This is a genomic window from Lentzea sp. HUAS TT2 (genome assembly GCF_051853195.1).
Lineage (GTDB): Bacteria > Actinomycetota > Actinomycetes > Mycobacteriales > Pseudonocardiaceae > Lentzea.
This window is the reverse complement of the sequence record NZ_CP196667.1, coordinates 1,347,418-1,404,520: the sequence shown is the minus strand read 5'-3', so window position 1 is coordinate 1,404,520 and position 57,103 is coordinate 1,347,418. Positions and strand designations below refer to the sequence as shown.

Here is a 57,103-nt window from a genome sequence, read left to right as displayed (position 1 = left end):
GCGCAGCCCGAGGTCTTCCACACCAACGAGGGCCACGCCGGCTTCCTCGGCCTCGAGCGGATCCGCGAGTACATCACCAACGACGGTCTCGACTTCGACCAGGCGCTGACGGCCGCGCGGGCCGGTGCTGTGTTCACCACGCACACGCCCGTGCCGGCCGGCATCGACAGGTTCCCGGTCGACCTGGTCCAGCACTACTTCGGCGCCGAGAACCTGGTGCCGGGCGTGAACACCCAGCGCATCCTCGCGCTGGGCGCCGAGGACAACCCCGGCATGTTCAACATGGCCCACATGGGGCTGCGGCTCGCCCAGCGCGCGAACGGTGTGTCCAAACTGCACGGTGAGGTCAGCCGGGACATGTTCCGGGCGCTCTGGCCGAACTTCGACGGCACCGAGGTGCCGATCGGCTCGGTCACCAACGGCGTGCACGGCCCGACCTGGGCCGCGGCCGAGATGAGCAAGCTGCTCGGGGCGTCCGAGGCCGACACCAAGACCAGCGCCGGGTTCGGCATCGGCTCGTTCGAGCCGGTCACCGACGCGGGGCTGTGGGAGCTGCGGTCGACGTTGCGCGGGCGCCTGGTCGACGAGGTGCGCCGACGGCTGCGCGAGTCGTGGCTGCAGCGCGGCGCGTCGGCGCTGGAGCTGGGCTGGACCGACGGCGTGTTCGACCCCGGCGTGCTGACCGTGGGCTTCGCACGGCGCGTGCCGACGTACAAGCGCCTCACGCTGATGCTGCGCGACCCGGAGCGGTTGCGTGCGCTGCTGCTGCACCCCGAACGGCCCGTGCAGCTCGTTGTGGCGGGCAAGTCGCATCCGGCCGATGACGGCGGCAAGGCGCTGATCCAGCAGATCGTGCGCTACGCCGACGAGGCGGGCGTGCGGCACCGGATCGTGTTCCTGCCGGACTACGACATGTCCATGGCCCGGTACCTGTACTGGGGCTGCGACGTGTGGCTGAACAACCCGATGCGCCCCCTGGAGGCGTGCGGCACGTCCGGCATGAAGTCGGCTTTGAACGGCGGCCTGAACCTGTCCATCCGGGACGGCTGGTGGGACGAGCTGTACGACGGCTCGAACGGCTGGGCCATCCCGACGGCGGACGGTGTCAACGACCCGGTCCGGCGCGACGACCTGGAGGCGAACGCGCTGTACGAGCTGCTCGGCCAGCAGGTCGCGCCGCTGTTCTACGACCGCGGCGAGGACGGCGTGCCGACCCGCTGGATGTCGATGGTCCGGCACACGCTGGCCTCGCTCGGCCCGGTCGTGCAGGCCTCGCGCATGGTCCGCGAGTACGTGGAGACGTACTACGCGCCGGCTGCCGCGTCCGCGCAGAACGTCGTCGGTGAGGGCTACCGGGGAGCGAAGGAGCTCTCCGCGTACCGGCACCGGCTGCGCGCGTCGTGGACGCGGGTGCGGGTGCTCGACAGCGACCTGGTGCTCGGCGGCTCCTCCGTGCCGGTGCTCGGGGCCCCGGTCATCGTGCGGGCACGTGTCGAGCTGGCAGGTCTGGAACCGTCCGAAGTGGACGTCCAGGTCGTGCTCGGCAAGGTGTCGCACGACTCCGACGAGCTGAAGGACATCGTGACCGCGCCCATGAACTACGCGGGCAACGGCAACTACGAGGCCGAGGTGCCGCTGCCGCACGCGGGAGCGCTCGGCTACACCGTGCGCGTGCTGCCACGCCACGGCCTGCTGGCGACCTCCGCGGAACTCGGCAGGGTCGTCCTGGCTAGTTGATCGCTTTACGAGATCACCTCAGGGCATCCGGTTCGCCTTCGAACGGCGGGCTGGATGCCCTGATGTGTTCGTCTTCCTTGTTGCCTGTTCACTGCTCGTGACGAGCTCCAGGCGTGCACCCGATTTTTGCCTTCCCTCCAACGACTGACCCCGTTTTCGAGTGGGTGAATTCACGATCTCCGCTGGTAGGGGCACGTGTGCAGGCTTACGCTCCATGGCATGGAATGACCCGCACCTGAATTCGTAGAGGAATTTCCGGCGCGGATCCAAGTGAATTGCGCATTGAGGAAGAAGGTAGCCGTGAAGAAAACGATTACCGCACTCTCGCTCGTCGCAGCACTGTTCACCGCTTCGTCCATTCCGGCTGCCAGTGCGTCGCCCGCCGCGCCAGAACTCCCAGCCGCCTGCGCCGGTCTCGTCACGGACCTCGCCGGAAAACTCACCAAGACCGTCAGCAGTCTCCTGCCCCTGCCCAACGTGGGCGCCGTGACGCCGTTGATCGGTGACCTGCTCGGTCTCGTCACCGCGTTGCAGAGTTCCGGGTGTCTGCCGACACCCCCGGTGAGCGTGCCGGGTGTGCCGATACCGGTGAAGGCCGTCGAGTACACCGGACCGGTCGACCAGTGCCTGCCGGTCGTGCTGAACCTGATCTCGACCATCGCGGGCCTCGGCGGCACGGTGCTGGGCGCCGCCGGTGGTGCGCTACCCGATGTCGGCAAGCTCACCGGCCTGCTGACGACGTTGCTCAAGACCGTCACCGACCTGCTGAGCAAGTGCGGCCTCCCGGCACCTCCCGGTGGCCTGCCCGCACTGCCCGGCCTGCCGTTGCCGATCCAGAACAGCTGATCTCTCCGCGGGGTGCAAAGGGCCCGTCACCGGTCTCGGTGACGGGCCCTTTGCTGTGTGCGGACTGTAGTATTCCATTTGGATCAGAATAACCTCATCGAGCTGCGCGGTCACCCGTTCGTCGTAGTTCAAGTGCTTTTCGGTAAAGCACACAATGGTGCTAACGATTCGTAATTGCTCCGAAGTTGTGGTTAACCTGCAATTGCTCGATCCGCTGCTGCTCGAAGAACGGAAAACCGCAGATGATCAAGAAAGCAATCGTCCTCGGAGTCGCAATCGCAGGCATGGGCCTGTTCGCGTCGACTGCACAGGCCGCTCCCACCCAGAGCAGGGATGTGCTGGACACGCAGCTGGTGGGCCCGATCTCCATCACCGCGCTGTCGCACAACCCGTGGACTCCCGGCAACGGCAACGTCACCGGATCGGGCAACATCGGAGGCAACGGCAACAACGTCGGAAACAACAACAACGGCGGTAACGGCAACAGCAACGGTGGCGGCGGCAACAACGTCGGCGCGGGCAACTCGGGCGGGAACGGCAACAATTCGCCCGGTTTCCCCGGCTGATTCGCTGATTCCCGGCGTCGGCTGATCCGTCCGGTCAGCTGATCTCGAGACGGGCGCGGGTCGCCGCCACCCGCGGACTCCAGCCCGCGAGCTCGTGCGCTTCGGCCACGAGCTCGCGGGCCTTCGCGTTGTCACCGTCGGCCATCCACGCCCGCGCGATGGTGATCAGGTCGTCGGCGCGGCCCACGGCGGTCTCGCTCGTCTCGGCCGAGTAGCCCGCGAGCTGCCGGGCCTTCGCGGTGTCGCCCTCGACCAGCGCCATGATCGCGAGCGTCCCGTTCGCCCGCGGCTTCGGGTATCCGGCCTCGTAGGCGTTGCCGAACATGCTGCGCGCGGTTTCCAGCCCGACCTCGGCGGGGAACTGCCCCGACTCGACCGCCAGCACCGCGACCCCGGCGGTGGTCGCCATGACGAACGCCAGGTCGCGCGTGCTCAGGTCGTCGCGGCTGGTCAGCCCGATCACCGTCTGCAGCGCTTCGAGGTACCGCTCGCGGGCGCACGACGTCACGACCTTGAGACCGACGACGGTGAGCAGCTCGGGGTGGTCGGTCACCAGTTCGGCGTAGAGCCGCTCGGCCTCGTCCAGGTCGCCGCGGTGGTAGGCGTCCATGCCGGCGAGCACACGCGGCCGTGCCTCCAGCTCGCCAAGCGGCCGTCCGGTCATCTTCGGCAGCGAGAACACGTACCAGCCCAGGCTGGTGTGACCGGCCTTCTCGACCGGCACGAGCTGCAGCAGGAAGCATCCGGTGGCGGCGAGCGCCATGCCCTTGCCGAACGACGAACCGGTCGCGAGCCACGTCACCGCCGCGACCGCCCCGCAGAAGACGATGGCGAACACTCCGTTCAGGACGGTCCGCCTGCGCACCCCCGGCTTCAGCCCGGAGATCGCGATCGTGCCGAGCACGGGGATGGCGCGGAGCACGACCCGCCGGTGCGGCCACGTCCACGACTTGACCTCGCTGCCGACACCGATGATCACCTGGGTGATCCGGAGTCCGAAGAGGACGGCGCCGAGCGCCAGACCGGCCTGGACCGCGGCGAGTTCCACGAAGAGGCCGATCAGCGCTCCGGCCAGGCCGAGGTAGAACTCCGAGAGGGTCCAGGCGATCGTGCCGGCCACCACCAGGGCCGTCACGGACCAGCGCACAACTGTCACGGTCACCAGACGTTACCGGCGGGACGGCGGTTCCCCGGCGTCAGACCACCGGCGGCGACCCGCCCTCGCGGATCGGCAGCCCTGCGGCGCGCCAGCCCCGGTACCCGCCGACGAGGTCCGTCGCGTTGGGCAGCCCGACCCGTTGCAGGTCCCGCGCGGCCAGCGACGACGACCAGCCCTCGTTGCACACGACGACAACGGTCGTGTCCGCGGTGAAACCGGGCAGCCGCCAGTCGCCGTCCGGGTCGAGCCGCCACTCCAGCACGATCCGCTCGACCACGACGGAGTTCTCGATCTCGCCCTCGGCCAGCCGGTTGTGCGCGGGCCGGATGTCCACGACCAGCGCGTCCTCCAGGGCGAGCACCTCGTGCGGTTCCAGTCGCTTGAGGTGCGACCGCGCCTCTTCGAGGATGGCGTCGAGGTTGCTCACGGGCCCTCCAGGTCGGCCAGCTGACGCAGTTGCGACAGCGGCAGGCGCTGCGCGGGCAGTGGCGGGATCGAGTCGGGGATGTCGAGCAGCGACGCGTACTCGCGGGTCGGCACTAGCGGAGGCGAGTAGGCGTGCACGGTCGCGGCCGGCGCGTCGAACGGGTTCAGCACCTGGTGCGCCCGCCCTGACCCGAAGCCGAGCGCCTCCCCGGTGCCCCGCACCGCGGACCGGATCGGCCCTGCCGGGTAGCGGTAGTCCTCCTGCAACTGGCCCGTCAGCACGGTGAACGAGCCCGCGGAGCCACCGTGGTCGTGCGGCTCCGTGCCCTGGCCGGGCAGCCACGACAGCAGCCACAGCTCGACGCCCTCGGTCAGGCCCAACCGCGCCCACCAGCGGCGTTCGGTCGAGTAGTCGAGGATCTGGAGCAGCCCGGTGGTCAGCTCGCTCGCCACGAACGAGGTCAGGTCGCGCAGCTCGCGCGGCGTCCACAGATCGCGGGACGGGTGGATCACGTCACGCAGCAGCTGGCCGTCCAGCGCCGGGTGGAGGTCGAATTGATCTTGGTCGGCATACGTCGAGGTCACGCACTCGCTCCTGATGGCCGCGTCGGGTACGGGGTAGCGATCAAGACGCGACGCAGGGCGCCTCAGCGCATGCGTCGCGTCGAGCTACACCCGCACGACGCGACGAGCACGAGGTCGATCGTGCGGTCTGTCCAGCAATAGACGACCACGGGCGTGATGGTGCCAGACGTTCTCCGAATGTGGCTAGAGCGTCCATTTGCCGGAAGAACCTCGGACACAGAGTCAAGTCACCGCAAGGTGTTCAGCGCGGAAGACGGAGGAGCAGCAACGAGCGCGCCGCCACCACGACCTTGTCCCGAGGGCCGAAGGAACCGGGATTGGCGGGGGAGCCGTCCAGCGTCGTCGTGTCCAGGTACGGCACGTACAACGGCCCGTAGCGCTCGTGCGGCAACGTCACGCTGATCTCGTCCGCACCGGCGTGCATCAGCATCAGCCACGAGTCGTCGGACACGAGCTCGCCGTCCCGTGTGCGCGACAGGCAGTTCGAGCCGTCGATGAACATGCCGAGCGTGCGGCGGCCCTCGTCGAACCAGTCCGTCTCGGCCATCTCCTGCCCGTCCGGCCGGAACCACACCAGGTCCGGGTTGCCGCTGGGCGTCGTGCGGCCCTCGAAGAACTCCGGCTGCCGCAACGCGGGCGACGACGCGCGCAGGTCGATCAGCCGCTGCGTGAACCCCAGCAGCGCCTCGCTCGCGTCGCTCGTCTTCCAGTCGACCCACGACACCTCGTTGTCGAGGCAGTACGGGTTGTTGTTGCCGCCCTGGGTGCGCCACATCTCGTCGCCCGCCGTCATCATCGGCGTGCCGGTCGACAGCAGCAGCGTCGCGAGCAGGTTCCGCGCCTGCCTGGCCCGCAGCACGAGGATCTCGGGATCGGACGTCTCACCCTCGGCGCCGCAGTTCCACGAACGGTTGTCGTTCGTGCCGTCGCGGTTCTCCTCGCCGTTGTCCTCGTTGTGCTTGTCGTTGTACGACACCAGATCGCGCAGCGTGAACCCGTCGTGCGCGGTGATGAAGTTGATCGACTGCCACGGCCGGCGCAGGTCGTCCGCGTACAGGTCCGACGACCCGGAGAGCCGGTACGCCAGGTCGCGCACGGACGTGTGCCCGCGCCAGAAGTCCCTGACCGTGTCGCGATAACGGCCGTTCCACTCTGCCCACTGCACACCGAAGTCGCCGACCCGGTAGCCGTCGCCCGTCGCGTCCCACGGCTCGGCGATCAGCTTCGACCGGCACAGCACCGGGTCCGTCGTGATGGCCGTCAGCAGGGCGCTGTCGCGGTCGAAGAACCCGCCGTTCGGCCTGCCCATGGTGGAGGCGAGGTCGAACCGGAACCCGTCGACGCCCATCTCGTCCGCCCAGTACCGCAGCGAGTCCGTGACCAGGCGCACGACCTGCGGCGACCCGGCGTCCAGCGTGTTGCCGCAGCCCGTGATGTCGACCGTGCTGCCGCCACCGGCGTGCAGGTAGTAGCCCGGCGCGTCGTAGCCGCGGAAGCAGACCGTCGGCCCGCCCGGCCCGCCCTCGCAGGTGTGGTTGTAGACGACGTCGATCAGCACCTCGATGTTCGCCGCGTGCAGCGCCGCGACCATCGTGCGGAACTCCTGGATCTCCCTGCCCGGTTCGCTCGCGTAGCCGGCGTGCGGCGCGCAGTAGCCCAGCGGCGAGTAGCCCCAGTAGTTGCTCGCACCCCTGCTCAGCAACGACGGCTCGTCGAGGAACGCCTGCACCGGCAGCAGTTCGACCGTGGTGACGCCGAGCCGGGTGAGGTGCTCGATCGCGGCGGGGTGCGCCAGGCCGAGGTACGTGCCGCGCAGCTTCTCCGGGATCTCCGGGTGGTTCTTGGTGAAGCCCTTGACGTGCATCTCGTAGATGACTGCCTCTTCGAACGGCACCTCGGGCTTCACGCCCGTGTCCGCGCCGCCCGGAGAGGTCACGACGCTCAGGGGCACGCTCCGGAGCGAGTCGACCGCCGACGGCGGCCCGTGCATCGGATCGCCCACGTACCCGAGGACGGCGTTCAGGTCGGTGATCCCGCCCTCGATCTGCCGCGCGTACGGGTCGACCAGCAGCTTCGCCGGGTTGCAGCGCAGCCCGCGGCCCGCGTCGTACGGCCCGTGCACCCGGAACCCGTACCGCTGCCCGGGCGTGACCCCGGGCACGAGCCCGTGCCAGACGCCGAACGTCCGTTCGGTCAGCTCGACCCGTTTCTCCGCCCCGTCGTCGTCGACCAGGCAGACCTCGACCGCATCGGCGACGTGGGACGTCACCGCGAAACGGACACCGCCTGCTTCGGCGTGTGCCCCCAGTGGGAACGGCCGGCCTGCCAGCACCTCGGACTCGGGTCGCGTAGCCATGCACCGATCTTGGCATCCAATACCGACAAAAAACTTGAGAGTTCACACAGGCGGCGCAGCCAGACCGCACGCGGGGACCTTCCGTACTGCATGTCGGTACGGAAGGTCCCCGCGTGCGGTCCAACACACCCCGATGGTGAGGTGGGGGGAGGTCGTTCGGAAGAATGGAGCCGTGGCGGACGTCGACGTGACAGATCTGGTCGTGCACATGGCGGGCGTGTCGGTCCGCCGCGGGAAGAACACGCTGGTCGGAAACATCGACTGGAGCGTGGAGCTGGACGAGCGCTGGGTGGTGCTGGGCCCGAACGGCGCCGGCAAGACGACCCTGCTGAGGCTCTCCAGCGCCGACCTGCACCCGACCAAGGGCAAGGTCCACCTCCTGGGTGAACGTCTGGGCAAAACGGACGTCCAGGAGCTCAAGCCCCGGATCGGTCTGTGCTCCGCGGCGCTCGGCGGCCGCATCCCGCCCGACGAGACCGTGGTCGACCTGGTCGTCTCCGCCGGTTACGCGGTGCTCGGCCGGTGGCGCGAGGAGTACGGCAAGCAGGACACGGACCGCGCCCGCGAACTGCTCGGCACGCTGGGCATGGCCCACCTCGCCGATCGCCTCTACGGCACGCTGAGCGAGGGCGAGCGCAAGCGCACGCTGATCGCCCGCGCGTTGATGACCGACCCCGAGATGCTGCTGCTCGACGAGCCCGCCGCGGGCCTCGACCTGGGCGGCCGCGAGGACCTGGTCGCGAAGCTCTCCGAGCTGGCGCTCGACCCGGACGCGCCCGCGATGGTGCTGGTCACGCACCACGTCGAGGAGATCCCACCCGGCTTCACGCACGCGTTGCTGCTGCGCGAGGGTTCGATCGTGGCGCAGGGGCTTCTGGACGACGTGCTGACCGAGGAGAACCTCTCGAAGACGTTCGGACAGGACCTGGAGCTGCAGAAAGCGGGAGACCGCTTCTTCGCCCGCCGGAAGGTCTGACAAGCTACTGCCGGGTAACGTGACACTGCTGTCGCGACAACTGATGGAGGGCTGCGTGGCTGAGTTCGTGAGGCTGGAAGTCGAGGACGGGATCGGCACGATCCGCCTGGAGCGGCCGCCGATGAACGCCCTGAACCGGCAGGTGCAGACCGAGCTCCAGGCCGCCGCGAAGGAGGCCTCGGAGCGTTCTGACGTCTACGCGGTCATCGTCTACGGCGGCGAGAAGGTCTTCGCGGCCGGCGCGGACGTCAAGGAGTTCGCGCAGATCTCCCACGCCGAGATGACGCTGCGGGCCAAGGGCCTGTCGGACGCTCTCGGCGCGCTGGCCTCGGTGCCGAAGCCGACGGTCGCCGCGATCACCGGGTACGCGCTGGGTGGCGGCTTCGAGGTCGCGCTCGGCTGCGACCGCCGCATCGCCGGTGACAACGCGAAGGTCGGCCAGCCCGAGATCCTGCTCGGCCTGATCCCCGGCGGTGGCGGCACGCAGCGCCTCGCCCGGTTGATCGGTCCGTCGAAGACCAAGGACCTGCTCTACACGGGCCGGTTCGTCGGCGCCCAGGAGGCGCTGGAGATCGGCATGGTCGACGAGGTCGTCGCACCCGACGACGTGTACGCGGCGGCCGTGCGGTGGGCCAAGCAGTTCGTGAACGGGCCTGTGCTGGCACTGGCCGCGACGAAGGCCGCCGTCGACGGTGGTCTCGACACCGACCTGGAGTCGGGCCTGAAGCTCGAAAGTCACCTCTTCGCGGCGCTGTTCGCGACGGAGGACAAGAAGAACGGCGTGGAGTCGTTCATCGCGAACGGTCCCGGAAAGGCGAAGTTCAGTGGCAACTGATCCGGCACCGAACCCGCACGCCACGGCCGAAGAGGTCGAGGCTGCCTACAAGGACACCAAGCTCGCCCAGGTGCTCTACCACGACTGGGAAGCCGGCACGTACGACGAGAAGTGGTCGATCTCGTACGACGACCGCTGCATCACCTACGCGACGGACAGGTTCCGCGCCACAGCGGGTGACGTCGGCCCGTACGAGCACGCACTGGAACTGGGTTGTGGCACGGGCTTCTTCCTGCTGAACCTCATGCAGGGCGACGTGATCAAGAAGGGCTCGGTCACCGACCTGTCGCCCGGCATGGTCGAGGTCGCGCTGCGCAACGCCGAGCACCTCGGGCTGGACGTCGACGGCCGCGTCGCCGACGCCGAGCGCATCCCGTACGACGACAACACGTTCGACCTCGTCGTCGGCCACGCGGTGCTGCACCACATCCCGGATGTGGAGGCGGCGATGCGCGAGGTGCTGCGGGTGCTCAAGCCCGGCGGCAAGTTCGTGTTCGCGGGCGACCCGACGAACATCGGCAACTTCTACGCCCGCAAGCTCGGCCAGGCGACGTGGTGGCTGACCACCAGCATCACCAAGGCCGTGCCGGTGCTGGGTGACTGGCGCCGTCCGCAGGAGGAGCTCGACGAGTCCTCCCGCGCGGCCGCCCTGGAGGCCGTGGTCGACCTGCACACGTTCGACCCTGACCAGCTGGAGGCGACGGCTCGTCGCGCCGGTGCCGTGGGTGTCCGCGCGGTGACCGACGAGCTGTCCGCGGCTCTGTTCGGCTGGCCGGTGCGCACGTTCGAGGCCGCCGTGCCGCGCGAGAAGCTGGGCTTCGGGTGGGCGATGTTCGCCTACCGCACCTGGCAGAACCTCTCGTGGGTCGACCAGAACGTCCTCTCGAAGGTGCTGCCGCGCGAGGTGTTCTACAACGTGTCGATCACCGGCGAGAAGAACTCCTGAGTTGGGCTACGCGTTCACCTCGTCCGACGTGGCGTTCCTGCGCTCCGCCGCCGGAACCGCCGCGCTGGCCGAGGTGGACGCGTTGCCGTTCTCCGACGCCTCGCGGCTGCGTGATGTCGAGGTGGCGCGCAAGCTTCTCGGGTCTTCTTTCGCCCCAGTAGTGGAAACCGTGCTGCTGCGGCGTCGTGCGGTGTCCAAACTGGACTCCGCTGAGTCTTGGCTCTTCACCGACGACGCTCTGCAGCAGGCGACTGCCTCCACGGTCGCCCGGCATCGCGCCCTGCGGTTCGTTGATCGCTCGGTGCACGACGTGACCTGTTCGGTCGGCGCTGATCTCTTCGCGTTGAGCGCGGTGGCATCCCGGTGCATCGGCTCCGACCTCGATCCGGTGCGGCTTGCCATGGCGCGCAACAACGTTCCGGGACAGCTGGTAGTCCAGGCCGACGCTTTGCGGCCGGTTTCGAGGGCTGATGCCGTCACCGCGGACCCTGCTCGCCGTGACTCGTCAGGCCGTCGCAAGTGGAATCCCTCGGACTTCGTGCCGCCCCTGGACGAGCTGTCCGAGGTGTACTCGGGCGTTGATCTCGCCGTGAAGTGCGCTCCCGGCATCGACTTCTCCGTCGCGCCGTGGGCCGCCGAGATCGAGGTCGTGTCGCTGGACGGTGCCGTCCGCGAGGCCTGCCTGTGGACTCGGGGCCTTGCCACGCCTGGGGTTTCGCGCCGCGCGTCCGTTCTGCAGGGGTCTTCCTCGTGGACGCTGACGGACGCCGAACCCGACGACTGCCCGGTCGCTCCGCCCGGCGCATGGCTCATCGATCCGGACGGCGCGATCGTCCGTGCCGGGCTGGTGCGGCACTACGCGGCGCGGCACGGGTTGTGGCAGCTCGACGAACGCATCGCGTACCTGAGCGGGGACGAGCCTCCACCCGGAATCCGGGCTTTCCGCGTGCTCGAACACGGGCACTACACGGAGAAGGCGCTCAAGTCGTTGCTGAAGACGCGTTCGGTCGGCCGTCTGGAGATCCTGGTGCGCGGCCTGGACGTCGACCCGAACACGATGCGCAAGCGCCTGAAGCTCTCCGGTCCCGCCTCGGCCACCGTCGTGCTGACCCGGATCGGGTCAAAACCGGTCTTCGTCCTTTGCGAGGCTGAGCGCACTTAGCGCCAGTTCGAGCCGGGCCTGGTGGTGCTCCGGTCGCAGCCGCTTGCCGTGGATGAGCGTGGCGAAGCCGTGCAGCATGCTCCAGTAGATCTCGGTGAGCGTCTCCACGTCTCGTTCGCCCGCAATGGGTTCGACCGCCGCCACGAGTTCCGCGAACGCGTCGAGCAACTCCTGCGGCACCTCGCCGGTGCCCCACGGGAGATCGACCTGCTGCACGAACATCGCGTCGTAGAGCGCGGGCCTCTCTCTCGCGAACGCCAGGTAGGCCTCCGCCGTCGCCCGCAGCCGTGACTGCCCTCGCACCGGCCGGGCCTGCCGCAGCTGCCTGGCCAGCACCCCGCAGCCCACGATCGCGACCGCGCGCACGATCGCGTCCTTGCCCTTGAAGTGGCTGTAGAGCACGGGCTGGCTGTACTCGACCTTCTCCGCGAGCCGGCGCGTGGTGACCGCGTCCCAGCCCTCTTCCTCCGCCAGCTCACGGGCCGCGTCGATGATCAGCTGGTGCCGCTCCGCGCGTTCACGCTCGCGCCGGTTCTGGATGCTCACCCGCCAGAATCTAGCACTGCTAGACATTCGAGCGCTCGCAATGTTAGCGTCGCTCCTGTCGCTAGCACTGCTAGATCTCACGGAGGATTCAATGCGTCTGACCACGATCATGGGGTGGCTCGTCGTGCTCGCAGGCTTCTACTTCGGCCTGAGCTACCTGCTCAACGGCGACGGCGCGGCATCGGGTTTCGGCATCGTCGACCCTGCGGGCTACTACGTGGTGAAGGGCGTCCGCGACATCGCCTACGCCCTGACTGCCCTGATCCTGCTGCTGATGGGCCAGCGCCGGGCCCTGGGCTGGGTGGTCCTCGCGGACTCGATCATCCCGATCGGCGACTGCATCGCCGTGATCACGCACGGCGGCACAGTGGGCTACGCGCTCATGGTGCACGGCTCGGCGGCCGTGCTGGTGCTGCTCACGGCTGGTTTGCTGCTGCGGGAGACAGCGCCCGAACGGCCTCACGCAGTTCCGGCTCAGTGATCTCCCCGAGCAACAGCCCGGTCAGCACGTGGAACGCCCGCGCCAGCTCGTCGGGATGCGTGGACAACACGAGCGTCCCGGTGAACGCCCCGGCGTCCGGCAGGTCGTCCAGTCCCCGCCCCTGCACCGCGTTCACGCCCTCGCGCAGGCACCACAACGACATGACGTGGTCGCGCATCCCGTTGATCATGTAGACGGCCTGCCACCCCCGCCCGCGCGCGATGGACGACCGCGCGTGCAGCGCGTACAACCAGGCCAGCCCGACGAGCTCGTCCCGGTCGGGCTGCCCGGACTGCGGCAGCGAGTTCACCTCGCCGAACAACAGCTTGAACGTCGGCCCGGTGGCCCCGAACTCGTCCGACGGCCAGAACGCCACGTCCACCTGCAACGTGGACCGCATCAGGAACACCCGGAACAACACCGTGCCGCGCCGGACGTCGAGGTGGCTGACGGCGCCGCACGCGTACATCAACGCCGTCCAGTCGACGACCACCGCGTCCAGCTCGCGATCGACGGACAGGGCGAAGTCGATGTCGGACCAGCGATCTTCCCGGCCCACCGCGGCCGACCCGGTCAGCGCGGCACCGACCACCCGCGGGTCGACGTCGGCGGCGTTGACGAGGTCGCGGCGCAACTGATCGCGCTCAGAAACCGTGAACACTCCACAACCCTATTGGCCGCCACTTCAGCCTGGCTTGCGCACCAGGTTCGTGTACCCGGCCAGCGCCAGCGTCGCCAACCCCCACACGGCGAGCTGCACCAGCCAGATGGCCGCCGTGAACGCCTGCCCCTTCTTCGAGGCCGTGTCCAGATCGCACCGCGCCCGCATGCCGGTCATGGCCAACGGCAACCCGCGATCCAGCCCGAGCCCGACCAACTCCACCGTGGAACAGGGAGTCCCGGCCCCGACCGGCGCGGTCGTCACCCGTTCGGCGACGAGATGGCCGGGCCGGGTGGGGATCTGGCCCGCCCACCAGCCGATCGCCCCGGCGACGACGAGGACCAGCAGCAGCGCGGCGGCGGTGCGCCGGGCCCGGTAGCCGTACCCGGCCAGCACTCCCCACAGCCAGTGGAACCACCGCGTCATCGGCCCGCCCAGGGACTGCGGGCTGCGGCGGCGCAGATCGGTCTGCTGCGCCATGAGGATCCGGCGAACCGTGCCGTCATGGCCGGCAGCCCGTTCGACCGCGGCCAGTTTCTGGTAGGCCGAAGCGTGGTAGGCGGGGGTGTGGCAACGGATGACGTGCAGCCACTCCTCCCAGTCCCAGCTCGAAGCGAGCGAGGCGTAGCTGAAGTGTTCGAGACGCACGACTTTGTTGTGCTCGCAGGTCGTGCCGCGTCGCCGGTCGGGACACAGATCGGAATGCGGCAACGCCACCGTGACGCCCACCGTCGTGTCCCTGAGGTCCAACGCGGATCCCGACTCCACCTCCAGGCGGACCGTCTCCGCGCAGCCGAACCTGTCGTCGACGCGGGCACCGATCAGCCTGCACGCGGAGGCGTCGCGACCGGCGGAGAGCCTGGTCTGGCCGGTCAGGGTGAAGGCCCCGCCCACGCGGACGCGGTCGGCGGTGATCGCGGGGCCGATGGCGTTGGTGACCGTGGTGTCGGCCAGCGAGACAACGCCTCCGATGCGGCCGCCGAGCAGGTTGAGCGCACCTGCCTCGTCGTGCCCGGTGAGCTGGACCTTGTTCCTCAGCAGGAAGCTTCCGTCGACCTTGATGCTGTTCGCGCTCAGTGCGATCTCGCCAGTGCTGGTGATCTGCGTGTCTCCCAGACCCAGCTGTCCTGAGACGTGAGCACCTCGGACGTCCAGTCCCGCACCGTGCCCGCTGATCCGGTTGCCGTACCGCAGAAGGAGGCTGCCGCCGATCTTGGCGCTGTCGAGGATCACCGCCGGGCCCGTGCTGTTGGCGATCTCGGTCTCGGCCATGTCGAGGTCCGATTTGATGTGGGCGCTGGCGAAGTTGACGGCACCGCGGCGGCCGTGTCCGCGGAGCCTGACTCCGCCTGCGAAGGAGACGAGGCCCTCGACCTCGATCCCGCCGGCCTCGATCGCGGCCCCGGCGGTGTTGGTGATCTCCGCGCCGACGAGGTCGAGGTCCCCTCCGACGTGGGCACCGACGAGCCTGATCGCGCCGAGCGGGCTGTCCGCGCCGACCTGGACGCCGTGCCGCAGGAACAGCACCTCGACCTGGAGGCTGTCCGCGTGGACTCCCGCGCAGCGGCCACCGTTGAAGATCAGGTCCGGCAGGCTCGCGTAGAGGGCCAGGATCGGCTCGTCGATCGTGCAGTGGCTGAAGGTGAGGCCGGCTGAGGCTTTCACGCGGGTGAGGTCGAGAACCCCCTCGACGCGCGCGCCGTGCAGCCTCACCCCGCCGGGGTCGAGCGTGCCGTGTTGCCCGAGCAGCAGTTCCCTGATCAGACCGGCGCGCACGACGTTGTCCGGCTCGGTGCACGTCAGCCTCTCGCCGTGGCGGGCCGCCTCGATGAGCCGCTGCTCGATGTCGGTCACTTCTGGATCATCCGCTCGGCAGGGGCGGCCCGGTCGGCGAACCGAGCCGCCCCACCGGGATGGACTAACCCAGTGCCACCGCGAAGACGTGCATGTTGACGTCATCCGGCAGCACGACGCTCGCCAGCGTCTTGCCCTCCGGAGCCACGTACGTCTTCGTCGCGAAGATGTGCGTGGCGACCTTCTCGTTGCCGCCGCCGAGAGTGTTGCGGTACGGCGTGTTCGCGATGATCACGTTGCCGAAGCTCGGGGTCGCCCCGCCGCCGCCCAGCGTCCAGTCGCTGAAGCCGATGTCGACCGACCCCGTGGTGCCGTCCGTGAACGTCACCACCGCGGGCTTGGTCCTGGCACCGTTGGCCGCGGAACCCACGAAGGCGAGCTTGGTCCCGGACAGGGCAAGCGTTTGCTTCGCCGCGGTCGCGTTGTCGGGACGGCCGGGAGGCGACGACGGCCAGGTGAACGTGAGGCCGTCGACGGTCCCGGTGCCACCCGGCGGAAGGCCCGCCGTGGCGAGCGCTTCCCGCGAGTAGCTGTAACCGCCGCCGTCGAAGTCGCCCTCGCCGTCGGCGTCCGCGGAGGCGCCCACGTTGTTCACGGCGGCGAGCATGCTGCCCGCCGGCGCGACCTTGATCGTCTGCGGCAGCACGACCGGTTTGGCCGCGCCCTCGACGTTCACCGTCACGGTGACGTCGTAGAAGCCTTGTGCCGCAGCGGCATCGGCCGTGACCGTGAACTCGGAAGGCACGGCACCGGTGGTGGGCGTGAACTTCAGCGCCTCCGGTCCGGTGATCGTGTAGGTCGCCTTCGGGTCGCCGTCGTAGAGCTTGACCGCGTCGACCTTCGCCGTGACGGACTTGCCGGGCTCCAGCACGAGCTGCCGCGGTTCGACGGTCAGGAAGTACGGCTGGTCGTGCTCGATCGGCTTCTCGCCGTCGCGGAACGACGGCGGGGCGTCGGCCGCACCCGTGCCCCAGGCGGAAGGAGCCTTGCCCAGCACGAAGTCCAGCTTGCCGCCGCGTTCCACGAAGGACTCCGGCAGCCAGGTCTTCGAGGTCGCCTTGCCGTTGACCTTCAGCGACTGCACGTACTTCGTGGCGTGGTTGGCGGCGGGGGCGTTGATCGTGATGTCCTTGCCGCCACCGCGGTTGATCTTCACCGACGTGAACAGCGGGGCGCTCAGCACCAGCTCGGCGCGCGACGGCACCTGCGGGTAGACGCCCATCGAGGTGAACACGAACCACGACGACATGGCGCCGAGGTCGTCGTTGCCGGGGATGCCGCCGGGCGCGTTCTTCCAGAGCGTGCCGATCGTCTCGCGCAACGTCTCCTGCGCCTTGGCGGGCTGGCCGGTGTAGTTGTAGAGCCACGGCACGTTCACCGACGGCTCGTTGTCCAGTTCGGACTTCGCGCCACCGCGCCCGGTCAGGGCCCAGCTGCCGTCGGCGTTGTGGAAGAAGTCGTCCAGCCGCTTGTTGGCGCGCTCACGGCCGCCCAGCGAGTCGACGAGGCCGGCGACGTTGTGCGTGACCATCCACGTGTACTGGGCGCTGCTGCCCTCCACGAACCCGTTGCCGGTGTCCGGCGTGAAGTCCTTGACCCACGTGCCGTCGGCGTTGCGGTTGCGGATGTAACCGCCGGTCTTGTCCGCGACCGGGTCGAAGTTGTTCTGCCACCACTGCGCGCGTTCGGCGAACGTCTTCGCGGTCTTCTTGTCGCCAGTGCGCTCGGCCAGCTGGCTGATCGCGAAGTCGGCCGCGGAGATCTCCAGGGTCTCCGCCGCGCCTCCCCAGGCGTTCGAGATGGACGGCATGTACTTGTTCTGCAGGTACTTGTCGAGCGACGGCCGCTGTCCGACCGACATGACGGCCCAGCCGTCCTTGCTCAGGTCCAGCGCCGTGGGCACGGTCGCGGCCTTCACCAACGACTTCAGCGACGCCTTGACGTCGTACCCGTCGCCGCCGAACGCCGAGATGGCCGCCAGCGCGATCGGCGCGGGATCGCCGTTCATGACGTGCGTGCCGCCGCCGTTGTGCGTCCAGCGGTCCCACACGCCGTTGTTCTGCTCGGACTGGTTGAGCAGCGACTGCGCGATGTCCGAACCGATCTGCGGTTCGAGCAGGGTGAGCAGCTGCAGCTGCGAGCGGTAGATGTCCCAGCCGGAGAACGTGCCGTACTGGGCCTTCTGCCGGCGTTTGTCGATCTTGTGGGTCTTGCCGTCGAACCCGGCGTACTCGCCGTTGACGTCGCTGAACAGGTTGGGGTGCAACAGGGAGTGGTACAGCGCGGTGTAGAACTTCGTCCGCTCGTCATCGGAGCCGCCGCCGACCTCGATGCGCTTGAGCTGCTTCTGCCACGCGATGTACGCGTTGTCCCTCATGTCCTCGATGGACTGACCCTTGTTCTCGGTCTTGAGGTTCTGCTTGGCGTTGTCCAGGCTCACGTAGGAGATGCCGACCTTGACGCCGACCTGGCTGCCCGGCGCGAAGCCGAGGTAGGCACCGGACCCCTTGCCCAGCACCGGCCAGCCGTTCGTCCCGTACGTCGTGCCGCCCTTCGAGGACGTGCTCCCGGCTGTGACAACGTTGTCCTGGTACGTGCCGACCTCGGTGAACTCCTGGTCGAACTCCGCCACGAAGTGCAGCGTGTAGTAGCTGCGGCGGCCGATCTGGTTGATGTAGCCGCAGAAGTTGCCCGACGTCACGGAGCCGGTGATGGTCCGCTTGTCCTTGTCGATCACCGTCTGCGCGTCCGACGAACCGACCTGCGACTTGGACGTGTTGATCAGCACCGTCGCGGGCTTGTCGGCGGGGAAGCTGAACCGCGCGGCACCGGTGCGTTCGGTGGCGGACAGCTCGGCCTTGGCGCCGGACTTGAGCGTCACGTCGTAGCGGCCGGGCCTGGCCACCTCGTCGGCGTGCGCGAACTCGCTGGCGTAGACCGCGTCGGTCGCGTCCGTGGTCGGCGACGTGGTGACGGCTCCGACGTGCGGGAAGATCGGGATGTCACCACTTCCGCCCGCGCAGCCCGTCCCCGACATGTGGGTGAGGCTGAAGCCGCGGATCTTCGTGGCGTCGTACCGGTAACCGCCGGGGGCCGCGGCGCGCAGGGTGTTGCCGCGACTGGCTTCCGGGCTGAAGGAGAACATGCCGAACGGCACGACCGCGCCGGGAAAGGTGTTCCCGAGGTTGGTCGTGCCGATGAACGGGTTCACGTGTGCCGCCGGATCCGGCACCACCTGAATCTGGGGCTGAGCGGAGGCAGGGACCACTCCGAACGTCATGGCCACCACTACCGCAGCTGTCGTGAGGACTCTTCGCTGCATGGTCGCGGACCCTACTTTCCGTGCCCGCCCAACCCCAGACAGCGACGTGAAGTTGTCGTCAAACGGACAAGCGCTGCTCCATGAAGGCCCTCAAAGCGGGCCAATCGCAGTCCTCCGCGACCTCTACCTGGTGCTTTCCCTCGACGAGCGCACCCTCGTCGTCGATGTCGAGGCCGTGCGTCTTCAACCGCAGCGTGCCGGGCACGATCGCCTCCGCCACGGCGACGGCGTCGTGGATCAGGATGCCCTCCTCGCGCCCGGACATGTTCTGCTCGGAGTGGCTCGCGAGGTAGGCCCGGTAGGTGCCGGTGAGGTTGCTCAGCACGGGGTCGACGTTCGCGAGGAACTCGGTGTCCGCGATGCACCGCTGCGTCAGGTTGAGCGGCACGATGATCGGGTTGCCCCTGCGGATGACGGTCTGCGCAGCTTCGGCGTCGGCCCAGAAGTTGAACTCGGCCCGCGCCGTCATGTTGCCCAGACCGAGCCCGCCACCCATGACGATCAGCCGCGGGAACTCGATGCCGGCGTCGAGCGCGTGGGCGATGTTCGTGAGCGGCCCGATCGCCGCGACCACGGTGTCCGGCGTGAGGTTGTCCGCGAAGAACCGGACGATGTCGTCGCCGTAGAGCCCTTTGGGGTTCTCCGGCAACGTGAGCGCCTGCCCGCCGAGCCCGTCCTCGCCGTGCACGTCCGCCGCTCCGCCCGGTCCCTCGAACCCCTTGACCACGGGCACGTCGGTGCGACCGAGGTGGGCGAGCAGGCGCAGGGCGTTGCGGGTGGTGTGCTCGAGCCCGACGTTGCCGAACACCGTGGTCAGGCCTTCGAGGTCGACCTCGGGACTGCGTGCCGCGAGCGCGATCGCGAACGCGTCGTCGACGCCGGGGTCGGTGTCGATGATGAGAGGAGTAGCCATGTCCCTAGGGTGCCTGAGACTCGGCGCCCACCTCGGACACGTCCCACACGACACAGCGCACACCAGGCGGTTCGGTGGCACCCTGGTCGAGCATGTCCTGGTGGTACCGGCGCGCGTCCGCCTCGTTGTCGTACACCTGGATCATGTGCCCGTCGAGCGTCCACGTGCCGTGCACGAACCCGGGCAACCCGACCTTGCTCGACGCCATCAGCGGCACCTGCGCCCGCAACGCGTCGATCGCCTCGGGGCTGATGTCCCAGACGCCGATGACCGCCCACATGTCGCACCTCGCGTTCGTCGAGGCCACTTTAGAACCATGTCCAGCGCGCCGGCCGCCCGAAGTTAGAGTCTTCGTCCATGACGAGCATGTGGGGCGCACCTGTCTGGACTCGCTGGCGCAGGTCGCGCCGTGACCCGATGCAGGCGCGGTTCCTCACGATGGCCTCCCTGCGCTGGATCCTGCGCCACCGCGCCTACACCCCGTGGTACATCGTGCGGTACTACCGGCTGCTGAAGTTCCGCCTGCTCAACCCGCACGTGGTGCTGCGCGGCATGGTCTTCTTCGGCAAGCGCGTCGAGGTCATGGCCCGCCCCGGCTTCGGCCGCCTGGAGATCGGCCGCTGGGTCCACATCGGCGACGGCAACGCCATCCGGTGCCACGAGGGGTCGCTGCGCATCGGCGACAAGGTCGTGTTCGGCAAGGACAACACGGTCAACTGCTACCTCGACATCGAGATCGGCGCGTCCTCGCTGGTCGCGGACTGGGTCTACATCTGCGACTTCGACCACAAGGTCGAGGACATCATGCTGCCGATCAAGGACCAGGGCATCGTGAAGTCGCCGGTCCGCATCGGGCCGGACTGCTGGCTCGGGGCCAAGGTGACCGTGCTGCGCGGCACTCGGGTCGGGCGCGGGTGCGTGCTCGGCGCGCACGCCGTGGTGCGCGGGGACGTGCCGGACTTCAAGATCGCGGTCGGGATGCCGGCTCGGGTCGTGCGGGATCGGCGGGCCGACTACGAGGCTGACGCGCAGCGGCGGGCGGACATCGCGGACATGGCCCGCAAGGCCAAGGACGCCTTGGCCAAGCGGGCGGAGGACGCGTCGGCCTGACGGTCAGCGAGCGACGTGCCGCTGCCAGGACAGCGGCGCGAGCTGCGGCCGCTTCGGGGTGAACCCGTCACCCGGCTGCCGGCCGATCAGCTTGTTCCGCGTCCGCGTGTAGGCGACCGGCAGCACCTGGTCGCGCAGCCACCGCCAGTGGTCGAGAAGCGAAGCGCCGGCGGCCACCCCCTCCAGCGGCGTCAGCCAGGACGGGTCGAAACCAACCCCCAGCGCAGACAGCACGTGCCCCGCCAACCGCCTGTGCCCCAACGAGGAGAGGTGCAGGCGGTCCGGCCCGAAGTAGCGCGAGTCGTGCACGCACTCGTCGGCCTCGACGTCGACCAGCACCGCGCCGTAGCGGGACGCGGCGGCGCGCATGGCGGCGTTCAGGGTCTCGATGCGCGGACGCATGCGCCGGCCGAACGGCATGCGGTGCGAGATGTCGCTCAACGTGAAGACGGCGACGGTCGGGGAGGAGTCGAACGACGTCACGGCGCGCACCATCGCGTCCGCCCGCTCGGCGATCTGGTCCAGGGTCGCGTTGGACATCACGTCGTTGCCGCCGCCGAAGAGCACCACGAGGTCGGGTTCCAACGCCGCCGCGGACGGGACCTGCTCCACCAGCATCTGGTCGAGGCGGCGGCCGCGCACGCCGAGATTGGCGTAGCGGAAGCCGGGCGCGTCCAGGGCGGACGCGACCCGGTCCGCCCAGCCCCGGTACCGGCCGTCGGGAAGCAGGTCGTCCAGGCCCTCGGTGCAGCTGTCCCCGAGAGCCACGAAGCGTTGGTATTTCATTCAGTCCTCGGTCACCTTTTGTTAACGGGACCGGCGACTGTAGCGGATCTAGGTGAACAGATTTCCGGTAGCGATCTTGGGGCGGCCCAGGACGCGTGGTTCGCGCACAACCGCTGCCGCGTAAACAGATGCCGTGTCGGTGGCGATCGTGGCCCAGTTGAAGTCGGAGACCAGCCGGGCCTTCGCGGCGCGGGCACGAGCAGCGGCAGAGGTGGGATCGGACAGCACGTCACGCACGGCGCGGGTGAGTCCGTCCACGTCACCGGGGGCGAACGACAGCCCGGTCACCCCGTCCAGCACGACCTCGCCGAGCCCGCCGGCGGTGGAGGCGACCAGCGGTGTTCCGGCGGCCGCTGCTTCCAGGGCCACGATGCCGAAAGGCTCGTAGCGGGACGGCAGCACCACGGCGTCGGCCGCGGTGAGCAACGCCGCCAAGGACCTGTCGGACAGATGGCCGACGAAGTCCACGGCCCGCAGCACGCGGTGTTTGCGCGCCTGGTCCTGCAGCCACTCGGTCTGCGAACCGCCACCGGCCACGACGACGCGCGTGCCCCGGTGGAAGCGGCGGATCCGGGGGAGTGCGGCGATCAGGTCCTGGATGCCCTTCTCCCACTCGATCCGGCCGAAGAACAGCAGCAGCGGATCACCGTGCGGCGAGTACGTGCGGCGAGCGGCGCCGACGTCCTTCGCGCGCACCTTCCAGCCGCCCGGCTCGATGCCGTTGTGCAGCACGGAGACGTCGGTGGTGTCCACTTCGAACAGATGCCCGACCTCGCCGCGCATCGCCGCCGAACAGGTGATCAGCGAGTCGGCGCGGTTCGCCAGCCACCACTCCACGGAGTGCACCTGCTGGTTCAGCGGGTGCGACAGCCAGCCCGAGTGCCTGCCGGCCTCGGTCGCGTGGATCGTGGCGACCAACGGCACGCCAAAGGCCTCAGCCAGTGCCACGGCCGGATGCGCGACCAACCAGTCGTGCGCGTGCACGACGTCGGGCCGCCACGAGTCGAGCGCCAGCCCGGCGCGCGTCATCGCGTGGCCCATCGCGAGCGTCCACGCCAGCAGGTCCTTCTCGAACACGAAGTGCGCGGGGTCCTCGGCGACGCGGACCAGCCGCACGCCCTCGCTCACCACGTCCACGGTCGGATGCGTGATCGCGTCGGTGCCGGAAGGCTGGCGGCACAGCACGACGACGTCGTGCCCCTGCGCGGCCAGCTGTGTCGCGAGCGCGTGGACGTGCCTGCCCAGCCCGCCGACGACCACCGGCGGGTACTCCCACGACAACATCAGCACGCGCATCCCGCTACCCCATTCCTCGCGCGTCCAGGTGCCCGAACGGGCCGTCTGCCGCGCGGAGCTCCGTTGCTCTCGCATGTCCACGACCGCTTCGCGCCAACGCCGCGAGCTCGCTGAAACGATCGCTGTGAATCTTCGCGCGGTAACGGGCGTAGTCGGCGGCCGAGTCCTTGGTGACCATGAACGCCCAGTCGCTCGACAACGCCAGCAACGCCTCGCGCACCGCCTGGTCCAGCACCGGGTTCCGCACGCTGGTGGAGAAGTCGAGGCCCAGCAGCTCTTTCTGCACCGACTCGTTCAACGACACGATGTCCGACACCTGCGCGCCGTCCCACACGCGCCAGTCCTTGCCGCTGCCCCACGACGACGCCGGCAGCTCGACCGGCGCACCCACGTGCCCGGCCTCGATCGCCCCTCGCAACGTCGTCACGCGCACGCCCGCTTCGGGTAACGCGCGCAGCACGGCTTCCAGCCACAACGGACCTTCGTGCCACCAGTGCCCGTACAGCTCGGTGTCGTAGGCCGCCACGACGAGTCCGCCGTCGATCGCGCGCAACCGCCGCACGACCGTCTCCACGAAGTCGGCCACATGCCGGTCGAGAGCCTCGCGCGCCAGCAGAGGGTCGTACGGCCGCTTGTCCTCCGGCGCCACGTTCTTGCCGGTCACGCGCGACGGCTTGAGGCCCGTCGGGTGGTCGTAGGTGTGAAAATCCCGGTACGCGGCGTCGCCCGGATAGCCGACCTTCGGCGACCAGACGCGGTACGAGACCTCCAAATCACGCCCGAACGCCAGCACGTCCGACGAGCCGACGGGGTGCGCGGCCGAGGTGTCGCCGTGCAGCGCGGGCCCGTCGACCATGAACCGCCGCACGCCCGCCGCCGCGTATCCCGCCTCCATGCCGGGCGAGTAACCGCACTCCGGCGCCCAGATCCCCTCTGGCGCACGGCCGATGCGCAACGCGGTGTCGTCCAGACCGGTCCGCAGCGCGAAGGCCCGCACCCGCGGATCCAGCAACGGCTGGAACGGATGCGTGGCAGGTCCGCCGAGCAGCTCGATCGTCGAGGAGTCCACAAGGGACCTCAGCACCGGCGAGAACCCGTGCCGCCACTGGCTTTCGAACCTGTCCAACGCCCAGGACGACGCGCGGTGCTCGTACGCGGACAGCTCCCGCAGCCGTTCCCCGGCGAAGTGCGAGCGCAGGTGCCAGTTGCCGAGCCAGTCGTGCATGCCGCGCAAGCAGTACGGGTCGTCCAGCTGTGAGGCCAGGACCGGGGTGACGCCGAGCGTCAGGACGTCGGAACGGCCCTCGTCGGCGAACCGGCGCAGCATGTCCACGATGGGCAGGTACGAGTGCGCCCACGCCTGGTAGAGCCACTCCTCGCCGACCGGCCACGCACCGTGGTGCGCGAGCCACGGCAGATGGCTGTGCAGGACGAGGCAGAACGTGCCTTCCGAGGCCCTGGGCGTGTTGCTCGACGTCACGCGCGCACCGCCACGGCCACCAGGTCGAGGCAGCCGTCCATGTCGTCGGGGGTGATGTCGAAGTCCCGCACCGTCACCGACTCCACAGCCTCCTTGAGCTCCGCCGGCCACGGCGCACCGGACAGGGCGACTTCGACCTGTGCGTTGATGATCTGTCCGTTCAGGAGCGTGTCAAGCCTCGGTCCGTGACGCAGCCCCGTCAGTTCGTCAACGCGGAAACCTGCGTCGCGCAGCATCTCGTCCAGTTCGGACGGTGCGAGTTCCCTGGTGTGGAACGGGTTCAGCGGCGTGTCCTGGCCCGGCGAGAACGTCAGCCTGTTCGGCGTCGTCACGATGAGCCTGCCGCCGGGACGCAACACCCGCCGGCACTCCGCCAGGAACCCCTCCTGGTCCCACAGGTGCTCGATGACCTGCAGGTTCGCCACGACGTCGACGCTCTCGTCGCGCAACGGCAGCGCCGCCAGGTTGCCGCGCAGCACGTCGAGCTGCGGGTAGGCCCGCGACACGTGCTGCGAGGTCAGCTCGTCGTAGTCGAGGGCGATCACCCGGCGCGCGACCGTGCGGATCAGCTGCGCGCCGTAGCCCTCGCCGCAGCCAGCCTCCAGCACGACGGCGTCCGCGCAGTGGCCGATGAGGTGCAGATACGCCGCCTCGTGCCGCCGGAACCAGTAGTTCTCTTCCGCGATACCGGGCACCGTGCGTTCGCCGGTCAGGGGGAGGGTCACGCCCGCCAGGTTACTTGTGAGTAGACCGCCTGCGAACTACCTGGTGCGCGATGGCGGTCGCGACGCCTGCCGCGGCGAGTGCCGCCGTCGTCGTGGTGTCCATGTACTTGGACAGGCTCGGCGCCTCGCTCGGTCCCGTCAGCCACATCGTCAACGGGACGGCGTAGGCCAGTGTGAGGGCTCCTGACCACCAGCGCAGCGCCTTCGAACGTCCTTTGCGCAGGCTCGCGACGAGCACGACGGCGATCGGGATCCCGGAGAGCAGGCCGAACTCGCCGATCACCATGACGGGCGCGGCCCAGGCCGCGACGAGGACGGACTTCGACGGGTGGACGGAGGTCGGGGCGGGGGCAGGGGTGGTGGACATGGTCGTCTCCTTCCAGGGATTTCTTGTGCGGTCTCGGGCGTCGGTCCTGAGGGTCAGTTCTGGGCGGGACGGGCTTCGGCGGCGGCCTTGAGGTCGGCCAGCCAGAAGTCGAGGCCGGGGGCGAGGACCTTGATGGCGGTCGCCGGGTCGGCCTCCAGCTGGGCGCCGGTCCAGCTCTCCTCGGTGCGGACCAGGACGCCGCCGTCGACCTCGGTGAAGGTCCAGACGTGCACGCCCTCGTCGATGCCCAGGCCCTGACCGACCGCGGGGCCGCTCCAGCGCACGCACTCGCCGGCCCTGACCCCGAGGACGGTCGAGGTGATGTTCAGCGTGGTGGCGGGCGTGGACGGCGTCGCGGGCGCCGGCGTCGTCCACTCGAACCTCGAACCCGCTTTCAGCTCGCCCTGGTCGAGCCTCTTCGCGGTGGTGACGGCCTTCTGCCAGGCCGGCCAGCCCTCCACCTCGGTCTGCACCTTCCAGACCGTGCTCAGCGGCGCGTTGATGCGGGTCTCGGTGCGGTGGTGCAGTTGGGCTGCGGTGTTGATGCCCTGGCCCTCGCAGGTCACCGCACCCGTCGGGGCGGCGCTGCTGCTCGGGGCGGGAGAGCTGGACGGCGTGCTCTGGCAGGCGGCGACCGCGAGCAGCCCGGCGCTGAGGGAGAGGGCGGTCAGGGCGGTGCGCGTGCGGGTCATGGAACTTCCCCTTAGGTTCGCTAGTGGCTGTCACTGGCGTTATAGTCTCTAACTGTTGTGACATGCAGAAGCTAAACTGAAGCGAGCGTGACTGTCAATAACGAATGTGAGAGGGTCTAACCATGACGACGGAGTCGGTGCGGAACCCTCGCGAGCGCTACCGGGCCCAGGTGCGCGACGAGGTCAAGCGGCACGCGTGGGAGCAGATCGCCTCGGCAGGGGTGACAGCGTTGTCACTCAACGCCATCGCCAAGGAGATGGGCATGAGCGGGCCCGCGCTGTACCGGTACTTCGCCGGTCGTGACGAGCTCATCACCGCGCTCATCCGGGATGCCTACCGCAGCCTCGCCGACACCGTCCGCGCCGCGCACCAGGCGGGCATCACCGCGGTGGGGCTGGCGGCGGTCATCAGGGAGTGGGCGCTGAGCGACCCGCACCGGTACCTGCTGATCTACGGCACGCCCGTGCCCGGCTACCACGCGCCCGACGACGTCACCGCGATCTCGGACGAGATCCTCACGGTGCTGCTGGAGGTGTGCGGCGGCGCGCCGGACGAGGAGCCGCAGACCCCGTTCGACGTCGTGCTGAGCATGAGCCGCGGGTGGGCGGGCGCGCTCCCGGCGTCGTCGCCGACGGTGCATCGCGCGCTGTCGTTCTGGACGCGCCTGCAGGGTGTGCTCTCGCTCGAGCTCGCCGGCCACCTCACGCCCTTGGGGTTCGACCCGGGGCTGCTGCTCGCGGAGGAAGTCGCGGACCTGTGAGCAGACCCGCGATCAGAACGGCGAGACCGTGACGGCCAGCGCCCCCGGTCCCACGTTCGCGCCGATCGCGGCGCTGACCTGCGTCAACACGATGTCGCGGGCGTGCGGGATCCGCTTCTGCAGCATCTGGAGCAGCTCGTGGCCCTCCTTCTCGGCCGCGAAGTGCTCGACCGCGAGGTCCACGTTGCGTCCGTAGGCGAGTGCCACGGCCTTGTCCGCGAGCTTCGACAGCGCCCGGTCGCGGCCCATCACCTTGTCGAACGGCTCTACCTCACCGTTCACGACCGTGAGCAGCGGCTTCACCGAGAGCGCGTCGCCGAAGAGCTTCGCCGCCGCGCTGACCCGGCCCGCCTGACGCAGGTAGAGCAACGTGTCGACGTAGATCAGCACGCTGGCGTCACGGCCGCGCTGCTCCGCGACGCTGCGCGCGTTCTGGACGTTGCCGCCGCTCTGCACGATCCGCGCGGCCGCGAGTGCCGCGAATCCCAGCGTCATGCCGGACGAGTGCGAGTCGACGATGAACACCGGCACGCGCGACTTGGCCGCGGCCTGCTTCGCCGCGTCCGTCGCGGGGGAGAGCTTCGGCGTCACGTGCACGGAGACGATCGTCTCCGCGCCTTTCGCCCACGCGTCCTGGTAGGCCCAGAAGAACGCGTCCGGCGCGGGCGGCTGCGTGGTGATCGGAATCTGCGCCTCCATCGCCTTCAGTAGCCGCTCGGTCGGCACGTACGCCTCGTCGATCAGTTCCGACCCGATCTTGAGCTGCATCGGGACCGTGATGATGTTGAACCGGTCCGCCAGCCGGGCCGGCAGTGACGCGGTCGAGTCGGTGACGACGGCTACTCGTGAGGACACGAACGAGAAGGTTAACGAAGGGTGATCGAAGTAGCCACGACCGATGGAAGGCAATTCGTGTGATCTACGCCTGGACGGTCGCTTTCCGTGCACGCCGAACGCACGGAGTGAACACGCCGGAAAGGGGGCTCACTTGACACAATCGGGTGACTGTCGGCCGTTTGGTGTTGATCTACGGGTGTCTTGTTTGCGCAGGAAAGACGCGTTATTCCACGTGTTACATCAACCTCGTCCGTCCATTGTCGACGCTGGTTGGGGTCACCTGCCCTGGGTAAGCTCGCACAATCTTCGGCCCGGTTGAGTGAGTAGGTGACCATGGGTGCAAAAGAGCAGGAACTAGTTCCGCTGCACGCCGGTTTTGACGTTGTCTACCGCGGTTTTCATCGGCGTCAGGTCATCGAGCACATCGAGAATCTCGAGGAGCAGCTCCGCTTCACGAGCCTCGACCGGGGCGAGGCGCTGGCGCAGGCGGCGGATTTGCGCAAGCTCCTGGAAATGACGCGCCAGGACCTGGAAGAGGCGCGCGCCAGGATCGAACGCCTCGAAACCACCTCGGGCACGCATGCGAGCGCGACCGAACGGATGCACCGCATGCTCCGCCTCGCCGAGGACGAGGCCGCGGAGATGCACCTGCAGGCCGAGCGCGAGTGCGCCGACCTCCGCGCGCGCACAGACGTTGAAGTCGCCGCGTTGCGCGCCGAGGCCGAGCGTGAGTCCGCGGCCATGCGGTCGGAAGCAGAGTCCGAGCTCTACGCGGTGCGTCAGGACTGCGCGTCGCGTGCCGCGGCCGTGGAGCGCCGCGAGGTCGAGATGGAACGCCGCTGCGCCGACCTCGAGGCCCAGCACCGCCAGCGCGCCGACGAGGTCGAGCGCGAGTGCACCGAGGCCGTTGCCCAGGCCCAGATCGACGCGGACATGCTGCTGCGGGAGACCGCGCTCCAGTGCAACGCCCTGGAGGCCGACTCCGAGCGCAAGCGCGAGAAGGCGCAGCAGTACTTCGACTTCACGCTGACCCGCCGCCGCAACGAGGCCGCGCAACACCTGCAGGAGCAGGAGGCGCTGGCCAGGGCGCGCTCGGAGTTCGTGGTGAAGATGGCGAGCCGCGAGGCGCAGCGCCGCCTGGCGGAGGTGGCCGACCGGACCGACGAGCTGCACGAGCTCAAGCGCACCGTCCACGCACAGCTCTCGGCGGCCCGCGCCGCCCTCTCGGTGGCCGCTGACCGTGTCGCCCCGGTGCACATCCCGGAACAGGTGGCGGCGTCGTGAAGCGCTGGGTCCCGCTGGTCGTAGGTGCACTGATGGTGCCGGCGTCGGTGACGGCGTTCGGCTTCTCCGTCTACGGCACCGAACTGGAGACGGCCCTGTCGTCCTCGCCCGCGGTGCCGGCCGTGCTCGCGGGCCCGATCCCGATCACGGACTTCGTTGCACCGCAACGCATGGAGCCGCCCGCACCGGTGCTGCTGTCCGCACCGGTGGCGCAGGAGGCAGTGCGCGACCTCTTCTCCGCACACGCCGTCAAGGGCATCACGTTCGCACCGGGCACCGCGTCACTCGTGGGCCGCGGCGAGGACGTGCGGCGATCGCTGGCCGGTGTGCTGCGCAACGCCGTCGGCTCGGTGACGCTGGTGGCGCACGCGTGGAACGGCGAGACGGCCTCGCACCGCTGCGACGTGCTCGCGATGGAGAGGGCCGGTCTGCTGCGGCAGTACCTGGCCGAGCAGGGCGTGGACAAGGTAGTCGCCACTCGCGTCATCGTGGACCCCGTGTGGGGCCCGCCCTCGGACTTCGGACCTCAGATCGACGTCCTCGTCAGCTAGGAGCCTTCGCCATGGCAGGGGCAGTCGGGATCGTCTTCGGGCTGTGCGTGCTGTCCTTCACCCTGGGGGCAGCCCTGATGTACGTGCTGGTGCGGCGCCGCGAGGACGCCGCCACCCCCGAGCCCGCCACCGCGCAGGCGCCGGACGAGCGGACGTGGGTGAACAAGCCCGCGGCCGTCGAGCCGGTGGACGCCGACTACGACTCGCGGCCGATCCACCGCAACCCGGTGATGGGGCTGCGGCAGATGGAGCCGGCGCTGGCTGCGCTGGCGGAGCCGGTCGGGATGCGGAAGCCAGTCGAGGCGGTTGGGACGCGGAAGCCGGTTGAGCCTGTCGCGGAACCGAGGCCGGCCGAGCCGGTCGCGGGTCGTACTGCTGCGCCGGTCGTGGAACGAGAGCCCGCCGAGCCGGTCGCCGAGCCGAAAACTGTCGGTGCCGCTGGATATGATTGGGATGGGGACCTCGTTCCCCCCGTGGGGAATTTCGAAGCCCCCGAATCAACCGTAGCGCCGAGCACCGACAGTCCTGCCGTTCCCGCGAGCGCCGAGAGTTCCGACAGCGTCGAGAGCCCCGACGCTCTCGAGGTCGCTGAGAATTCGATCCCGGAGCCGGTCGAGGAACCCGAGCCGGAGCCCGCTCCGCCCGTCGTGCGAACCGCGCTGCCGCCGCCGGCCTCACCCCAGCCCGTCGAACACACGACGTGGGTCGAACGCGAAGACTTCCGGCAGCGCTACCTGAGGACGTTCGAAGAGGTGCGCCGCAAGGCGGGCAGCAACTGACCGCCGCGCCGACAACTCACCCGTGTCGGAAAGCAATCGGTTCCTGTCCGAAAACCGCCGGAAAACTGTCGGTTCCTGCTGATATCAATCGATCATGACTTCCGCCTCTGACCGCACGAAGCTCTTCCACGCCCTCCACCAGGCCCCCGAGTCCGGCCCGCTCGCCCTCCCCAACGCCTGGGACGTCGCCTCCGCCCTCATCGTCGAGGCGGCGGGCGCCAAGGCCGTCGCCACCACGAGCGCCGGCGTGGCGTGGAGTCTCGGTGCCCCGGACGGCGACGCGCTCGACCGCGGTCTCGCCCTCGACCTCGTCGCCAGGATCGCGAAGGCAGTCAGGATCCCGGTGACCGCGGACATCGAGTCCGGCTTCGGCGCGGACGCGAAGGAGGTCGGCGAGACGGCGAAGGCCGTCAGCGAGGCGGGCGCGTCCGGCGTCAACATCGAGGACGCGCACGGGGCCGGGCTTCGCGACGTGAAAGAACAGCAGGAGCGGCTCAACGCCGCGCGGGAGGCCGCGCCGGACCTCTACGTCAACGCCAGGATCGACGTGTACCTGCGCGGCATCGGTGAGCCGCGGGACCGGCTCGCGCACACGCTGGAGCGCGCGAGGGCGTATCTGGAGGCGGGGGCCAGCGGCATCTTCGTGCCGGGCGTGACGGATGTGGCCACCGTCGAGGCGTTGGCCAAGGGGATCGACGCGCCGCTCAACGTCCTCGCCGGACCAGGCGCACCCGCGGTCCACGAACTCGGGACCGCGGGCGCGGCCAGGATCAGCGTCGGTACCGCGCTGGCGTCAGCCGCCTACGCGACGGCCAAGAAGGCCGCCGAAGAACTGTTGGCGAAGGGCACGTACGACAGCACCAGCGACGGGCTGGGCTACGGCGAGTTGAACGCGCTCTTCAGGGACTAGTGCTTCTTGCCACCACGAAGCTTGCGCAGCAGCTGCTCGGCCTGCGCACGCTTGCGCGGGTCCTGAGCCATCTGCCGTGCCTTGGCTTGGAGCTTGTGGCCCTGCGGGCTGCGCAGGAACCTGGTGATCTTGTCCATGAAACCGGCCATCGGTCCTCCAGGTGTCCGTTACGTCCAGTTCAACGGACGGAACAGCACCTGGAGTTCCCGAGGGTCACACCGGTGAAACTGTGATGCCCAGCGCGCCGGGGCCCACGTGGGCTCCGATGGCCGAGCTGACCTGCGTCAGCATGAACTGGCGGACGTTGGGCACGCCGGTGCGGAGCTTGCGCAGCAGGCGCGCTGCCTTCTCCTGGGCGTCGAAGTGCTCGACGGCCACGTCCACGGTGTCGGTGCCCGCGCGCTTGATCGCGATGTCCAGCATCCGGTTGAGCGCGCGGTCGGCGCCGATCACCTTGTCCAGCGGCGTGATCTGGCCGTCGGCCATGGTCAGCAGCGGCTTCATCGACAGCACGCCGCCGACCAGCGCGGCCGCGGCACCGATGCGGCCGCCGCGGCGCAGGTACTCGAGGGTGTCCACGTAGATCAGCTCGGTGGATCTGTCGAAACGGCGCTGCGCGGTGGCGAGCACCTTCTCCACGTTGCCGCCCGCCTCGGCCACCTTCGCGGCGGCCTGGACTGCGTAGCCGATGCTCATCCCGCAGGTGTGCGTGTCGACGACGTGCACGGGCACGCGGACCTTCGCGGCGGCTTCCCGAGCGGCCTCCACGGTCGCGGACTGGCGGCTCGACACGTGCACGGACACGATCGAGCGAACGCCCTGCGCTGCCAGCTCGTTGTACGTCCAGAAGAACGCGCCCGGATCGGGTGGGATCGTCGCGACGGGCACGTTCGAACGCATGGCCGAGACCAGCTCGGGGACCGGGATGCGGGACTCGTCGTCGGTGTGGTCGCCGATCCTCACCTGGATCTGCACCACTTCGATGCCGAGTCGATCAGTCAGCTGCGCCGGGAGACAAGCCGTGGAGTCTGTCACGATCGCTACTCGGCGGTACATGTCAGCGCAGCCTAGACCTCCGAATGGGTTACGTCTCAAAAGGTGGCGACACCGGGTGAGAACCATCACGCTTGCGGGGTGCTTGCTGGCGTTTGCAGTGGTGCTACTGGCGGGTAACATCCGGATTGATGGCAGGGTCGTGAACACCCGGCGGCGCAGTCCCTAGAGTCCTCCGCGTAAGCGTCGCCGCCCGTCCGCAGGAGGTCGAAGAGGACCTATGAACATTGTTGTCCTGGTCAAGCAGGTGCCTGACACCTGGTCCGAGCGCAAGCTCACCGACGCCGACCACACCCTTGATCGCGAATCCGCGGATGCCGTGCTCGACGAGATCAACGAGCGCGCTGTCGAAGAGGCCCTGCTGCTGCAGGAGGCCCACGGCGGCGAGGTGACCGTGATCGCGATGGGTCCCGGACGCGCCACCGACGCGATCCGCAAGGCGCTGTCGATGGGTGCCGACAAGGCGATCCACGTGAGCGACGAGGCGTTGCACGGTTCGGACGTGCTGGCGACGGCGAAGGTCCTCGCGAAGGCGATCGGCACGGTCGAGAACGTCGACCTGGTCATCGCGGGCAACGAGGCCACCGACGGCCGCGCGGGTGCGGTTCCGGCCATCCTCGCCGAGCTGCTCGGCCTGCCGCAGGTCACTCAGCTGCGCAAGGTCACCGTCGAGGGCACGACGATCAAGGGTGAGCGCGAGACCGACGAGGGCGTCGCGTTCCTCGAGGCGTCGCTGCCGGCCGTGGTCTCCGTGACCGAGAAGATCAACGAGCCGCGTTACCCGTCCTTCAAGGGCATCATGGCCGCGAAGAAGAAGCCCGTCTCCACGCTGTCCGTGGCGGACCTGGGCATCGACGCGTCCGAGGTCGGCCTGTCCGGCGCGTGGACCCAGGTGCTGGAGGCTTCCCCGAAGCCGCCGCGCAGCGCGGGTCAGCGCGTCGAGGACGGTGGCGACGGCGGATCCAAGATCGCCGAGTTCCTCGTCGGCCAGAAGCTCATCTGAGGGAGGGGAAATCATGTCTGAAGTTCTGGTACTGGTCGACCACGTCGACGGCGAGGTCAAGAAGGTCAGCTACGAGCTGCTCACGGCCGCGCGCCGGCTGGGCACCCCGGCCGCAGTGGTCGTCGGCGCTCCCGGCACCGCGTCGAAGATCCGCGAGTCGCTGGGCAAGTACGGCGCCACGAAGGTCTACGCCGTCGAGTCCGACGACGCCGCCGGCTTCCTGGTGACCCCGAAGGTCGATGCGCTCGCCGCCCTCGCCCCGAACGCGTCCGCGGTGCTCGTCTCCGCGACGATCGAGGGCAAGGAGGTCGCGGGCCGTCTCGCCGTGCGCATCGACTCCGGCTGGCTCGTGGACGTCGTGGACGTCGAGGCCGACGGCACCGGCGTGCAGTCCATCTTCGGTGGGGCCTTCGTCGTCAAGGCGAAGGTCAGCAAGGGCACTCCGGTCATCACCGTCCGCCCCGGCGGCGTGGAGGCCGAGGAGTCCGCCGCGGACGCCGTTCTCGACGAGTCGGTCTCCGTCTCCGTGGACACCGCCAAGTCCGCCCGCGTGACCTCGCGCGAGACCGTCGTCGGCGGCGACCGCCCGGAGCTGACCGAGGCCTCGGTCGTCGTCTCCGGTGGCCGCGGCGTCGGCTCGGCCGAGAAGTTCTCGACCGTCGAGGAGCTCGCGGACTCGCTGGGTGCGGCTGTCGGTGCCTCGCGCGCCGCCGTCGACTCCGGCTACTACCCGCACCAGTTCCAGGTGGGCCAGACCGGTAAGACGGTCTCGCCGCAGCTGTACGTGGCGCTGGGCATCTCCGGTGCCATCCAGCACCGCGCCGGCATGCAGACCTCGAAGACGATCGTCGCGGTCAACAAGGACCCCGAGGCCCCGATCTTCGAGATCGCCGACTTCGGTGTCGTGGGCGACCTGTTCAACGTCGCGCCGCAGCTGACCGAAGAGGTCAAGAAGCGCAAGGGCTGAGTAACACGGCCTGACGCAAGCGAAAAGCTCCTCCCCGGCTCGCCGGGGAGGAGCTTTCTCGTTGGTAGGACTCAGATCCAGCGCTGGTGCGTGTCCTGGTGGCACTGGAACTGGAAGATCGGCTTCTCCTTGACCGTCTGGATGCCGTTCTCCAGGCACTTGTTCGTGTACTTGTTGCGCAGCACGAACTGGTCAGGGACGTTCGGGAGCCGCTCGATGAACCAGAGCTGGTTCGCGTTGTAGTGGCACGGGTAGACCGTGACCTGGACGTTGTCGGCGAAGTTGCCCAACGGCTGGTCGAGGCACTTGCCGTTGAACTTGATCTTCAGGGCGTACTCGTTGTCGCCCTTCTTCTCCAGCACGAACTTCTGGTTGCTCAGGCCGTTGCAGTCCCACTGGACGATGGGGGCGGCGTCGGCCTGGTTGTGGCCGAGCAGGTCCATGCACAGGCCGGACTGGGCGTTCTTGAGGCTGATCTCCACCGGGTTCACGATCGCCGAGGCGGGCTGGGCCAGCACGACGGCCGCGGCGCAGGCGGCGAAGAGCGCGACGAGCTTGCGGATCATGACGAAACCCCTTCTACCGCTTGGTCTTCTTGACGGTGAACCCCGGCGCCTTGGCAGCCGGTGCGTCGGCGGACGCCGACCGTGCCGCGATCGACGAGCCCGACGTGGTCGCGTACGCGATGAGGATCTCGCCGAACTCGTTGCGGTAGCTCAGGACCCAGTTGCCGTTGGACATCGCGACGACACCGGGGTCCGTGGCGGACGGCTCGGGGAAGTCGCTGCCGCGCACCAGGTTCCAGGTGCGGAAGATCGCACCGCCCGGCGTGGTGGTGCCCGTCTCGTAGACGTAGTTGTCCGTCGAACGCGCGGCCACAAACGTCGTGCCGCCCGTCGAGGTCAGGATCGCGGGCTGGCCGAGGAACGCGCGATCGTGGATCTTGGTCCACGCACCGGTCCAGGTGCCGTCGGTGGCCTGGCGCTTGGTGTACACCTTGCCGTCGGTGCCGCGGGCGGCGAGCTGGATCGTGCCGTCACGGGTCAGCGCGGCCGAGGCGGCCGAGGCGAGGGTGGTGCCCTGCGGCTGGCCGAGGGCGGTCCAGCCGCCGACGAAGTTGCCGTTGCCGTGGTAGTTGGCGACCCACGGCTGGCCGTTCACGTCGGACGCGATCACCACGATGGCGCCGTTGTCGGCGACGGCGGTCACGGCGCGACCCGCGAACTTCGGCGTCGGGCCCGGCGTCGTGCCGGGGAACGAGACCTGGCCCTTCACCCACGGGCGCAGCTCGGCGTTGGCCGTGTTCTGCCCGCGCGCCCAGATGTCACCGCTGCCGTCGACGATGAACGCCGAGAGCAGGTTGTCCTTGCCCTTCACCACGGTCGGCGAGGAGGCGGTGAAACCGCCGAAGTCCTTGCCCACGGGGAAGTTCGCGTCCTTGGTGGGCTCCAGTGAGCTCAGGATCGACGAGTTGGTGCCCGCGCCGAGGCCGAACAGGCGGCCGTCCTCCTGCGCGGCGAGCGAGGCGCCACCGGTGAGGTTCTGCGACTGGGGAACGGTGCTCAGGTCGGCCGCGGTCGGGTCGACCAGGTCGCGCTGCCGGGCGTGGACGAGTCCACCCTGTCCGTCCACCCACAGGTGGTGCACGCGGCCGTCGGAGGTCTGCACGAGGCTCGCGGCGCGGTTGTCGCCCTCGGTCAGGCCGGGACGCTGGGGAACGGTGCCACCGACCCACTTGCACGAGTCCGGCGCGCCGATGATCTTCCAGGCCGGGTTCCAGCCCCAGCCCATGTAGTTGCCGCCCTGCCAGGTGTTCGTCTCCGCGGCATAGCGGTACCAGACGATCTGGTTGGGCTTGGTGCCCGGATCGTTGCCGCCGAAACCGATGCCGTCCTTCGTGAATCCGTAGATCACGTCGGCACCGACGCCGACGAGGCGGTGGTACATGTTCCAGCCCGATCCGTCCGCTTTGCCGTATTGCAGCCAGCGCTGCGAATCGGCGTGGTAGACGTAGCGGTACAACCGGCCGTTCATTTCGTCCGGATTGCGCGCCCAGATCACACCCTCACCCGAGGTGAAGACCTGGTCGTACTTGCCCCACCCGGTGTCGAGGACCCGCTCGGACCAGGTCTGCGTGGTCCCGTTGTACCGGGCCCAGGTCAGCGTGCCGGCGTCGTCGACCTTGTAGAAATCGCCCTTCGCGTCGACCGAGATGCGGAAGCGTGCAGGCGTGTTGTTCCAGCCGGCCCAGGGGGTCGGAATCACCTCGGGGCTGTTGTTGTCGAAGGACGCGCCGTTCCAGCGCCGCTTCTCCAGCTTTCCGTCGTGCACCGTGTAGATGATGCCGTCCGGCCCGGCGACCATTGTTGCGTCAATCACCTGGGGGCCGATGGCGGTCGGGTCCCACTGTGCGGCGCCCGTTTCCGGCTCGGAATGCGGATAGGCGCGGAACCACTTGTCCGGCAATGCCGCGTAAATCGTCGACGAGCTCTTGCACTGAATGGTCTCCGCCGCGACAGCGGCCGGAGCCGACTGCACGAGCGTCAGTGCGGACGCCGCCAGCGCGGCGCTGAGCAGCGTCGACGTGGTTCTGCGCGCATGACTGATGGCCATGACACCCCTCTGTCAGGTCATGTTCGAGATGGATCCACAAGGTTGTGTGCTGCTGGCAAGATCGACATCTCGCCCCCAGATGCCCTGCGGATCGAAGTATGACCACCCGTGTCAAGAGTCGCGAATCGAGATGGTGTGAGCAGGCACACCGGCGAATGTGTAACGCGCTCGGGTTCGAAACCTGAGCTTGCGCTGAGAGGTTCCCGGCTTTACTGTCCGATTACACGGCAGTACGCCCGTGTCGGTTCGGTCCGTCCGCTGGGGGAAGGTCCACGTGTCCAGGTTTCCGGGCGCTTTCGCGCGCCCTCATTTCGCGCGCAACAAAAGATTCCTCGTCCTGTGTCTGATCATGACCCTGGTCGGCGGAATCGTCGGCCCGTCGTCGAGCGCGGTGCTGGAGGGCTGGTTCGCCCAGCGTGAGGCGCAGCGCCAGTTCCAAGAGGCCCTGGCGGGCACCCCCGACCAGGACTGGACGACCGCCGGCAAGGCCGCGGCCCGCCTGAAGCACCGCGACCACGTCGTGGACGACGACGTCGCCAACACCGCGCAGGCCCGGTCCGAACAGGCGAAGTACCCGCCGATCGTGACGATGGGCCCGCAGTACCAGCGCACCAGCGAGACCAAGGTGCTGGACTCCCCGTCGCCGCAGCTCAAGGGCTTCGACCAGAAGACGAGCCAGGAGCTCTCCGACCGGCGCGACGAGTACAAGTCCACCTACCGCAACGCCGACGGCACCGAGACCACCGCGTACTCGCAGAACCGCGTGAACTACCGCGATGCCGACGGCAGGTGGCAGCGCGTCGACACGAACCTCAGGCAGGACGGTTCCGGCTGGCGCAACACCGCCGACGCCGTGACCACGAAGCTGGCCGGTCGTGCGGACGCGACCCAGCTCATCACCCTCGAGCTCGACCGCGACCACTCGCTGAGCTACCGCCTGCAGGACGCGGCACCCGTCGCCGGCCAGGCCTCGGGCAGCACGGTCACCTACCCCGGCGCGCGTCCCGAGTCCGACCTCCGCGTCAACGCCACTCCCGGCGGCTTCAAGGAAGACCTCGTCCTGCACAGCGCCAACGCGCCGACGACGTGGCACTTCCCGTTGCAGCTCAAGGGACTCAACGCGAAGGTCGTCGACAACGCGGTCGTGCTGACCGACGGCGGGGGCGTCGAACGCGCCGTCATCCCCGCGGGCTTCATGACCGACAGCAAGATCGACGAGAACTCCGGTGAGCCCGCCACCTCCTACGGCGTGCGCTACGAGATCGTCGGCGGCAGCACCCTCAAGGTCGAGCTCGACCAGGCGTGGCTGAAGGACCCTGCCCGCCGGTTCCCCGTCACGGTCGACCCGAGCGTCCTGGAGCGCAAGGCCGCCACCAGCATGTACGTGCAGCGGACCGGTGGATCGAGCGGCCGCACGTCCGACGGCCTGGAGCTCAAGGTCGGCCACGCGTCCGGCGGCATCAACGCCACCACCTACCTGAAGTTCCCCGGCATCGAGAACGACCTGCGCGACCACCGGATCTTCGGCGCGCAGCTGTTCCTGCTCAACTACTACTCCTGGTCGTGCCGGCCGTTCCCGATGCAGGTGCACGCGGTCACGCAGGACTGGGACCCGCGCAACCAGTACAGCTACCCCGGTCCGTCGATCGACGGCAACGCGGTGGCGTCGAGCTCGTTCGCGCAGGGTTACATCCCGCGCGGCGCCAACTCCTCGGCCTGTCCCGCCACCGGCCAGGCCATCAACCTCGGTGACAGCGGCCGCGACCTGGTGCAGCGCTGGGTCAACCACAGCCAGGCCAACCATGGCCTGAGCCTGCGCGCGTCGGAGACCGACCCGTTCGGCTGGAAGAAGATCGCGGGCCACAACAGCGCGGTTCCGCCGACCCTCTACGTCACGCACTCGCCGTACAACGCGACCTACCACATCGAGAACGGCGTCCCGACGCCTCCGGTCACCCGCAACCAGGACGGCGTGATCAAGGTCAAGGTCACCAACCTGGGCAAGAACACCTGGAAGCCCGGCGAGTACTTCCTCGCGTACCGGCGCTTCGACGCCCGCGGTGGCTACCAGACCGAGACCGAGTCCGCGCAGCTGCCGCACGACGTGGCGCGCGGCCAGTCCGTGACGCTCGACGCGAAGATCGGCCGGGTCGAGCCCGGTCAGTACAGCCTCGAGTTCACCATGGTGCACAAGGGCGTCAAGGTCTTCACCGACGAGCAGGTGGCGCCGGCGCGGCTCGGCCTGCAGGTCTTCGACGTGCCGCCGATCGTCACCGGCCAGTATCCGCCGAACGGCCACTCCGCTCCGTCGCTCGACCAGCAGCTCTGGGTGAACGCGACCGACGTCGACGCGCCGGGCGGCTCCACGCTGAAGTACCGCTTCGAGGTCTGCGAGGCGGACAAGGAGAACAAGCCCGTCAGCGGCTCGTGCTTCGAGTCCGGCCGCATCGACCGTCCCACGTGGACGATCCCCAAGGGCAAGCTGCGCTGGAGCAAGACCTACGTGTGGCGTGCCTTCGCCTTCGACGGCAACTCCGAGAGCGAGGCGCTCGGCTGGAGCGCGTTGCTGACGAACGTGCCGCAGCCCGAGGTCACCTCGCAGATCGGCGCCGCTCCCTACAGCGGCGGTGACCGCGACTTCAACCCGGTCAACGGCAACTACACCTCGGCCGCGATCGACGCCTCCCTCGCGACCGTCGGCCCGGACCTCACGCTGGCCCGCACCTACAACAGCCTCGACCCGCGCCGCGACCTCGCGTTCGGATCCGGCTGGGTGTCGCGGCTCGACATGCGCGTCATCGAGGACAACGACGGTTCCGGCAACGTCGTCGTCACCTACCCGGACGGCCAGACCGTGCGGTTCGGCGCGCACCGCAACACCGACGGCACGCTCGACCGCACCTACGCGCCGCCGCCCGGCCGGTTCTCCACGTTCTTCCTGGAGACCATCAGCGGCACCGAGACGTACGTGCTCGTCGACAAGGCGGCCAACCAGTACAAGTTCCGCAAGCTCGACGGCCGGTTGATCGAGATCAACGACGCGCAGCGCCGCGGCGTGAAGCTCACCTACGGCCTGCCCGACGTCGGACCCACCCGCATCACCAGCACCCTCACCGACGGCAGCGGCCGCGCCCGCCAGCTGCGGCTGGAGTGGGGCCCGAACAAGCACGTCAAGCGTGCGTACATCCAGGAGACCGAGACCAAGGTCCTGGAGTGGAAGTACACCTACGACGCCACGGACCCGCACAAGCTCATCTCGGTCTGCAACCCGAAGAACGAGTGCACGACCTACAACTACGAGCAGGGTTCGCACTACCGCAGCGTCGTGCTCGACTCGCGGCCCAAGCACTACTGGCGGCTCGGCGAGGGCACGGGCGACAGCGCGCGCAGCGAGGTCCTCACGAACCTCGGCCAGGACGCGGCGAAGTTCAAGGACGTCCTGCTCGGCAAGGTCAGCCCGCTCGACGGCAACCAGAACCCGGCCGCCGGCTTCAACGGCACGTCGTCCGTCGTGGAACTCCCGCGCGACGCCGTGCGCCTGAGCCGTGACGTCGCGGTGGAGTTCTGGTTCCGCACCACCGGCAACGGCCCGTTGCTCGGCTACCAGAACAAGCCGATCGGCGAGGACTCCGCCAACGGCATACCGATGCTGTACGTCGGCGAGGACGGCAAGCTGCGCGGTCAGTTCTGGAACGGCAGGGTCGCCCCGCTCACGTCCACGAGCGCGGTCAACGACGGCAACTGGCACCACGTCGTGCTGACGGGCGCGGTCTCCAAGCAGCAGCTGTACGTCGACGGCGCGCAGCAGGGCGGCGACCTCGACGGCGACATCGACCACGCCAACCTGAGCTTCTCCCAGCTCGGCTCCGCCTACGCGCCCGTCGAGGGTGCCTGGCCGAGCTACGGCGCGGGCAAGCGCCGCCACTTCACCGGTGAGATCGACGAGCTCGCGGTCTACGAGCACTCGCTCGGCCTGCCCGCGGTGAAGGCCCACATCGCCGAGAAGGCGCAGGCGCCCCACCTCACGAAGATCACGCTCCCGAGTGGACGGATGGCGAGCACGATCGCCTACGACCACGGCAACGACCGGGTGCGCGAGGTCGTCGACGCAGACGGCGGCAGGTGGAAGATCGACCAGCCGGTCATGACCGGCTCCGCGGACAACCTGATCCGCACGATCAACGTGACCGACCCCGGCGAGCGTCTGCACAGCTACGACTACGACGCGAAGCGAAGCCGGATCCTGCGCTACATCTCGCCGATCGGCATGAGCACCCGGCCGGAGGACCGGCTGCCGCAGGCCGCCACGCCGACGTCGAACCCGAACTGCCAGCCCGCGTCCGGGGTGGAGGACGGCGCACCCGTCTTCTGCGTCGGAAAGGGCGGCACCACGCCGCCGCAGATCGTCGACTCGAGCGGCAAGACGCGCGGCGTGCGGACCTACGACTACGACACGTCCGGCTTCCAGAGCACCATCAGCGACGAGCTGGGCAACCAGGTCAAGATGGTGAACGACGAGCGCGGCAACGTGAAGCAGACGACGAACTGCCGTCGTCACGGCACGGACTGCCACACGAGCTACGTCGAGCACTTCCTCAACCCCGGCGACTTCACCGATCCCCGCAACGACAAGGTGATCGGTGAACGGGACGCGCGCTCGTCCGGCCCCGCCGACGACAGGTACCTGGACAAGTCCGAGTACGACGTCTCCGGCAACCTGCTGAAGAGCACCGCGGCGGGCGGCCAGGTCGTCACCCACCGCTACTCGACGGAGAGCTCGGACGCCGCGGTCGACACCGGCAACGTCCCGGCCGGTCTCGTGATGAGCACCGAGCAGACGGGCACGGGCCAGACCACCTACGGCTACTACCGCGACGGTGACCTCGCCTGGGCGAAGTCGCCCACCGGACTCCTCACCTCGTACTCCTACGACGGGCTCGGCCGCAAGACCGAGGAGACCGAGACCCCGCCCGGCGGCGTCGCGGTCACCACGAAGTACGCCTACGACGACCTGTCCAGGGTCGTCGCGACGACCGACCCCGCGATCACCAACCGGGTCACCGGCGTCACGCACACCAAGGAGACGCGGACCACCTACGACGCCGACGGCAACCGCACCAAGCTCGCAGCCGTCGACCTGACCGGTGGTGACGCGCCGCGCGAGGCGACGTTCGGCTACGACGACCGCGGCCGTCTCGCCGAGGAGGTCGACGCCGAGGGCCGCAAGACCAGCCACGGCTACGACCACTTCGGCAACAAGATGTGGACTGTCACGCCGGGCGGTGTCCGCACCGACTTCACCTACACCGCGCGCAACAAGATCGCCGAGGTCTGGCTGCGCGGCTACACCGGTGACCCGATCGACCCGACGAGGCCGAACGAGGACCAGAACGACGAGAACGACCCGACCTCGAACACCAGGCCGGGCAAGGACTCCCTGCTCGTCCACAGCTACCTCTACGACCTCGCCGGACGGCTCTACGCCGACGTCGACGCGATGGGCCGCACCACCAGGTACGCGTACTACCGGGACAACTCGCTGCGGGCGATCGTCGCGGTCGGCGCCGGCCGTGACGCCGAGGGCAACCGCCGCGACATCACGGTGCAGGACAACACCTACGACCAGGCCGGTCACCTGATCCGGCAGGCCGTCGCGGGCGGCACCGTCACCGAGTACGAGGTCGACGCCGCCGGGCGCACCCGCAAGACCGTGCAGGACCCCGGCGGTCTGGCCCGCACCAGCACGCTGACCTACGACGCGGCGGGCAACGTCACCAGGGTCGAGAAGACCGGCAACGCGTCGAACTACTCGTTCGTCGGCCCCTCGATCACCGAGGTCGTCGACTTCGAGTACGACGCCTCCGGCAGGCAGACCAAGGAGATCGTCCACAAGGGATCCGAGCGGATCACCACCGTCCGGACCTACGACGCCCACGACCGGATCAAGACCGAGATCGACCCGCGCGGCGTCGCGGACCCGGCCCGCCAGGCCGAGTACACGAACTCCTACACCTACGACGAGACCGGCCAGCTGGTCGAGCTCGCGGGCCCGCAGGTCCAGGTCGAGGAGAACGGTGGCACCGCCCGTGCGGCGCGTGCGCGGATCACCAGCGGTTACAACGCTTTCGGGCAGCTGACGCACCACCGTGACGCGAAGGGCGACGTCTCCGAGACGACGTTCGACCGCATCGGCCGCGAGGTGGCGAAGAAGTCACCGGGCTACACGCCCCCTGGCGCGACCGAGGCGATCGTGCCGGAGGTCCGCACCGAGTACGAGCCCGACGGCAAGGTCAGCGCGGTCATCGACGCCGGTGGCGCGACGACCCGGTTCCGCTACAACCAGCTCGGCCAGCTCGTGGAGAAGGTCCTGCCTTCGCCCACGGTGCCGGGCGAGGCCGGTCCCAAGACGTCGTACGTCCACACCCGCACCGGTGAACTGCTGACCGCGACGGACCCGTCGGGTGCGATCACCAAGCAGGTGTACGACGACCTGAAGCGCCCGATCTCCGCGACGCAGCTGGAGCGCAAGCCGCGCGCCGCCGTCTTCACGTCGACGTTCCAGTACGACGACGCGGGCAGGCTCCTCAAGTCGACCAACCCGGTCGGCGAGGTCACCGAGCAGGTCTACGACAAGCTCGGCCAGCGCGTCCGCACGATCGACCCGGACGGCTCGAAGACCGAGTTCGGGTACGACGGCGCGGGCCGCGAGGTCCGCACGGTCGACGGCGTCGGCCGCATCACCGACCGCGTCTACAACCAGGTCGGCTGGCTCACCGGCACGCTGAACCTGGCGCCGGACGGCTCGTTCGTCCGCGGCGAGCAGCTCAAGCACGACGCCGTCGGCAACGTGGTCGAGGAGATCGACGCGCTCGGCCGTTCCACGAAGTTCACCTTCGACGCGGCCGACCGCCTGGTGAAGCAGGTGGAGCCGGTCTCAGCGACCGACTCGATCACCACGACGTTCGGCTACAACATCGCGGACCAGCGCACGCGCACGACGGACGGCCGCGGCAACGCGACCATCGCGACGTACAACTCGCTGGGCCTGCCGGAGAAGGTCGTCGAGCCTTCGACGGCGGCGCACCCCGGTGAGGCCGACCGCACCTGGACCACCTCGTACGACCGGCGCGGCCTCGCCACCAAGGTGCAGGCGCCGGGCGGTGTCACGCGGGAGCGCACGTACGACGCGCTCGGAAGGCTCCGCACGGAGTCCGGTTCCGGTGCGCCCCAGGCGACCCAGACCCGCACCCGCGACTACGACGAGCGCGGCCTGCTCGTGGGCGTCAACGCCCGCAACACCAAGAACACCTACGCCTACAACGACCGCGGCCAGCTGCTGACCGCGACCGGCCCGTCCGGTGACTCGTCGTTCGGCTACGACGCCGCGGGCAGGATGACCACGGCGACCGACGCCGCGGGCACCAACACGTTCACGTACCTGAAGGGTCGCCTGTCGACCGTCCAGGACGGCGTGACGAACGCGCTGCAGGCCTTCGGTTACAACGCGGCCGGCGACCTCGAGAAGATCACGTACGGACCGGACGCGATCCGCAAGTACGAGTACGACTCGCTGGGCCGCCAGGTGACCGACAAGATCGAGACGTCGGCGGGAGCGACGATCGGGTCCATCGCCTACGGCTACGACCTGAACGACCAGCTCACGTCGAAGGTCACCACGGGCACCGCGGGCGCGTCGTCCAACACCTACGGCTACGACCACGCCGGTCGCATGACCTCGTGGACGTCCGGCGGGGTGGAGACCAAGTACGAGTGGGACAAGTCCGGCAACCGGGTGCGCGCGGGCGACAAGGTCTCGACCTTCGACGCACGCAACCGCCTGGAGTCCGACGGCGACTACACCTACACGTACTCGGCGCGCGGCACTCTCGAGACGCGCACCTCGTCCGGCCTGACGGAAACGTACGGCTGGGACGCGTTCGACCAGGCCGTGCAGCGCGGCGGCACGTCGTTCACCTACGACGGCATGGGTCGCATGATCGGCCGCAACGGCGGCACGTTCCGCTACTCCGGCTTCGGCATCGACCCGGTGTCGGACGGCGAGTCCTTCTTCAGCCGCAACGTCGACGGTTCACTGCTGGCCGTCGGCACCGGTGAGGAGAAGAAGCTGACGGTCAGCGACCGCCACGGCGACGTGGTCGGCACGCTGAAGCCCGGCGGCGCGGCCATCGAGGACTCGGTCGCCTACGACCCGTTCGGCAAGCGCATCGCGGGCACCGGCCTGAAGGTGGGCTTCCAGGGCGACTGGACGGACCCCGAGTCCGGCGAGGTCAACATGGGCGCCCGCTGGTACAACCCGTCCTCGGGTTCGTTCACCAGCCGTGACTCGATCAGCCTGCCGTCGTCGCCGTCGGTGCTGATGAACCGCTACACCTACGCCGGCGGTTCGCCGATGAACTACGACGACCCGGACGGCCACTTCTGGGGCTGGCTCGGCGACAAGGCCAAGCAGGTCGGCAACGCCATCGGCAACGGCGCCAAGGCGGCCTGGAACTGGGCCAAGACCGACGGCCTCGAACTGGTCAAGGAAGTCTCCGGCTACAACGACATCAAGGGCTGCCTCACCAACCCCAGCTGGGGCGGGTGCGCCATGGCCGCGCTGAACTTCATCCCCGCCGGCAAGGTCGTGAACCTCGCCGCCAAGGGCATCAAGGCAGGCGTGAAGGCCGTCAAGGCCACCAAGATCGGCAGGGCGGCCGACAACCTCGGCGGCGGCGCCTCCAGGCTGGCGAAGTCGGCCGGCGACCTCATGCGCTCGGCGGGCAAGCTCATCACCGAGATCAAGTGGGTCAAGGTCGGCGGCAAGCTCGTCAAGCAGACAGTGACCAGAGTGGTCAAGGGAGCAGCCAAGTACGGGGCAGGCGCGGCCAGAGCCGTGGCCCGTTCCGCGGGCGACATCATCCGCTCGATGCCAGGCCACGCCTTCGCGAAGATGGCGGCCGAACAGGCGGCCAAGCGCATCCCGCCGTCGACGTTCGCGGCCCTGCGCAAGCCGATGCTCTCGGCCAAGGACCTGGTCGTCACCTCGCCGTTCTCCCCGGCGAACATCGTCAGCCACGCGTTGGACAACGTGGTGGACGGTGGCGCGGTCCTGGACTTCTTCCGCACCCTGGTGCTGAAGAACACCGACGACGTCATCAAGGACGCCCCGGCGGCGGCCCGCATGGGTTCCGAGGTGGCGCAGGGCGCGGGCGCGAAGGTGGACGACTTCGCCCGTCCCGGCCGTGCCGGCGGCTCTTCGGCCGGCGACCTGGCCGATGGCGCCGCGGGTGCCGCTTGTTCACTGGCTTCCCGTCTCGGCGTCACCAACAGCTTCGTGCCCGGCACGTTGGTGTTGATGGCCGACGGGTCGCGCAAGAAGATCGAGGACGTTCGTGTCGGCGACTTCGTGCTGGCCAAGGACCCGATCACGGGTGCGACCGGTGCGCGCGAGGTGACCGAGGTCCGGTCGAAGGTCTCCGAGCGGACGATGGTCGAGCTGACCGACTCGTCGGGCGGCAAGGTCCAGGCGACCGACGAGCACCCGTTCTGGGTGGAGTCGGAGAAGCGCTGGGTCAAGGCTGTCGACCTGCGGCCTTCGTACCGGTTCCTGACCGCGGACAACCGGTCGGCGGAGGTCACGGGGACTCGGTCGTGGAGTGGGGTCCAGCAGGTCCACAACTTCACGGTGGACGGGCTGCACACGTACTTCGTGGCTTCGTCCAGGGAGGCCGCCCCACTCCTCGTCCACAACGAGGGCAAGACCCCGCCGATCGGGTCGATGGGTGAGGGCTGCGAGCTTCGAGACCCGTTCTCGATCCGGTTCACGCAGAGCTCCGCGGGCTGGAACTACTCCAACGGCGGCAACATCAACGACTTCGTCCAGGACATCCGCAACGGAAACGTCGACTGGAGCCGGTTCGAGCCGATCCGGCTGGTGCGACAGCCGAGCGGTCTGTTCACCCTGGACAACCGCCGCCTGGTCGCGTTCCAGATGGCCGACACCGAGATCCCAGCGGTGATGGCGCCCGACAACGACGAGACCGATCGTGTGTGGAACAAGCACCACAACACCAAGACCGACGGTGAGGGCATCTCGATCCGCAAGAATCGCAAGGACAAGATCGGCAAGTGGTGGCCGGGAGTCAGAGGTGCGGATCCCGGCTGGGACATCACTCAGGGGCCCTGAGCGAGGAGACGGTATGACACAGGCCAAGCGTCCCGAGGAGGTGCGTAGTCGTGAGGATCTCTTCGACTTCATCACGGACCTCGCCGACGAGTTCGAGACCGGCGACACCTCGGGGTGGCGCAACCGCACGGTGCCCGAGTACCTCGACGGCATGAGCGGCTGGTTGCTCGGCGCGGACGGTGCCTACCGCAACTCCAAGGGCACGCCGGTTCCCGAGCACCCCACCTGGGAGCTCGTCGCCTGGATGCTGTCGGCGGGTACCGACTACGAATAGGCCGTGAGAACGGGAAAGGCCCTTCCGGGATCGCCGGAGGGGCCTTTCCACGTTCCGAGCCGCTCACCCAAGTGCGCGGACCACCAGTGGTTAACCCACCTGCCACTGACCGGTCATCGTTCTGACCTGCTGCGATTAGCCAACCCAGCCTCACCCTGGTCCCCATGACGCAGCCGGAACTGCTTGTCAGCACCCCTGCCCAGCAGGGCGACAACGCTCCCCGCTACTCCCTCCTCGTCGCCCGTGACAGCGAAGAAGTCGTCGCCGCGCAGAGACTGCGCTACGAGGTGTTCGCCGGTGAGATGGGCGCGACGCTGCACACGACCGTCCCCGGCCACGACGTCGACGAGTTCGACCAGTACTGCGATCACCTCGTGGTCCGCGACGACCGCACCGGCGAGATCGTCGGCGGCTACCGCATGCTGCCGCCGGAGCGCGCCAAGGAGGCCGGGCGGCTCTACGGCGACGGCGAGTTCGACCTGACCAACCTGAACGACATCCGCAGCTCCACGGTCGAGACCGGCCGCTCCTGCGTGCACCCCGACCACCGCAACGGCGCCGTCGTCAGCCTCGTCTGGGCGGGCATCGCGCGGTACATGCTGCTCAGCGGCCACAAGTGGCTCGTCGGGTGCGCGTCGATCCCGCTGCAGGACGGTGGCAGCCTCGCGGCCGGGGTCTGGGACACGGTCCACGCCAAGCACTACGCGCCCGAGCAGTACCGGGTCACGCCGCACAACCCGTGGGACGTCGACGCCGTCGAACGGCCGGGCAAGACGGTGCTGCCGCCGCTGCTCAAGGGCTACCTGCGGCTCGGCGCCAAGATCTGCGGACGGCCCGCGCTCGACGCGGACTTCGGCGTCGCCGACCTCTTCATCCTGCTCGGCATGGACCACGTGGATCAGCGCTACCTGAAGTTCTTCCTGGGGGAGACGTCATGAGCCACGCCTGGATGCCTTCGTCGCCGTGCGGTGACGGGTGCGTCGGCAGCAGCGCGCCGCAGGAGGTCGCCCGGCTCAGGCAGGTCTGGCGGGCCGTCACGGCGGTCACCGCGATCCTGTGCGGCGTGTGGATCGCCCTCGCGCTGCTGCTGCCGGGCAGGCAGCGGGAAAGCGTTGTGCGCCTGTGGTTCCACGCCATCCTGCGGGCGTTCGGCGTGCGGCTGGAGGTGCACGGCGCCAGGAGGTTCCAGGAGATCCCGAAGCGCGGTGTGCTCGTCGCGAGCAACCACGTGTCGTGGCTCGACGAGCTCGCGATCGACTCGGTGCAGCCGGTCAGGATCGTGGCCAAGAAGGACATCAAGAGCTGGCCGGTGCTCGGCCCGATCATCACGGCGGTCGGCACGGTCTACCTCGACCGCGAGAAGCTCCGCGAGCTGCCGCAGACCGTGAACGAGCTGGCCGCGACCCTGCGCAACGGCAGCGCGGTCGCCATCCACGCCGAGGGCACGACGTGGTGCGGGCTCGCGTCCGGGCACTACAAGCCGGCGCTCTTCCAGGCCGCGCTCGACGCCGGTGTGCCGGTGCGGCCGATCGTGCTGCGCTACCGGATCGGCGAGCACCTGACGACGCAGCCGGCGTTCGTCGGCACCGACAGCCTGATCGACTCGATCCGCCGGGTGCTCAAGGTCAGGAACCTGGTCGTCGAGGTCCACGTGCTCGACGAGATCGCTCCCGGACGCGCGGGGACCCGCCGGGAACTCGCGAAACTTGCCGAAGAGCAATCAAACCGCTTGACCTCGACCGAACTGGAGATTGCACCATCTACAGGTGACTCTCACCGCGCGCGAACCATCACGCCTCTGGTCGCCTGAACGCCGCTGGCCCACGACGGGCATCCTCCTGCTGGTCACCCTCCTCGCCTTCGAGGCGATGGGTGTCGGCACGGCGATGCCCACCATGGTCCGTGAGCTGCAGGGCGAGGCGCTGTACGCGTGGCCGTTCCTCGCGAACCTCGCGGCGAGCGTCATCGCGACGGTCTTCTCCGGACGGCTCTCGGACCGCAGGGGCCCCAGACCCGCGGTCCTGATCGGCGTGGTGCTGTTCCTCGCCGGGCTCGTGGTCGCGGGTGTCGCCGAGACGATGACGGTGCTGCTCGCGGGCCGGGTGCTGCAGGGCTTCGGCGCGGGCTTCCTGATCGTCGCGGTGTACGTGCTGATCGCGGTCGCCTACCCCGAGGACAGCCGGCCCGCCGTCTTCGGCGCGCTGTCCGCCGCGTGGGTGATCCCGTCGCTGGTGGGGCCGGCGGTCGCGGGCTGGGCCACCGAACACCTCAGCTGGCGGTGGGTGTTCCTCGCGATCATCCCGCTGGTGCTGGTCGGCAGCGTCCTGCTGGTGCCGGTGCTGCGAGGTCTGCCGCCGCACGCCGAGGCGCCGCCGACGCGCAGGTACCTGCCGCTCGCCGCCGTGGCGGTCGGTCTCGGCGTGGCGGGCCTGAGCTGGGGGTTGCAGCACCGCACGTGGTGGCTGATCGCCGTGGCGTTGCTGCTGCTGGCGCCCGCGCTGCGGATCCTGCTGCCCAGGGGCACGCTCCTCGCCCGCCGCGGCCTGCCCGTCACGATCCTCGCGCGCGGCCTGCTCGCGGGCACGTTCTTCGCGGTCGAGGGCTTCATCCCGCTCACCTTGAGCGTCGTGCACGGCTACTCGCCCCTGGAGGCGGGTATTCCGCTGACGCTGAGCGCGCTCGGATGGGCCAGCGCGTCCATGTGGGCGTCGCGGCACCCGGAGATCGAACGCCACACGCTCGTCCGCGTCGGGTTCCTGTTCGTCGCGACCGGCATCGCGGCCGTGACGCTCATCGCACCCACGTGGGGTCCAGCCTTCCTCACGCCGGTCCTGTGGGCTGTGGCGGGCGCGGGCATGGGCATGGCGACGTCCAGTGTCGGTGTGCTGATGATGGCCGCATCACCCGAGGCAGACCGGGGGTTCAACTCGGCGGCGCTGCAGATCTGCGACATGCTCTTCTCCGCGACCATGATCGGCATCGGCGGCGTGCTCGTCCTGGCGACGGCGCCGACCGCGGGCGTGGTGGTGCTCAACCTGTCCATGGCGGCGTTGGCGGTGGTGGGAGCGATTCTGACCGGGCCACGCATGCGGGCTACCCTGAAGTCCTGATGGCTTATCTCGACCACGCGGCCACGACCCCCATGCACCCTCAGGCGGTCGCTGCCATGACCGAGGCGTTGTCCACCACGGGCAACGCCTCGTCGCTGCACACCTCCGGCAGGCGGGCGCGGCGGGCGATCGAGGAGGCGCGCGAGGACATCGCCGACGCCCTGGGTGCCCGTCCGTCCGAGGTCCTGTTCACCGGCGGTGGCACGGAGAGCGACAACCTCGCGGTCAAGGGCATCTACTGGGCGAGCGGCAGGCGCCGGGTGCTGGCCTCGGCCGTGGAGCACCACGCCGTGCTGGACGCCGTGGAGTGGCTCGACCAGCAGGGCGCCGAGGTCACCTGGCTGCCCACCGACCGGTTCGGCCGGGTGTCCCCGGAGTCGGTCGCCGAGGCGCTGGACGACGACGTCGCGCTCGTCACGACGATGTGGGCGAACAACGAGGTCGGCACCATCAACCCCGTGCACGACATCGCCGCCGTGTGCGCCGCACGCGGCGTGCCTTTCCACACGGACGCGGTGCAGGCCGTGGGTGCCGTTCCTGTTGATTTCGCCGGCTCCGGCGCGTCCGCGCTGACCATGACCGGCCACAAGGTCGGCGGCCCGTACGGCGTGGGCGTGCTGCTGCTGGCGCGCGACGTGAAGTGCACGCCGTTGATGCACGGCGGCGGCCAGGAGCGTGACGTGCGGTCCGGCACCCTGGACGTGCCGTCGATCGTCGGTCTGGCGCGCGCGGTGCGGATCTCGGTGGAGGAACAGGCTTCCCGGGCCGCCGAGATCGCGGCGCTGCGGGACGAGCTGATCGCGTCCGTGCGCGCGGTGGTACCGGACGTGATCGTGAACGGCGACCCGGAGCACCGGCTGCCCGGCAACGCGCACCTGACGTTCCCCGGCTGCGAGGGCGACAGCCTGCTGATGCTGCTCGACGCCAAGGGCATCGAGTGCTCGACCGGGTCCGCGTGCACCGCCGGTGTCGCGCAGCCGAGCCACGTGCTGCTCGCGATGGACGTCGAACCCGCGCTGGCCCGTGGCTCTCTGCGGTTCTCGCTGGGGCATACGTCGACGCACGCGGACGTTGAACAACTCGCATCGGTCATCGGCCCGGTGGTGGAGAGGGCCCGCACGGCGGGCCTCGCAGGCATGAGGCGGTCCCGGAAGGTGGTCAAGCAGTGAAGGTCCTCGCGGCGATGAGCGGCGGTGTCGATTCCGCGGTGGCGGCGGCACGGGCCGTCGAAGCGGGGCACGACGTGACGGGCGTGCACCTGGCGTTGTCGGCGAAGCCCGGCACCCTGCGCACGGGCGCGCGCGGCTGCTGCACGATCGAGGACGCCCACGACGCCCGTCGTGCCGCGGACCTGATGGGCATCCCGTTCTACGTCTGGGACTTCGCCGAGCGCTTCACCGAAGAGGTCGTCGAGGACTTCGTCGCGGAGTACGCGGCCGGTCGCACGCCGAACCCGTGCCTGCGCTGCAACGAGCGGATCAAGTTCGAGGCGTTGCTGGACAAGGCGATCGCGCTCGGTTTCGACGCCGTCTGCACCGGCCACTACGCCCGGCTGGAGATGGTCGGCGGCCGTCCCGAGCTGCGTCGCTCCGCCGACATGGGCAAGGACCAGTCCTACGTGCTGGCCTCGCTGACCGCCGAGCAGCTCTCGCACGCCATGTTCCCGTTGGGGGACACGACCAAGGACGACGTGCGCGTCGAGGCGGCGTCGCGCGGGCTGTCGGTGGCGAAGAAGCCGGACAGCCACGACATCTGCTTCATCCCGGACGGCGACACGCAGAAGTTCCTGGCGGGCCGCATGGAGACCAAGCCGGGCCTGCTGATCGACGACGCGACCGGTGCGGTGCTGGGCCGGCACGCGGGCGTGCACGAGTTCACCGTCGGGCAGCGCAAGGGCCTCGGCATCGACGGTCCCGCCGCCGACGGCCGCCCGCGGTACGTGCTGGCGCTGGAGCCGGTGTCCGGCAACGTGCGGGTCGGCGCGGTCGAGAAGCTCGCGGTGACGGGGATTTCCGCGTCGTCGCCGGTCTCGCACGTCGAGCTGGACGGGCCGGTCGAGTGCGTCGCACAGGTGCGGGCGCACGGCGGCACGGCCCCGGCCGTGGCCGAGCTGGTCGACGGCGTGCTGCAGGTGCAGCTGCGGGAGCCGTTGAAGGGCGTGGCGCCCGGTCAGGCCGTGGCGATCTACCGCGAGGACGCGGCGGGCGACATCGTGCTGGCCAGCGCGACCATCGACGCGACCAGCTAATTCGCTTGTAGGGCTGGAAAAGCCTCTCTAGCGTTCGCGGCGTGACGTTCATCGACACGGCGTTCGCCGACACGCAGGACCTCGCCACGCGTGCTCGCAGCGCGTTCCGGTGCTTCGTCAGCCCCGCGGACCGGCGGAAGCTGACCAGTCGTGCCCGGCGCAACGACGAGCCGGTGTGGGTGGTGTCGCCGTTGCGCAGGCTCGGTGCTCGCCGGTTCCGCCGGACTAGCTGGGACGCCACTCCGAGTTCGCTCCGCACAGGAGCACGCAGGGCAGCTCACTCGACACATCGCCCCTGAGGAACGCGGCGAACGCCGCCGCACCAGCGGGTTCGACCGCGATCCTGAACTCCTCCCACAGCCGGTCGCGCGCCGAGAGGATCTCGTCGTCGGTGACCAGCTTGGAAGAAACGTTGTGCTGCTTGAGGATCTCCAGCGACAACGCGCCGGCGCGGGTGGCGCCGAGCGCGTCGGCGGCGATCGAGTTCACCACGGAGTCGACGGGCTCGCCGGCCTCCAGGGCGTTGTGCATCGCGCGGCAGTTCTCGGGTTCCACGGCGACGATGTGCCGTCCGCCGGAAGCCAGCGCGGCGCCCGCGACCAGCCCGCCACCGCCGACCGCGACGAAGATCGTGTCCACGTCCGGGGCGTCCTCGACGATCTCCTGCGTGACCGTGGACTGGCCCTCGATCACCGTGGCGTCGTTGTAGGCCTCGATGTAGGGCAGGTCGAGCTCACGGGCGGCCGCGGCGGCCTCGGCGTAGGTGCTGCCGTGGCGGATCAGCTTGGCGCCCAACGCCTCGATGCGCCTCGTCTTGGTCTCGGGCGCCGTCACCGGGACGAACACGGTGGCGTGGGCGCCGAGCAGCTGGGCGGCCTGGGCGACGGCGATGCCGTGGTTGCCGCCCGACGCGGTGACGACCTCGGAGACGTTCAGCGCCAGCAGGGTGTTGACGGCGCCGCGCAGCTTGAACGAGCCGGTGAGCTGCAGGTGCTCCAGCTTGAACACGAGCGGCCGCCCGTCGGCGGTCACGCGCATGATCGGGGTGCGGCGGACGTACTGCGACAGCGTTCTCATGAGACCAGCTTCCACAAGAACTGCACCAGAGTCACGACGCCCAGCAGGAAACACACCAGCACGAACGTCCCGCCGGCCATGACGATCAGGCAGGCGCCCCAGGACGTCTCCTCGTTCGGCGTCGCGTCGAGCTCGTGCTGCAGCTCGACCCGCGCCTCCTGGTACAGCGCGGCGAGGCGGGTACGGGCGGCCTCGGTCGGCGCCTCGTCGACGCGGCCCTGCCAGGAGAGCGCGACCAGACGGGCGTCCGCGCGGCGGTAGGCGCGTTCGAAGGCCTGGAGCTCCGCGGGGTCGCGCTCGTCGGAGAGGTACGTCCAGCGGCCTGCCTGGGCCGGCTGGCCGAGCACCCGGTAGACCTCGGCGAGACGCTCGCGGAGATCGAGCCGCTGCGGGTAGGTGCCGACGAGTCCGGCGACGCGCTGACGTGCGCTGAGCACGCTGGCGAGGTCACCTCTTCGTAGCTCCTCGGCCGCTTTGTGGAGCGTCAGCTCTACCGGCATGAAGATTAGTTTTGCAGGTAGGGCTAGCTTTGACTCGTGTTCGGCCTATCGCTGCTGGTCTCCGGCCTCGCCTGGTGGCTGGGTCTGCACCTGCTCGCCCGCGATCCGCGCAAACCGCTGCTGTGGTGGGCGGGCGCGGGAATGATCGGCTATTCGGCGGCGGTCGTCGTGCCACATCCCGTGGTCATAGGGGTGCCGGCACTCGCCTGGACGGGCGCGATCTTGTTGCTCGCCCGCCCCGAGTTGATCAAGTGGTGGCTGTTCGCGCTGCTGCCGATGGCCGCCGCGGCCTTCTTCGTACCGTGGATCGTGTTGCTTCCGTTGGCCGTAGCCACGGTCCTAGCCATAAGAAAACGTGCTTACTTTTCACTCGTTGGAGTGATGTTCGGCCTTTCGGCCGGTGCGTTCCTGCTCGGCCTGCTGCCCGACGCGATCACGCTGCCGTCGCTCGGGTTCGACGTCGTGGTGTTCGGGGTGCTGGTCGCCGTCACCGACGCCGTCGAGGAGGGCGAGGCGATCCGCGCGGACATGCTGCGGTCGCTGGTGATCTCCGCTTTCACCGCGGTGCTGTTCGGCTCGCAGGTGCTCCTCTTCGGCGGCCCGGACCTCCTCGTCTACACGACCGTGGCGGCGGCGATCGCGATCCAGGTGCTCGCGAACCCGCTCGCGTCCGTCGTCGACCGCCTCGCCGTGCCGGCCGTCGCCGCGGAACGGGCCGAACTGCGTGACGCGGCCGAGGCGTTGCCCAGGCGCAGGCCGCTGGTGACCGAGGACGAGGCGGAGTTCGCCAGGCTCACCCGCAAGGCGCTGAGCCACTACGGCGACCTGGGGAAGCTGGTCGCGAGCCCGTTGATCGCGCTGACCGACGAGGGCCCGCCACTCGACCGGGCCGCGCAGCTGAAAAGCATGCTGCTGGCGTCGATTCAACGACTCAAGCCACTCGGTGGCGATTTCGGCACGAGCGACGAATGGCGTTACTACAACGCCGTGTACTTCTACTACGTCAAGGGAATCCGCCCGTATTCGGTGCGAACCAAACGCGAGGACCTCGACGCGGAGGACCGCCGCGCATTGCAGTGGTTCGTGACACAGGTGCCCGAGCGCACCCTGCACAACTGGCAGAACGCCGCCGCACGCCTGGTCGCGACGGACCTGATGGCAGGAGTTGGCAGCGCTTGACGTGGTCTTGGCAGCGTTGAGCGGGCCATCGTCGGGCCATGTTGAAATTCGCCTTGAAACTCGACGGTGTCGCTTCGTTCGCTTTGGGGCTGCTGACCCTGCTGATCCGCCCGGAGGTGGGAATTCCGGTCGGCTGGCAGATCGGGCTCGGCTCTTTCTGCGTGGTTTACGGAGCCGGTGTGTTCTTCCTGGGAACCCGCGCCACCCCGGACCGCCGGATCGTGCTGCTGGTCATCATCGGCAACCTGGTGTGGGGCCTCGACAGCATTCTCACGGCCGAGCTGAAGTGGTTCCCGCTCACCGGCACCGGCGTCGCGTTGGTGCTGGCCCAGGGCCTCGCGGTGATCGGTTTCGCCGCGCTGCAGTTCGCCGGCCTCAAGCGCGCAGCGTCCGCGAACGACCGCGGAACTCAGCCACGATCTCGCTCCCTCGCCTGACCGTGATGTCGTAGATCCCGCTGCGGCCGAACCGGGTCCGTTCCACCGCCTCCGCCACCAGCTCGTCACCCTCGTGCGCGGGCTTGATGAAGTCGATCTCGGCCGTGGCGGCGACGGTGACGGACCCGGCCCTGTTGCAGGCGCAGGCGAACGCGCTGTCGGCCAGCAGGAACACGTAGCCGCCGTGCGCGATGCCATGGCCGTTGATCATGTTCTCGGTGACGGTCATCCGCAGCGCCGCGTAACCGTCGCGCAGCTCGATCGGCGCTATGCCGAGTCCGGTCGAGGCCTTGTCGGCGGCCAACATCTCAGCAGGACCATTCATTCGTGGCAGCGTAATCACCCTGGCGGTGGTGTCACGCAGCGTTCGAGGCGCCTTACTGTCCGGATGCATGATCGTTCAACATCGGAGGTGGTCACCATGGCTGGTTGTTCTTGCTGCGGCGGGTGTACGGGTCCGGGCTGCGGATGCTGCAGCTCCTGCTGAACGCTCTGATGAAGTGAAAGAAGGCCGTTGCGGGAAACCACCCGCAACGGCCTTCGTTCCTGCAGGGGTGAATCAGCCCGTGTAGATCTTGAACAGGTTCGTGAATTCCCAGTTGGCCTGCGAGATTCCACTGCACGTGGGCGAAACTCCGCCGCCGGGGCAGCCCTTGTCGCGGCCGGCCGACCAGAACGCGACCCGTCCCACGTGGTTGGCCTTCGCGTAGTCGAGGACCTTGCGCGCGTCGTCCTGCGTCGTCGTCGGACCCGTGTCGTTGCGTCCGATCATCGGCGTGAGGCCCAGCAGTGCTTTCAACTGCGCGTCGGACTTCGACGGCCAGATGGCGCGCATCTGCCCGAGGGTGGCGTTCGCGGCGTTGACCATCGCGTCGCCCCAGTTGCCCGTGTAGCCGAAGTTCATCAGCATCGGGTTCACGAGGACGTTGACGCCCTTGGCGGCCGCGTCCTTCAGGACGTCCACCGAGTACGGGTCCATGCCGTAGTCCTGGCCCTGGACCCGCATCGTGTAGCTGACGGTGGTGCCGCGGGTGTCCTGCAGCCGCTTGAGCGCCGTGTTGACGACGGCCTGGGGGATCGTGGCTTCCACGTCCACGTCGATGCTGTTCGAGCCCACGCCGTCCAGCACGGCCACGTAGGCGTTGTACAGGGCGTCCGCGGTCGAGCAGACGTGTTCCAGGTACGGGCCCATGGCGCCGCCGGTCGCGACGATGACGCTGCCGCCCTGGGCCTTCAACGCCCTGGTGTCGTTCACGATGCGGCTGTCGTTCAACGGGACCGTGCCACCCCATGCGGGCACACAGCCGGAGGACGAGCCCAGCGCGAACGCCAGCGTGAAGTGCTTCTGGCCGGTCGCGTTGGCCACGTCGATCAGTGACGGCGTCGGCATCGTGATGTCGATGTACGGGGCGACGCGCGCGCTACCGGGCGTGGGCGGGACGTCGGACCCCGTAGTGGTGGTCGGGCCAGTCGTGGTCGTGGTTGTCGTTCCGCCGCCACCGCCGCA

50 protein-coding genes (2 of these 50 running past the window's edge) are annotated in these 57,103 nt (G+C 69.1%); 25 read left to right on the top strand and 25 right to left on the bottom strand.

The genetic code is table 11. The features are described 5' to 3' along the window. The 3 genes from glgP to ACSHWB_RS06995 form a co-directional block, all read left to right on the top strand. Positions 1 to 1,737: the 3' portion of an alpha-glucan family phosphorylase gene (gene glgP, locus ACSHWB_RS07005; RefSeq protein WP_439661254.1), read on the top strand. Its footprint begins 852 nt before the window's first position; the window shows 1,737 of its 2,589 coding nt (coding positions 853-2,589); its start codon lies beyond the left edge, outside the window; its stop codon occupies positions 1,735 to 1,737. A 300-nt stretch (positions 1,738 to 2,037) separates the two neighbouring features. After that, the gene (locus ACSHWB_RS07000) at positions 2,038 to 2,583 is read left to right on the top strand and encodes a hypothetical protein (RefSeq protein WP_439661253.1); all 546 of its coding nucleotides are present in this window, start codon (positions 2,038 to 2,040) and stop codon (positions 2,581 to 2,583) included. Between the two features lie 242 nt (positions 2,584 to 2,825). After that, positions 2,826 to 3,149, top strand: a complete 324-nt coding sequence (locus ACSHWB_RS06995; RefSeq protein WP_093592931.1) for a hypothetical protein — start codon at positions 2,826 to 2,828, stop codon at positions 3,147 to 3,149. 34 nt (positions 3,150 to 3,183) lie between these two features. Here the strand turns inward: ACSHWB_RS06995 and ACSHWB_RS06990 are convergent, their stop codons facing one another. From ACSHWB_RS06990 to glgX, 4 genes are all read right to left on the bottom strand, one after another. Beyond that, the gene (locus ACSHWB_RS06990) at positions 3,184 to 4,311 is read right to left on the bottom strand and encodes a hypothetical protein (protein WP_439661252.1); all 1,128 of its coding nucleotides are present in this window, start codon (positions 4,309 to 4,311) and stop codon (positions 3,184 to 3,186) included. A 34-nt stretch (positions 4,312 to 4,345) separates the two neighbouring features. Continuing rightward, positions 4,346 to 4,735: a rhodanese-like domain-containing protein gene (locus tag ACSHWB_RS06985; protein WP_439661251.1), complete on the bottom strand. Its 390-nt coding sequence runs from the start codon at positions 4,733 to 4,735 to the stop codon at positions 4,346 to 4,348. Beyond that, a complete protein-coding gene (locus tag ACSHWB_RS06980; protein ID WP_439661250.1) occupies positions 4,732 to 5,319 on the bottom strand; it encodes a cysteine dioxygenase in 588 nt (195 codons plus the stop codon). The genes ACSHWB_RS06985 and ACSHWB_RS06980 overlap by 4 nt, the downstream gene beginning before the upstream one ends. A gap of 241 nt (positions 5,320 to 5,560) precedes the next feature. After that, positions 5,561 to 7,675, bottom strand: a complete 2,115-nt coding sequence (gene glgX, locus ACSHWB_RS06975; RefSeq protein WP_439661249.1) for a glycogen debranching protein GlgX — start codon at positions 7,673 to 7,675, stop codon at positions 5,561 to 5,563. Between the two features lie 133 nt (positions 7,676 to 7,808). Between glgX and ACSHWB_RS06970 the strand changes: the two genes are divergently transcribed. From ACSHWB_RS06970 to ACSHWB_RS06955, 4 genes are read left to right on the top strand one after another with little or no spacing between them, the layout of a single operon-like run. Continuing rightward, on the top strand, positions 7,809 to 8,651 hold the full coding sequence (locus ACSHWB_RS06970) for an ABC transporter ATP-binding protein (RefSeq protein ID WP_439661248.1): 843 nt from the start codon (positions 7,809 to 7,811) through the stop codon (positions 8,649 to 8,651). A gap of 55 nt (positions 8,652 to 8,706) precedes the next feature. After that, a complete protein-coding gene (locus ACSHWB_RS06965; protein ID WP_093592942.1) occupies positions 8,707 to 9,486 on the top strand; it encodes an enoyl-CoA hydratase/isomerase family protein in 780 nt (259 codons plus the stop codon). Then, positions 9,476 to 10,432: a methyltransferase domain-containing protein gene (locus ACSHWB_RS06960; protein WP_439661247.1), complete on the top strand. Its 957-nt coding sequence runs from the start codon at positions 9,476 to 9,478 to the stop codon at positions 10,430 to 10,432. Before ACSHWB_RS06965 ends, ACSHWB_RS06960 begins: the two co-directional genes overlap by 11 nt. A 1-nt stretch (position 10,433) precedes the next feature. Beyond that, positions 10,434 to 11,594 (top strand): THUMP-like domain-containing protein, encoded by a 1,161-nt coding sequence (locus ACSHWB_RS06955; protein ID WP_439661246.1) that lies wholly within the window; start codon positions 10,434 to 10,436, stop codon positions 11,592 to 11,594. Here ACSHWB_RS06955 and ACSHWB_RS06950 read toward each other — a convergent pair. After that, positions 11,553 to 12,140, bottom strand: coding sequence for a TetR/AcrR family transcriptional regulator (locus ACSHWB_RS06950; RefSeq protein WP_439661245.1), 588 nt, complete (start codon positions 12,138 to 12,140; stop codon positions 11,553 to 11,555). The two genes, ACSHWB_RS06955 and ACSHWB_RS06950, sit on opposite strands and share 42 nt — an antisense overlap. 91 nt (positions 12,141 to 12,231) lie before the next feature. Here ACSHWB_RS06950 and ACSHWB_RS06945 point away from each other — a divergent pair, with 91 nt between their 5' ends. Beyond that, the gene (locus ACSHWB_RS06945) at positions 12,232 to 12,621 is read left to right on the top strand and encodes a DUF4267 domain-containing protein (protein ID WP_439661244.1); all 390 of its coding nucleotides are present in this window, start codon (positions 12,232 to 12,234) and stop codon (positions 12,619 to 12,621) included. Here ACSHWB_RS06945 and ACSHWB_RS06940 read toward each other — a convergent pair. The 5 genes from ACSHWB_RS06940 to ACSHWB_RS06920 all read right to left on the bottom strand — a co-directional run bounded on the left by ACSHWB_RS06940 (position 12,557) and on the right by ACSHWB_RS06920 (position 19,678). Further along, positions 12,557 to 13,282, bottom strand: coding sequence for a nucleotidyltransferase domain-containing protein (locus ACSHWB_RS06940; protein ID WP_439661243.1), 726 nt, complete (start codon positions 13,280 to 13,282; stop codon positions 12,557 to 12,559). The two genes, ACSHWB_RS06945 and ACSHWB_RS06940, sit on opposite strands and share 65 nt — an antisense overlap. 24 nt (positions 13,283 to 13,306) lie before the next feature. Beyond that, positions 13,307 to 15,136, bottom strand: coding sequence for a hypothetical protein (locus ACSHWB_RS06935; protein WP_439661242.1), 1,830 nt, complete (start codon positions 15,134 to 15,136; stop codon positions 13,307 to 13,309). A gap of 64 nt (positions 15,137 to 15,200) precedes the next feature. After that, the gene (locus tag ACSHWB_RS06930; RefSeq protein ID WP_439661241.1) at positions 15,201 to 18,458 is read right to left on the bottom strand and encodes a GH92 family glycosyl hydrolase; all 3,258 of its coding nucleotides are present in this window, start codon (positions 18,456 to 18,458) and stop codon (positions 15,201 to 15,203) included. 58 nt (positions 18,459 to 18,516) lie between these two features. Next, complete coding sequence (locus ACSHWB_RS06925; RefSeq protein ID WP_439661240.1) at positions 18,517 to 19,371, bottom strand: nucleoside hydrolase; 855 nt, start codon at positions 19,369 to 19,371, stop codon at positions 18,517 to 18,519. A gap of 4 nt (positions 19,372 to 19,375) precedes the next feature. Next, a complete protein-coding gene (locus ACSHWB_RS06920) occupies positions 19,376 to 19,678 on the bottom strand; it encodes a hypothetical protein (protein WP_319977720.1) in 303 nt (100 codons plus the stop codon). A 50-nt stretch (positions 19,679 to 19,728) separates the two neighbouring features. Between ACSHWB_RS06920 and ACSHWB_RS06915 the strand changes: the two genes are divergently transcribed. Beyond that, positions 19,729 to 20,481, top strand: coding sequence for an acyltransferase (locus ACSHWB_RS06915; RefSeq protein WP_439661239.1), 753 nt, complete (start codon positions 19,729 to 19,731; stop codon positions 20,479 to 20,481). 3 nt (positions 20,482 to 20,484) lie between these two features. Here the strand turns inward: ACSHWB_RS06915 and ACSHWB_RS06910 are convergent, their stop codons facing one another. The 6 genes from ACSHWB_RS06910 to ACSHWB_RS06885 are packed head-to-tail and all read right to left on the bottom strand — an operon-like array spanning position 20,485 to position 25,827. Further along, positions 20,485 to 21,267, bottom strand: a complete 783-nt coding sequence (locus ACSHWB_RS06910) for an SGNH/GDSL hydrolase family protein (RefSeq protein WP_439661238.1) — start codon at positions 21,265 to 21,267, stop codon at positions 20,485 to 20,487. 48 nt (positions 21,268 to 21,315) lie between these two features. Continuing rightward, positions 21,316 to 22,563, bottom strand: a complete 1,248-nt coding sequence (locus ACSHWB_RS06905) for a glycosyltransferase family 4 protein (RefSeq protein WP_439664538.1) — start codon at positions 22,561 to 22,563, stop codon at positions 21,316 to 21,318. A 4-nt stretch (positions 22,564 to 22,567) separates the two neighbouring features. Then, complete coding sequence (locus tag ACSHWB_RS06900) at positions 22,568 to 24,043, bottom strand: 1,4-alpha-glucan branching protein domain-containing protein (protein WP_439661237.1); 1,476 nt, start codon at positions 24,041 to 24,043, stop codon at positions 22,568 to 22,570. Then, positions 24,040 to 24,768 (bottom strand): class I SAM-dependent methyltransferase, encoded by a 729-nt coding sequence (locus tag ACSHWB_RS06895; protein WP_439661236.1) that lies wholly within the window; start codon positions 24,766 to 24,768, stop codon positions 24,040 to 24,042. The genes ACSHWB_RS06900 and ACSHWB_RS06895 overlap by 4 nt, the downstream gene beginning before the upstream one ends. Before the next feature lie 10 nt (positions 24,769 to 24,778). After that, on the bottom strand, positions 24,779 to 25,135 hold the full coding sequence (locus ACSHWB_RS06890; protein ID WP_439661235.1) for a hypothetical protein: 357 nt from the start codon (positions 25,133 to 25,135) through the stop codon (positions 24,779 to 24,781). 53 nt (positions 25,136 to 25,188) lie between these two features. After that, a complete protein-coding gene (locus ACSHWB_RS06885) occupies positions 25,189 to 25,827 on the bottom strand; it encodes an SRPBCC family protein (protein WP_439661234.1) in 639 nt (212 codons plus the stop codon). A gap of 122 nt (positions 25,828 to 25,949) precedes the next feature. On the opposite strand from ACSHWB_RS06885, the gene ACSHWB_RS06880 reads away from it, so the two are divergent. Then, complete coding sequence (locus ACSHWB_RS06880) at positions 25,950 to 26,588, top strand: TetR/AcrR family transcriptional regulator (RefSeq protein ID WP_439661233.1); 639 nt, start codon at positions 25,950 to 25,952, stop codon at positions 26,586 to 26,588. A gap of 12 nt (positions 26,589 to 26,600) precedes the next feature. On the opposite strand, the gene ACSHWB_RS06875 is transcribed toward ACSHWB_RS06880, so the two are convergent. Then, positions 26,601 to 27,443: a DegV family protein gene (locus tag ACSHWB_RS06875; RefSeq protein ID WP_439661232.1), complete on the bottom strand. Its 843-nt coding sequence runs from the start codon at positions 27,441 to 27,443 to the stop codon at positions 26,601 to 26,603. Between the two features lie 315 nt (positions 27,444 to 27,758). Between ACSHWB_RS06875 and ACSHWB_RS06870 the strand changes: the two genes are divergently transcribed. The 4 genes from ACSHWB_RS06870 (at position 27,759) to ACSHWB_RS06855 (ending at position 30,949) form a co-directional block, all read left to right on the top strand. After that, positions 27,759 to 28,709, top strand: a complete 951-nt coding sequence (locus ACSHWB_RS06870; protein WP_439661231.1) for a hypothetical protein — start codon at positions 27,759 to 27,761, stop codon at positions 28,707 to 28,709. Further along, positions 28,706 to 29,260 carry a hypothetical protein gene (locus tag ACSHWB_RS06865; RefSeq protein ID WP_439661230.1) on the top strand — a complete coding sequence of 185 codons (555 nt, stop codon included), beginning with the start codon at positions 28,706 to 28,708 and terminating at the stop codon, positions 29,258 to 29,260. Before ACSHWB_RS06870 ends, ACSHWB_RS06865 begins: the two co-directional genes overlap by 4 nt. An 11-nt stretch (positions 29,261 to 29,271) precedes the next feature. Next, positions 29,272 to 30,039: a hypothetical protein gene (locus ACSHWB_RS06860; protein WP_439661229.1), complete on the top strand. Its 768-nt coding sequence runs from the start codon at positions 29,272 to 29,274 to the stop codon at positions 30,037 to 30,039. A gap of 94 nt (positions 30,040 to 30,133) precedes the next feature. Next, positions 30,134 to 30,949: an isocitrate lyase/PEP mutase family protein gene (locus ACSHWB_RS06855; protein WP_439661228.1), complete on the top strand. Its 816-nt coding sequence runs from the start codon at positions 30,134 to 30,136 to the stop codon at positions 30,947 to 30,949. On the opposite strand, the gene ACSHWB_RS06850 is transcribed toward ACSHWB_RS06855, so the two are convergent. Together ACSHWB_RS06850 and ACSHWB_RS06845 are read right to left on the bottom strand one after the other, a co-directional pair. Continuing rightward, entirely contained in the window at positions 30,946 to 31,098 is a 153-nt protein-coding gene (locus tag ACSHWB_RS06850; protein ID WP_177320432.1) for a hypothetical protein, read from the bottom strand. The genes ACSHWB_RS06855 and ACSHWB_RS06850 overlap by 4 nt on opposite strands. A 64-nt stretch (positions 31,099 to 31,162) precedes the next feature. Further along, positions 31,163 to 32,005 (bottom strand): DegV family protein, encoded by an 843-nt coding sequence (locus tag ACSHWB_RS06845; protein WP_439661227.1) that lies wholly within the window; start codon positions 32,003 to 32,005, stop codon positions 31,163 to 31,165. 217 nt (positions 32,006 to 32,222) lie between these two features. On the opposite strand from ACSHWB_RS06845, the gene ACSHWB_RS06840 reads away from it, so the two are divergent. Both ACSHWB_RS06840 and ACSHWB_RS06835 read left to right on the top strand, forming a co-directional pair. Continuing rightward, positions 32,223 to 33,005, top strand: coding sequence for an electron transfer flavoprotein subunit beta/FixA family protein (locus ACSHWB_RS06840; protein WP_439661226.1), 783 nt, complete (start codon positions 32,223 to 32,225; stop codon positions 33,003 to 33,005). Between the two features lie 13 nt (positions 33,006 to 33,018). Next, on the top strand, positions 33,019 to 33,972 hold the full coding sequence (locus ACSHWB_RS06835) for an electron transfer flavoprotein subunit alpha/FixB family protein (RefSeq protein WP_439661225.1): 954 nt from the start codon (positions 33,019 to 33,021) through the stop codon (positions 33,970 to 33,972). 71 nt (positions 33,973 to 34,043) lie between these two features. Here ACSHWB_RS06835 and ACSHWB_RS06830 read toward each other — a convergent pair whose 3' ends face one another. Both ACSHWB_RS06830 and ACSHWB_RS06825 read right to left on the bottom strand, forming a co-directional pair. Further along, entirely contained in the window at positions 34,044 to 34,538 is a 495-nt protein-coding gene (locus tag ACSHWB_RS06830) for an RICIN domain-containing protein (protein ID WP_439661224.1), read from the bottom strand. Between the two features lie 13 nt (positions 34,539 to 34,551). Continuing rightward, positions 34,552 to 36,585 (bottom strand): tachylectin-related carbohydrate-binding protein, encoded by a 2,034-nt coding sequence (locus ACSHWB_RS06825; protein WP_439661223.1) that lies wholly within the window; start codon positions 36,583 to 36,585, stop codon positions 34,552 to 34,554. Between the two features lie 349 nt (positions 36,586 to 36,934). Between ACSHWB_RS06825 and ACSHWB_RS06820 the strand changes: the two genes are divergently transcribed. The 7 genes from ACSHWB_RS06820 to mnmA all read left to right on the top strand — a co-directional run bounded on the left by ACSHWB_RS06820 (position 36,935) and on the right by mnmA (position 52,403). Next, on the top strand, positions 36,935 to 46,771 hold the full coding sequence (locus tag ACSHWB_RS06820; RefSeq protein WP_439661222.1) for a LamG-like jellyroll fold domain-containing protein: 9,837 nt from the start codon (positions 36,935 to 36,937) through the stop codon (positions 46,769 to 46,771). A 13-nt stretch (positions 46,772 to 46,784) separates the two neighbouring features. Further along, on the top strand, positions 46,785 to 47,045 hold the full coding sequence (locus tag ACSHWB_RS06815) for a DUF7660 family protein (RefSeq protein WP_439661221.1): 261 nt from the start codon (positions 46,785 to 46,787) through the stop codon (positions 47,043 to 47,045). Positions 47,046 to 47,209: 164 nt separating this feature from the next. Then, positions 47,210 to 47,983, top strand: a complete 774-nt coding sequence (locus ACSHWB_RS06810; RefSeq protein WP_439661220.1) for a GNAT family N-acetyltransferase — start codon at positions 47,210 to 47,212, stop codon at positions 47,981 to 47,983. Continuing rightward, positions 47,980 to 48,855, top strand: a complete 876-nt coding sequence (locus tag ACSHWB_RS06805) for a lysophospholipid acyltransferase family protein (protein ID WP_439661219.1) — start codon at positions 47,980 to 47,982, stop codon at positions 48,853 to 48,855. The genes ACSHWB_RS06810 and ACSHWB_RS06805 overlap by 4 nt, the downstream gene beginning before the upstream one ends. Beyond that, a complete protein-coding gene (locus ACSHWB_RS06800; protein ID WP_439661218.1) occupies positions 48,812 to 50,155 on the top strand; it encodes an MFS transporter in 1,344 nt (447 codons plus the stop codon). The genes ACSHWB_RS06805 and ACSHWB_RS06800 overlap by 44 nt, the downstream gene beginning before the upstream one ends. Further along, complete coding sequence (locus tag ACSHWB_RS06795) at positions 50,155 to 51,324, top strand: cysteine desulfurase family protein (RefSeq protein WP_439661217.1); 1,170 nt, start codon at positions 50,155 to 50,157, stop codon at positions 51,322 to 51,324. The genes ACSHWB_RS06800 and ACSHWB_RS06795 overlap by 1 nt, the downstream gene beginning before the upstream one ends. Continuing rightward, positions 51,321 to 52,403: a tRNA 2-thiouridine(34) synthase MnmA gene (gene mnmA, locus ACSHWB_RS06790; protein WP_439661216.1), complete on the top strand. Its 1,083-nt coding sequence runs from the start codon at positions 51,321 to 51,323 to the stop codon at positions 52,401 to 52,403. Before ACSHWB_RS06795 ends, mnmA begins: the two co-directional genes overlap by 4 nt. A 225-nt stretch (positions 52,404 to 52,628) precedes the next feature. On the opposite strand, the gene ACSHWB_RS06785 is transcribed toward mnmA, so the two are convergent. Both ACSHWB_RS06785 and ACSHWB_RS06780 read right to left on the bottom strand, forming a co-directional pair. Beyond that, a complete protein-coding gene (locus ACSHWB_RS06785; protein ID WP_439661215.1) occupies positions 52,629 to 53,480 on the bottom strand; it encodes a serine/threonine dehydratase in 852 nt (283 codons plus the stop codon). Continuing rightward, on the bottom strand, positions 53,477 to 53,980 hold the full coding sequence (locus ACSHWB_RS06780; protein WP_439661214.1) for a DUF6584 family protein: 504 nt from the start codon (positions 53,978 to 53,980) through the stop codon (positions 53,477 to 53,479). Before ACSHWB_RS06780 ends, ACSHWB_RS06785 begins: the two co-directional genes overlap by 4 nt. 36 nt (positions 53,981 to 54,016) lie before the next feature. Here ACSHWB_RS06780 and ACSHWB_RS06775 point away from each other — a divergent pair, with 36 nt between their 5' ends. Together ACSHWB_RS06775 and ACSHWB_RS06770 are read left to right on the top strand one after the other, a co-directional pair. Beyond that, the gene (locus ACSHWB_RS06775) at positions 54,017 to 55,159 is read left to right on the top strand and encodes a hypothetical protein (protein ID WP_439661213.1); all 1,143 of its coding nucleotides are present in this window, start codon (positions 54,017 to 54,019) and stop codon (positions 55,157 to 55,159) included. Positions 55,160 to 55,197: 38 nt separating this feature from the next. After that, positions 55,198 to 55,596 (top strand): hypothetical protein, encoded by a 399-nt coding sequence (locus tag ACSHWB_RS06770; RefSeq protein WP_439661212.1) that lies wholly within the window; start codon positions 55,198 to 55,200, stop codon positions 55,594 to 55,596. On the opposite strand, the gene paaI is transcribed toward ACSHWB_RS06770, so the two are convergent. Next, positions 55,535 to 55,921 carry a hydroxyphenylacetyl-CoA thioesterase PaaI gene (gene paaI, locus ACSHWB_RS06765; RefSeq protein ID WP_439661211.1) on the bottom strand — a complete coding sequence of 129 codons (387 nt, stop codon included), beginning with the start codon at positions 55,919 to 55,921 and terminating at the stop codon, positions 55,535 to 55,537. The two genes, ACSHWB_RS06770 and paaI, sit on opposite strands and share 62 nt — an antisense overlap. Before the next feature lie 234 nt (positions 55,922 to 56,155). Further along, positions 56,156 to 57,103: the 3' portion of a glycoside hydrolase family 18 protein gene (locus tag ACSHWB_RS06760; protein WP_439661210.1), read on the bottom strand. It continues 375 nt past the right edge of the window; 948 of the gene's 1,323 nt are visible here — the last part of the coding sequence; its start codon lies beyond the right edge, outside the window; it ends in the stop codon at positions 56,156 to 56,158.

Bases quoted from the DNA above. Each gene is read 5' to 3' on its own strand.
- ACSHWB_RS06995 (WP_093592931.1), top strand. From the start codon at position 2,826: ATGATCAAGAAAGCAATCGTCCTCGGAGTCGCAATCGCAGGCATGGGC.
- glgX (WP_439661249.1), bottom strand. From the start codon at position 7,675: ATGGCTACGCGACCCGAGTCCGAGGTGCTGGCAGGCCGGCCGTTCCCA.
- ACSHWB_RS06970 (WP_439661248.1), top strand. From the start codon at position 7,809: ATGGTGAGGTGGGGGGAGGTCGTTCGGAAGAATGGAGCCGTGGCGGAC.
- ACSHWB_RS06945 (WP_439661244.1), top strand. From the start codon at position 12,232: ATGCGTCTGACCACGATCATGGGGTGGCTCGTCGTGCTCGCAGGCTTC.
- ACSHWB_RS06930 (WP_439661241.1), bottom strand. From the start codon at position 18,458: ATGCAGCGAAGAGTCCTCACGACAGCTGCGGTAGTGGTGGCCATGACG.
- ACSHWB_RS06925 (WP_439661240.1), bottom strand. From the start codon at position 19,371: ATGGCTACTCCTCTCATCATCGACACCGACCCCGGCGTCGACGACGCG.
- ACSHWB_RS06915 (WP_439661239.1), top strand. From the start codon at position 19,729: ATGACGAGCATGTGGGGCGCACCTGTCTGGACTCGCTGGCGCAGGTCG.
- ACSHWB_RS06910 (WP_439661238.1), bottom strand. From the start codon at position 21,267: ATGAAATACCAACGCTTCGTGGCTCTCGGGGACAGCTGCACCGAGGGC.
- ACSHWB_RS06905 (WP_439664538.1), bottom strand. From the start codon at position 22,563: ATGCGCGTGCTGATGTTGTCGTGGGAGTACCCGCCGGTGGTCGTCGGC.
- ACSHWB_RS06890 (WP_439661235.1), bottom strand. From the start codon at position 25,135: ATGTCCACCACCCCTGCCCCCGCCCCGACCTCCGTCCACCCGTCGAAG.
- ACSHWB_RS06885 (WP_439661234.1), bottom strand. From the start codon at position 25,827: ATGACCCGCACGCGCACCGCCCTGACCGCCCTCTCCCTCAGCGCCGGG.
- ACSHWB_RS06880 (WP_439661233.1), top strand. From the start codon at position 25,950: ATGACGACGGAGTCGGTGCGGAACCCTCGCGAGCGCTACCGGGCCCAG.
- ACSHWB_RS06870 (WP_439661231.1), top strand. From the start codon at position 27,759: ATGGGTGCAAAAGAGCAGGAACTAGTTCCGCTGCACGCCGGTTTTGAC.
- ACSHWB_RS06860 (WP_439661229.1), top strand. From the start codon at position 29,272: ATGGCAGGGGCAGTCGGGATCGTCTTCGGGCTGTGCGTGCTGTCCTTC.
- ACSHWB_RS06855 (WP_439661228.1), top strand. From the start codon at position 30,134: ATGACTTCCGCCTCTGACCGCACGAAGCTCTTCCACGCCCTCCACCAG.
- ACSHWB_RS06850 (WP_177320432.1), bottom strand. From the start codon at position 31,098: ATGGCCGGTTTCATGGACAAGATCACCAGGTTCCTGCGCAGCCCGCAG.
- ACSHWB_RS06845 (WP_439661227.1), bottom strand. From the start codon at position 32,005: ATGTACCGCCGAGTAGCGATCGTGACAGACTCCACGGCTTGTCTCCCG.
- ACSHWB_RS06840 (WP_439661226.1), top strand. From the start codon at position 32,223: ATGAACATTGTTGTCCTGGTCAAGCAGGTGCCTGACACCTGGTCCGAG.
- ACSHWB_RS06835 (WP_439661225.1), top strand. From the start codon at position 33,019: ATGTCTGAAGTTCTGGTACTGGTCGACCACGTCGACGGCGAGGTCAAG.
- ACSHWB_RS06830 (WP_439661224.1), bottom strand. From the start codon at position 34,538: ATGATCCGCAAGCTCGTCGCGCTCTTCGCCGCCTGCGCCGCGGCCGTC.
- ACSHWB_RS06825 (WP_439661223.1), bottom strand. From the start codon at position 36,585: ATGGCCATCAGTCATGCGCGCAGAACCACGTCGACGCTGCTCAGCGCC.
- ACSHWB_RS06820 (WP_439661222.1), top strand. From the start codon at position 36,935: ATGACCCTGGTCGGCGGAATCGTCGGCCCGTCGTCGAGCGCGGTGCTG.
- ACSHWB_RS06815 (WP_439661221.1), top strand. From the start codon at position 46,785: ATGACACAGGCCAAGCGTCCCGAGGAGGTGCGTAGTCGTGAGGATCTC.
- ACSHWB_RS06810 (WP_439661220.1), top strand. From the start codon at position 47,210: ATGACGCAGCCGGAACTGCTTGTCAGCACCCCTGCCCAGCAGGGCGAC.
- ACSHWB_RS06805 (WP_439661219.1), top strand. From the start codon at position 47,980: ATGAGCCACGCCTGGATGCCTTCGTCGCCGTGCGGTGACGGGTGCGTC.
- ACSHWB_RS06795 (WP_439661217.1), top strand. From the start codon at position 50,155: ATGGCTTATCTCGACCACGCGGCCACGACCCCCATGCACCCTCAGGCG.
- ACSHWB_RS06785 (WP_439661215.1), bottom strand. From the start codon at position 53,480: ATGAGAACGCTGTCGCAGTACGTCCGCCGCACCCCGATCATGCGCGTG.
- ACSHWB_RS06780 (WP_439661214.1), bottom strand. From the start codon at position 53,980: ATGCCGGTAGAGCTGACGCTCCACAAAGCGGCCGAGGAGCTACGAAGA.
- ACSHWB_RS06770 (WP_439661212.1), top strand. From the start codon at position 55,198: ATGTTGAAATTCGCCTTGAAACTCGACGGTGTCGCTTCGTTCGCTTTG.
- paaI (WP_439661211.1), bottom strand. From the start codon at position 55,921: ATGAATGGTCCTGCTGAGATGTTGGCCGCCGACAAGGCCTCGACCGGA.